At 65.4% G+C, this 56,381-nt stretch carries 51 protein-coding genes (1 of these 51 cut by a window edge); 21 read left to right on the top strand and 30 right to left on the bottom strand.

Translation table 11 applies throughout. The features are described 5' to 3' along the window. Positions 1 to 109 precede the first annotated feature (109 nt). Together GPL20_RS13020 and GPL20_RS13015 are read left to right on the top strand one after the other, a co-directional pair. Positions 110 to 334, top strand: coding sequence for a hypothetical protein (locus tag GPL20_RS13020; protein ID WP_157329866.1), 225 nt, complete (start codon positions 110 to 112; stop codon positions 332 to 334). After that, positions 331 to 510: a hypothetical protein gene (locus GPL20_RS13015; protein ID WP_157329865.1), complete on the top strand. Its 180-nt coding sequence runs from the start codon at positions 331 to 333 to the stop codon at positions 508 to 510. Before GPL20_RS13020 ends, GPL20_RS13015 begins: the two co-directional genes overlap by 4 nt. Before the next feature lie 55 nt (positions 511 to 565). On the opposite strand, the gene GPL20_RS13010 is transcribed toward GPL20_RS13015, so the two are convergent. After that, complete coding sequence (locus tag GPL20_RS13010; RefSeq protein ID WP_157329864.1) at positions 566 to 1,288, bottom strand: DUF72 domain-containing protein; 723 nt, start codon at positions 1,286 to 1,288, stop codon at positions 566 to 568. Positions 1,289 to 1,378: 90 nt separating this feature from the next. Between GPL20_RS13010 and GPL20_RS13005 the strand changes: the two genes are divergently transcribed. After that, positions 1,379 to 1,594 carry a hypothetical protein gene (locus GPL20_RS13005; protein ID WP_157329863.1) on the top strand — a complete coding sequence of 72 codons (216 nt, stop codon included), beginning with the start codon at positions 1,379 to 1,381 and terminating at the stop codon, positions 1,592 to 1,594. A 13-nt stretch (positions 1,595 to 1,607) separates the two neighbouring features. Here GPL20_RS13005 and GPL20_RS13000 read toward each other — a convergent pair whose 3' ends face one another. The 9 genes from GPL20_RS13000 to GPL20_RS12960 all read right to left on the bottom strand — a co-directional run bounded on the left by GPL20_RS13000 (position 1,608) and on the right by GPL20_RS12960 (position 13,298). Continuing rightward, entirely contained in the window at positions 1,608 to 2,756 is a 1,149-nt protein-coding gene (locus tag GPL20_RS13000) for an amidohydrolase (RefSeq protein ID WP_157329862.1), read from the bottom strand. Between the two features lie 229 nt (positions 2,757 to 2,985). Beyond that, entirely contained in the window at positions 2,986 to 4,071 is a 1,086-nt protein-coding gene (locus GPL20_RS12995; protein ID WP_157329861.1) for a mandelate racemase/muconate lactonizing enzyme family protein, read from the bottom strand. A gap of 75 nt (positions 4,072 to 4,146) precedes the next feature. Beyond that, positions 4,147 to 5,340 carry a M20/M25/M40 family metallo-hydrolase gene (locus GPL20_RS12990; RefSeq protein ID WP_157329860.1) on the bottom strand — a complete coding sequence of 398 codons (1,194 nt, stop codon included), beginning with the start codon at positions 5,338 to 5,340 and terminating at the stop codon, positions 4,147 to 4,149. Between the two features lie 34 nt (positions 5,341 to 5,374). Continuing rightward, entirely contained in the window at positions 5,375 to 6,622 is a 1,248-nt protein-coding gene (locus GPL20_RS12985) for an MFS transporter (RefSeq protein ID WP_157329859.1), read from the bottom strand. A 139-nt stretch (positions 6,623 to 6,761) separates the two neighbouring features. Continuing rightward, positions 6,762 to 7,166, bottom strand: coding sequence for an avidin/streptavidin family protein (locus GPL20_RS12980; RefSeq protein ID WP_246250446.1), 405 nt, complete (start codon positions 7,164 to 7,166; stop codon positions 6,762 to 6,764). Between the two features lie 10 nt (positions 7,167 to 7,176). After that, entirely contained in the window at positions 7,177 to 8,709 is a 1,533-nt protein-coding gene (locus tag GPL20_RS12975) for a CYTH and CHAD domain-containing protein (protein ID WP_157329858.1), read from the bottom strand. A gap of 266 nt (positions 8,710 to 8,975) precedes the next feature. Beyond that, on the bottom strand, positions 8,976 to 11,966 hold the full coding sequence (locus tag GPL20_RS12970) for a hypothetical protein (protein WP_157329857.1): 2,991 nt from the start codon (positions 11,964 to 11,966) through the stop codon (positions 8,976 to 8,978). 403 nt (positions 11,967 to 12,369) lie between these two features. Beyond that, positions 12,370 to 12,639: an HGGxSTG domain-containing protein gene (locus GPL20_RS12965; protein ID WP_157329856.1), complete on the bottom strand. Its 270-nt coding sequence runs from the start codon at positions 12,637 to 12,639 to the stop codon at positions 12,370 to 12,372. Continuing rightward, the gene (locus tag GPL20_RS12960; RefSeq protein WP_157329855.1) at positions 12,636 to 13,298 is read right to left on the bottom strand and encodes a hypothetical protein; all 663 of its coding nucleotides are present in this window, start codon (positions 13,296 to 13,298) and stop codon (positions 12,636 to 12,638) included. The genes GPL20_RS12965 and GPL20_RS12960 overlap by 4 nt, the downstream gene beginning before the upstream one ends. Before the next feature lie 30 nt (positions 13,299 to 13,328). Between GPL20_RS12960 and GPL20_RS12955 the strand changes: the two genes are divergently transcribed. Continuing rightward, positions 13,329 to 13,508 carry a hypothetical protein gene (locus GPL20_RS12955; RefSeq protein ID WP_157329854.1) on the top strand — a complete coding sequence of 60 codons (180 nt, stop codon included), beginning with the start codon at positions 13,329 to 13,331 and terminating at the stop codon, positions 13,506 to 13,508. 229 nt (positions 13,509 to 13,737) lie between these two features. Next, positions 13,738 to 14,712 carry a Bug family tripartite tricarboxylate transporter substrate binding protein gene (locus tag GPL20_RS12950; RefSeq protein WP_157329853.1) on the top strand — a complete coding sequence of 325 codons (975 nt, stop codon included), beginning with the start codon at positions 13,738 to 13,740 and terminating at the stop codon, positions 14,710 to 14,712. A 174-nt stretch (positions 14,713 to 14,886) separates the two neighbouring features. On the opposite strand, the gene GPL20_RS12945 is transcribed toward GPL20_RS12950, so the two are convergent. From GPL20_RS12945 to GPL20_RS12930, 4 genes are all read right to left on the bottom strand, one after another. Continuing rightward, a complete protein-coding gene (locus tag GPL20_RS12945; protein WP_157329852.1) occupies positions 14,887 to 17,427 on the bottom strand; it encodes a branched-chain amino acid ABC transporter ATP-binding protein/permease in 2,541 nt (846 codons plus the stop codon). Beyond that, positions 17,424 to 18,299, bottom strand: coding sequence for a branched-chain amino acid ABC transporter permease (locus tag GPL20_RS12940; RefSeq protein WP_157329851.1), 876 nt, complete (start codon positions 18,297 to 18,299; stop codon positions 17,424 to 17,426). The genes GPL20_RS12945 and GPL20_RS12940 overlap by 4 nt, the downstream gene beginning before the upstream one ends. Before the next feature lie 28 nt (positions 18,300 to 18,327). Beyond that, positions 18,328 to 19,572 carry an ABC transporter substrate-binding protein gene (locus GPL20_RS12935; protein WP_157329850.1) on the bottom strand — a complete coding sequence of 415 codons (1,245 nt, stop codon included), beginning with the start codon at positions 19,570 to 19,572 and terminating at the stop codon, positions 18,328 to 18,330. Between the two features lie 141 nt (positions 19,573 to 19,713). Then, on the bottom strand, positions 19,714 to 20,625 hold the full coding sequence (locus tag GPL20_RS12930) for an IclR family transcriptional regulator (protein WP_246250444.1): 912 nt from the start codon (positions 20,623 to 20,625) through the stop codon (positions 19,714 to 19,716). A 221-nt stretch (positions 20,626 to 20,846) separates the two neighbouring features. On the opposite strand from GPL20_RS12930, the gene GPL20_RS12925 reads away from it, so the two are divergent. The 3 genes from GPL20_RS12925 to GPL20_RS12915 are packed head-to-tail and all read left to right on the top strand — an operon-like array spanning position 20,847 to position 23,789. Then, the gene (locus GPL20_RS12925; protein ID WP_157329848.1) at positions 20,847 to 22,646 is read left to right on the top strand and encodes a thiamine pyrophosphate-binding protein; all 1,800 of its coding nucleotides are present in this window, start codon (positions 20,847 to 20,849) and stop codon (positions 22,644 to 22,646) included. Between the two features lie 43 nt (positions 22,647 to 22,689). Next, positions 22,690 to 23,394, top strand: coding sequence for an SDR family oxidoreductase (locus tag GPL20_RS12920; protein WP_157329847.1), 705 nt, complete (start codon positions 22,690 to 22,692; stop codon positions 23,392 to 23,394). Positions 23,395 to 23,405: 11 nt separating this feature from the next. Continuing rightward, the gene (locus GPL20_RS12915) at positions 23,406 to 23,789 is read left to right on the top strand and encodes a cupin domain-containing protein (RefSeq protein WP_157329846.1); all 384 of its coding nucleotides are present in this window, start codon (positions 23,406 to 23,408) and stop codon (positions 23,787 to 23,789) included. Between the two features lie 36 nt (positions 23,790 to 23,825). On the opposite strand, the gene GPL20_RS12910 is transcribed toward GPL20_RS12915, so the two are convergent. Together GPL20_RS12910 and GPL20_RS12905 are read right to left on the bottom strand one after the other, a co-directional pair. Further along, on the bottom strand, positions 23,826 to 24,293 hold the full coding sequence (locus GPL20_RS12910) for an NUDIX hydrolase (RefSeq protein ID WP_157329845.1): 468 nt from the start codon (positions 24,291 to 24,293) through the stop codon (positions 23,826 to 23,828). Positions 24,294 to 24,365: 72 nt separating this feature from the next. Then, positions 24,366 to 25,331 carry a lytic transglycosylase domain-containing protein gene (locus tag GPL20_RS12905; RefSeq protein ID WP_157329844.1) on the bottom strand — a complete coding sequence of 322 codons (966 nt, stop codon included), beginning with the start codon at positions 25,329 to 25,331 and terminating at the stop codon, positions 24,366 to 24,368. 181 nt (positions 25,332 to 25,512) lie between these two features. Here GPL20_RS12905 and GPL20_RS12900 point away from each other — a divergent pair, with 181 nt between their 5' ends. Further along, positions 25,513 to 26,547, top strand: coding sequence for a L,D-transpeptidase family protein (locus GPL20_RS12900; protein WP_157329843.1), 1,035 nt, complete (start codon positions 25,513 to 25,515; stop codon positions 26,545 to 26,547). On the opposite strand, the gene GPL20_RS12895 is transcribed toward GPL20_RS12900, so the two are convergent. From GPL20_RS12895 to GPL20_RS12885, 3 genes are all read right to left on the bottom strand, one after another. Then, complete coding sequence (locus GPL20_RS12895) at positions 26,544 to 26,819, bottom strand: hypothetical protein (protein WP_157329842.1); 276 nt, start codon at positions 26,817 to 26,819, stop codon at positions 26,544 to 26,546. The two genes, GPL20_RS12900 and GPL20_RS12895, sit on opposite strands and share 4 nt — an antisense overlap. A gap of 79 nt (positions 26,820 to 26,898) precedes the next feature. Further along, positions 26,899 to 27,756: a VOC family protein gene (locus GPL20_RS12890; protein ID WP_254125443.1), complete on the bottom strand. Its 858-nt coding sequence runs from the start codon at positions 27,754 to 27,756 to the stop codon at positions 26,899 to 26,901. A 146-nt stretch (positions 27,757 to 27,902) separates the two neighbouring features. After that, on the bottom strand, positions 27,903 to 29,093 hold the full coding sequence (locus GPL20_RS12885; RefSeq protein WP_157329841.1) for a urate hydroxylase PuuD: 1,191 nt from the start codon (positions 29,091 to 29,093) through the stop codon (positions 27,903 to 27,905). 237 nt (positions 29,094 to 29,330) lie between these two features. On the opposite strand from GPL20_RS12885, the gene GPL20_RS12880 reads away from it, so the two are divergent. Then, positions 29,331 to 30,665 (top strand): PQQ-dependent sugar dehydrogenase, encoded by a 1,335-nt coding sequence (locus tag GPL20_RS12880; RefSeq protein ID WP_254125441.1) that lies wholly within the window; start codon positions 29,331 to 29,333, stop codon positions 30,663 to 30,665. 158 nt (positions 30,666 to 30,823) lie between these two features. Here the strand turns inward: GPL20_RS12880 and GPL20_RS12875 are convergent, their stop codons facing one another. After that, entirely contained in the window at positions 30,824 to 31,624 is an 801-nt protein-coding gene (locus GPL20_RS12875; RefSeq protein WP_157329840.1) for an SDR family NAD(P)-dependent oxidoreductase, read from the bottom strand. Positions 31,625 to 31,874: 250 nt separating this feature from the next. Here GPL20_RS12875 and GPL20_RS12870 point away from each other — a divergent pair, with 250 nt between their 5' ends. From GPL20_RS12870 to cyoD, 4 genes are read left to right on the top strand one after another with little or no spacing between them, the layout of a single operon-like run. Continuing rightward, entirely contained in the window at positions 31,875 to 32,708 is an 834-nt protein-coding gene (locus GPL20_RS12870; RefSeq protein ID WP_157329839.1) for a cytochrome ubiquinol oxidase subunit II family protein, read from the top strand. Further along, the gene (gene cyoB / locus GPL20_RS12865) at positions 32,698 to 34,698 is read left to right on the top strand and encodes a cytochrome o ubiquinol oxidase subunit I (RefSeq protein WP_157329838.1); all 2,001 of its coding nucleotides are present in this window, start codon (positions 32,698 to 32,700) and stop codon (positions 34,696 to 34,698) included. Before GPL20_RS12870 ends, cyoB begins: the two co-directional genes overlap by 11 nt. After that, on the top strand, positions 34,698 to 35,339 hold the full coding sequence (locus GPL20_RS12860; RefSeq protein ID WP_157329837.1) for a cytochrome (ubi)quinol oxidase subunit III: 642 nt from the start codon (positions 34,698 to 34,700) through the stop codon (positions 35,337 to 35,339). The genes cyoB and GPL20_RS12860 overlap by 1 nt, the downstream gene beginning before the upstream one ends. Then, positions 35,336 to 35,725, top strand: a complete 390-nt coding sequence (cyoD, locus tag GPL20_RS12855) for a cytochrome o ubiquinol oxidase subunit IV (protein ID WP_157329836.1) — start codon at positions 35,336 to 35,338, stop codon at positions 35,723 to 35,725. The genes GPL20_RS12860 and cyoD overlap by 4 nt, the downstream gene beginning before the upstream one ends. A 358-nt stretch (positions 35,726 to 36,083) precedes the next feature. On the opposite strand, the gene GPL20_RS12850 is transcribed toward cyoD, so the two are convergent. Then, the gene (locus tag GPL20_RS12850; RefSeq protein ID WP_157329835.1) at positions 36,084 to 36,866 is read right to left on the bottom strand and encodes a thermonuclease family protein; all 783 of its coding nucleotides are present in this window, start codon (positions 36,864 to 36,866) and stop codon (positions 36,084 to 36,086) included. Between the two features lie 199 nt (positions 36,867 to 37,065). Here GPL20_RS12850 and GPL20_RS12845 point away from each other — a divergent pair, with 199 nt between their 5' ends. The 4 genes from GPL20_RS12845 (at position 37,066) to GPL20_RS12825 (ending at position 42,204) form a co-directional block, all read left to right on the top strand. Next, on the top strand, positions 37,066 to 38,664 hold the full coding sequence (locus tag GPL20_RS12845; RefSeq protein WP_157329834.1) for a GMC family oxidoreductase: 1,599 nt from the start codon (positions 37,066 to 37,068) through the stop codon (positions 38,662 to 38,664). Between the two features lie 189 nt (positions 38,665 to 38,853). Beyond that, complete coding sequence (locus tag GPL20_RS12835; RefSeq protein WP_157329832.1) at positions 38,854 to 39,303, top strand: hypothetical protein; 450 nt, start codon at positions 38,854 to 38,856, stop codon at positions 39,301 to 39,303. A gap of 91 nt (positions 39,304 to 39,394) precedes the next feature. Then, positions 39,395 to 40,414, top strand: a complete 1,020-nt coding sequence (locus tag GPL20_RS12830; protein WP_157329831.1) for a S1C family serine protease — start codon at positions 39,395 to 39,397, stop codon at positions 40,412 to 40,414. A 59-nt stretch (positions 40,415 to 40,473) separates the two neighbouring features. Further along, entirely contained in the window at positions 40,474 to 42,204 is a 1,731-nt protein-coding gene (locus GPL20_RS12825; protein ID WP_157329830.1) for an FAD-dependent oxidoreductase, read from the top strand. Positions 42,205 to 42,532: 328 nt separating this feature from the next. On the opposite strand, the gene GPL20_RS12820 is transcribed toward GPL20_RS12825, so the two are convergent. Next, complete coding sequence (locus tag GPL20_RS12820; protein WP_157329829.1) at positions 42,533 to 46,009, bottom strand: indolepyruvate ferredoxin oxidoreductase family protein; 3,477 nt, start codon at positions 46,007 to 46,009, stop codon at positions 42,533 to 42,535. A gap of 152 nt (positions 46,010 to 46,161) precedes the next feature. Between GPL20_RS12820 and GPL20_RS12815 the strand changes: the two genes are divergently transcribed. From GPL20_RS12815 to GPL20_RS12805, 3 genes are all read left to right on the top strand, one after another. Continuing rightward, entirely contained in the window at positions 46,162 to 47,115 is a 954-nt protein-coding gene (locus tag GPL20_RS12815) for a hypothetical protein (RefSeq protein ID WP_157329828.1), read from the top strand. 311 nt (positions 47,116 to 47,426) lie between these two features. After that, the gene (locus GPL20_RS12810) at positions 47,427 to 48,125 is read left to right on the top strand and encodes a cysteine hydrolase family protein (protein ID WP_157329827.1); all 699 of its coding nucleotides are present in this window, start codon (positions 47,427 to 47,429) and stop codon (positions 48,123 to 48,125) included. Positions 48,126 to 48,135: 10 nt separating this feature from the next. After that, entirely contained in the window at positions 48,136 to 49,803 is a 1,668-nt protein-coding gene (locus tag GPL20_RS12805) for a regulator (RefSeq protein WP_157329826.1), read from the top strand. Here GPL20_RS12805 and GPL20_RS12800 read toward each other — a convergent pair whose 3' ends face one another. The 8 genes from GPL20_RS12800 to GPL20_RS12765 form a co-directional block, all read right to left on the bottom strand. Continuing rightward, positions 49,804 to 50,628: a carbohydrate ABC transporter permease gene (locus tag GPL20_RS12800; protein WP_254126286.1), complete on the bottom strand. Its 825-nt coding sequence runs from the start codon at positions 50,626 to 50,628 to the stop codon at positions 49,804 to 49,806. 56 nt (positions 50,629 to 50,684) lie between these two features. Further along, a complete protein-coding gene (locus GPL20_RS12795) occupies positions 50,685 to 51,623 on the bottom strand; it encodes a carbohydrate ABC transporter permease (RefSeq protein ID WP_254126280.1) in 939 nt (312 codons plus the stop codon). Continuing rightward, entirely contained in the window at positions 51,620 to 52,945 is a 1,326-nt protein-coding gene (locus GPL20_RS12790) for an ABC transporter substrate-binding protein (RefSeq protein ID WP_157329825.1), read from the bottom strand. Before GPL20_RS12790 ends, GPL20_RS12795 begins: the two co-directional genes overlap by 4 nt. 79 nt (positions 52,946 to 53,024) lie before the next feature. Further along, positions 53,025 to 53,804, bottom strand: a complete 780-nt coding sequence (gene soxA, locus GPL20_RS12785) for a sulfur oxidation c-type cytochrome SoxA (protein ID WP_167533004.1) — start codon at positions 53,802 to 53,804, stop codon at positions 53,025 to 53,027. Continuing rightward, positions 53,801 to 54,118 (bottom strand): thiosulfate oxidation carrier complex protein SoxZ, encoded by a 318-nt coding sequence (gene soxZ, locus GPL20_RS12780; RefSeq protein WP_157329823.1) that lies wholly within the window; start codon positions 54,116 to 54,118, stop codon positions 53,801 to 53,803. The genes soxA and soxZ overlap by 4 nt, the downstream gene beginning before the upstream one ends. Next, a complete protein-coding gene (locus GPL20_RS12775) occupies positions 54,118 to 54,585 on the bottom strand; it encodes a SoxY-related AACIE arm protein (RefSeq protein ID WP_157329822.1) in 468 nt (155 codons plus the stop codon). Before GPL20_RS12775 ends, soxZ begins: the two co-directional genes overlap by 1 nt. A gap of 8 nt (positions 54,586 to 54,593) precedes the next feature. Continuing rightward, the gene (soxX, locus tag GPL20_RS12770) at positions 54,594 to 55,031 is read right to left on the bottom strand and encodes a sulfur oxidation c-type cytochrome SoxX (RefSeq protein WP_254126284.1); all 438 of its coding nucleotides are present in this window, start codon (positions 55,029 to 55,031) and stop codon (positions 54,594 to 54,596) included. A 201-nt stretch (positions 55,032 to 55,232) separates the two neighbouring features. Further along, positions 55,233 to 56,381, bottom strand: partial view of an NAD(P)/FAD-dependent oxidoreductase gene (locus GPL20_RS12765; protein ID WP_157329820.1) — the 3' portion only. 123 nt of this gene lie beyond the right edge of the window; 1,149 of the gene's 1,272 nt are visible here — the last part of the coding sequence; its start codon lies beyond the right edge, outside the window — the gene reads right to left on this strand; it ends in the stop codon at positions 55,233 to 55,235.

Genomic DNA, 56,381 nt, shown 5'->3' with positions numbered 1-56,381 from the left:
AGGAGCATCTTGACAGCGTAAGAAGGCCGAATATTTTTTGCGCCGGAAGACGCCTCTTCCGATATCGCGAAATCATAAGGACCGTGAAAGACCGTCAGGAGTGACGACGATGCTCGATCAGGATCTGGCCCGCATTCATGCGCACAGAAGCAACCTCCACCGTTACAGGCGCCTGCTGAAGACGAAGCTGTCGGACATCGAACGCCATTTCATCGAACGACGCCTTGCCGAAGAGCAGGCGGCGCTCGAGGCTCTCGCCGCCGATGCCTTTCCCGTCGCGCTCACGCTCCCGAGAACGCCATCAGCATCCGCCGCAACAGGAGCGGAACGATGAGCGACATCCGCGACCTCCTCATCCGCGGCAGCGAGAAGGTGATCGAGCACTATCGCTTGCTGCTGGCCGGTGCCAGGACCGAGAGCGAGCGCCAGCTCTACCGGACCCGGATCGAACGAGAGCAGCGCCTGCTCGAGACGCTGCAAGGCGGCATCCCGGACCGGTCGGCGGCATGAGAAGGCGTCACGTTCGCGCAGTGGAAATCGGGTGCGGCGCGGCCGCCGCCCTGCGTCACAGCAATTGCTTCAACGCCTGTGCATCGGCCGGCGCCGCGCTCTTCTGGTCGTTGTCGAAATAGACGTAGACGTCGCAGCCCTGCCGCTTCCACGACTTGATGCGCCGCGCCCATTGCGCGAGCGTGGCTTTCGCATAGTGCCCGTGATAGCGCCCGCTCGGCCCGTGTGCGCGCACATAGACGAAATCCGCCGTGCGCTTCCACGGCGCCGGCGCATTGTGATGGTCGGACAGGCACAGCGAGATGTTCTCGTCGGCCAGCATTCTGAGAATGCGCGGCTGATACCAGCTCGGATGCCGGAATTCGAAGCTGTAACGCCGTTTCCGCGACAACAGCTTGAAGAAGGCGGCGAGGCGGTCCGCGTCGGCCTCGAATTGCGGCGGGAGCTGGAACAGGATCGGACCGGCCTTGCCGCGCAGCAGCGAGATGCGATCCTCCAGCAGTTCGAGACTGTTGACGGAGCGGCCCGACAGGCGCTTCCAGTGCGTGATGAATTTCGACGCCTTCCAGGCGAAGACGAAATCGCGGCCAGTCTGCTCCCGCCACCCTTGCACCGCTTCCGGCGTCGGCGTGCGGTAGAACACGCCGTTCAGCTCCGTCGTCTCGAACCGGCCGGCGTAGTAGCTCAGCTGCTGCTTCAGCGTCACGCCCTCCGGAAAGAACGGGCCTCGCCAGGAGGCGTAGTGCCAGCCGGAAGTTCCGATCAGAACGCGCGCCATTGTTCACGTGCCATCCGCTGCGATTTGCCGGAGGGAACGTCCGGGCGGCCGATACGTTGCTCGTGAGCTTGATCAACCAGGACCGAACCGATGTACGCGCTGTTCGAAGGCAACAAGCAGATCGGCGATCCCTTTGCCACCGAGAAGGAGGTGTGGGAAGCCGCCTTGATCGAGGGACTGGTGACCGACGTCCCCGTCGCGGACGAGGAAGGCGGACGGCTTCTCCCGGCCGGGTATCACGTCGAGCAGGTCGAGGAGACTTCCGCGCCGCGGCCGGACTGGAAGCTGCCGCGCGAGATCTCCTGAGCGGGCCCCGCGCCTAGTTCGACGCCAGCGCCGCTTTGGCGACCTCCGCCATCCAGCGCGATGCCACCGGCAGGATCGCGTCGTTGAAATCGTAGCGCGGGCCGTGCAGCTCGGCGCCGTCGCGTAAAGGCCCATTGCCGATCCAGACGAAGGCGCCGGGCCGCTGCTGGAGATAGAACGCAAAATCCTCGCCGGCCATGCTGGGCGCGAGGTCGCGCCGCACCTCGGCCTGCACCTTTTCCGCGGCGAAGCGGGCGAGGCCCGCTTCTACCGGGGTGTTGATCACCACGCCGACACCCATGACGATCTCGGGCGTGACCTTGACGCCGAAGCTGGTCGCAATCCCGGCGCAGGTGCGCTCGATCCCGTCGAGGAGGGTGCCCTTCACCGCGTCGCGATGATAGCGCAGCGTGCCGCGGATCGTGACGCGCCCCGCGATCTGGTTCGGCGCGGTGCCGCCTTCGATCGTGCACAGCGAGAGCACGGCGGTGTCGAGCGGATCGACGTTGCGCGAGGTGATCGATTGCAGCGCCACGATCAGATGCCCGGCCGCCATCACGGGATCGCGCGTCAAATGCGGCATGCCGGCGTGCCCGGCGTGGCCCTCGATGGTGATGGTGATGCGCCCGCCGGAGGCCATGACGACGCCGTCATGGACCGCGATGGTGCCGGCGGCAAGGCCCGGCCAGTTGTGGAAGCCGAACACGCGCTGCATCGGAAAGCGCTCGAACAGCCCGGCCGCGACCATCGCGCGCGAGCCGCCAAAGCCTTCCTCCGCCGGCTGGAAGATGAAGTCCACCGTGCCGCTCCAACTGGTGTCGGCGGCAAGCAGCGCGGCGGCGCCGAGCAGCGAAGCGGTATGGCCGTCATGGCCGCAGGCATGCATCACGCCGGGAGTTTTCGAGGCGTAGGCAAGGCCCGTATCCTCGGTGATCGGCAGCGCATCCATGTCGGCGCGCAGGCCGACGCGGCCCTGTGCGGCTCCGCGCGTCAGCGTCGCGACGACGCCGTGGCCGCCGATGCCCGCCTCGAAGGGAATGCCGAGCTCGGCGAGCTTGTCCTGCACGAAGGCGGCGGTGGCTTTCTCCCGGAGGGACAGCTCCGGATGCGCATGAAGGTGCTGGCGCCACGCGGTCAGTTTCTTGTGCAGCTCGGGGGTCAAGGCGGAATCTCTTGCAACGTGTCGGCTGCCGTCACCTTAGCGGATTATCTGCGCCCTGCATCCAGCGCCTTGGAATGTCTCGCCTGCAGCAATGCGCGCCGCTTCTGCCCCGTCATTCCGGGGCGCGCCTCTTGGCGCGAACCCGGAATCCATCGTGCAGCGATCTCTGCGGCCCGATGGATTCCGGGCTCGCGACTTCGTCGCGCCCCGGAATGACGAGCGATCGATGTCACGACAATTTCGCCAATCCCTTCCAGTCAAAGCCGATGCCGTGGCCCGGGCGATCCGGCGCCAGCGCCTTGCCGTCCCCGAGCACCAGCGGATGCGCGATATATCTGTCCAGCCCGAAGCCGTGGGCCTCCAGATACGAGCGGTTCGGGCAGGCCGCGAGCAGATGCACGGTGATGTCATGCGCGCCGTGGCTGGTGACGGGCAGGTTGAACGCTTCCGCGAGCCGCGCGATCTTCATGAAGGCGGTGACGCCGCCGCAATTGGTCACGTCGGGCTCGGGATAGGACACTGCGCCTGCGACGATGTAGTTCTTGAACTCCCACAGCGAGCGCAGATTCTCGCCCGCCGCGATCGGCACGCCGCCGGCCTGCATGATGCGCGCGTGGCCCGCGACGTCATCGGGGATGATCGGTTCCTCTAGCCAGGTGAGGTCGTAGGGCTGGAACGCACGGGCGGCCCGGATCGCTTCCTCGACGGTCCACTTCATGTTGGCGTCCGCCATCAGTGGAAAGCCGTCGCCGAGATGCTGTCGCATCGCGGAGACCCGCGCGACGTCGGATTTGAGGTCGGGCCGGCCGACCTTCATCTTGATGGCGCGAAAGCCTTTTGTGAGATTGCCGTCGGTCTGCTTCAGCAGCGCCTCGACCGAGAGATCGAGGTCGATGCCGCCGGCATAGCACGGCACGCGCGCATCGAAGCCGCCGAGCAGTCGGAACAGCGGCAAGCCCGCGCGCCGCGCCTTCAAATCCCACAATGCGATGTCGAGCGCGGAGAGCGCCAGCACCGCCGGCCCGCCGCGTCCGCCATAATGCAGGCCCCACCAGACGTGATGCCAGATCGCCTCGGTGTCGTCGGCCTCGCGTCCCTCGACGAACGGTGGAATCTCGCGCCTGAGGATGTCGGCGACTGCGCCGCCATTGCGGCCGACGGTGTAGGTGTAGCCGACGCCTTCGGCGCCATCGGCATCGCTGATGCGGCAGGTGATCAGCTCGAACGCCGCGATCTCGCCATGAGTGCTATCGGAGAGCGTGACGGGCAGGGGGATCCGGTAGAAGCCGGTCTCGATCGTCGCGATGCGTGCCATGGTCCCTCCCTGCTTTTTGTGTCGTTTGTAGGGTGGGTTACGCCAGCGGCTAACCCACCCTCCGAGCGCAACAGCTCACCGCATCGTGGCGAGCTGCACCGCCAGCGCGCAGGCGCGGTCGTATTCGTCGAGATTGATCCACTCGTCGATCGTGTGCGCCTCGTTCTGACCGGCACCGAAGGTCACGGTCGGAATGCCGTGGCGGACCATCCAGTTGGCATCCAGGCCGCCATTGGCGGCGCGCACGTTCGGCGTGCCGCCCACGGCAGACACCACCTCGATCGCGCGTTTGACCACGGGCAGGCTCTCCTTCATGCGGAACGGATAATAGTCGGTCTCGGCCTTGAACTTGACCTTGCCGGACTTGCCTTGCGCGTTCGTGACCTTCTTGGCCGCTTTCTCGAACGCGGCCTTGTAGGCCTTGGTGATCTCCTTGAAGAACTTTCCGTCATGGCTGCGGCTCTCGCCGCGCACATGCACGTAGTCGGTGACGACGTTGGTGGCATCGCCCGCAGGCCGCCCCGCGCCGCCGGTGACGGGGCCGACATTGCTGGTGCCCTGCTGCTTGCCCTTCACCACCTTGCCGAACCAGCCGCCGGCCTTCACGTCGGCAAGCGCCAGCGCCATGATCATGGTCGAGGAGATGCCGCGCTCCGGCGCGACGCCGGCATGCGAGGCGCGGCCGAAGATCTCGACGGTCCAGCGGTCGGCGCCGACGGCGCCGATGACGACGTTGGAGGCCGCGCCGCCGTCATAGTTGAAGGCCATCACCGGGGCGCCGAGCTCGTCCAGCTTGACGTGGCGCGCGCCGTAGAGCCCGCTCTCCTCGCGCACGCAGAACAGCAGCGTGATCGGCGGATGGTCGAGCTTCTGCTTCTCGAGCTCCGCGGCCAGCGTCACCAGCACGCCGCAGCCGCAGCGGTTGTCGCCGCCGAGCGCCGTTTTGGCCTCGTTGACGATCTTGCGGCCCGATTTCTTGGGCTTCGCGCCGGCGCAGAGCGGCACGGTGTCCATGTGGGTCATGAACATGATGCGCTTCTGGTTGTGCAGCGCGCCGCGGCCGGGCAGGTCGACGATGAGGTTGCCGGTCTCGGTCGGCACCGGGATGCGCGTATTGGCGTCGTCGAGCCGGATCGCCTTCGCCGGCACGCCGGCTTCCTTCAGCGCGGCGGTGAGCTCACGCCCGATCGCCGCCTCCTGTCCGGTCACGCCCTCGACGGCGAGAAAACGCATGAGGCGATCGGTGGCGGCTTTGGTGTCGACGGGCATGGTTCATTCCTTTTGGGAGACGATGCCCGGCATCCTATGGGGCTGATGCGGTGTAAGCCAAGAAGATCAGCACGCCGATTGCCAGCATGGCAGCCATGAACAGCAGCACCGCCGGCAATCCCGCGAGCGCCGCCACCGCGCCGGTGACCGACTGCATCAGCGCCGCACCGAGGAAGAAGGCGAGGTTGATCGCCGCGAGCGCCTTGCCCGCCATTTGCGCGTCGACCAGCTGGCGCGACATGCCGAACAGCAGCGGCTGCGCCGAGGTCGCAAGGCCAATGAGCACGAACAGCACGAGATCATATTGCGGCGGCATCACCGGCACGCCGAACAGCAGCGAGACCGCGTAGTGCGGCGCCCCGAGCGCCATCAGCGCCAATAGCAGCGCGCCGGCCAGATGCGTGCCGGCCACCAGCTCGCGGCGGCGGCCCAGCCTGCGGTCGATCATGCCGATGCACAGGGGGCCTACGATCATCGCCAGCGTGAACGCGCCGAGCTGGTTGCCGGCCTCGACCCGCGACAATCCCTTTGTTTCCATCAGCCAGGGTCCGCCCCACAGCCCGCGCAGCACCAGCGTGGTCGCCAGCGACACCAGCGCCAGCGCGATCAGGCCGCGCAAGGACCGTGAGAAGCCGAGCCTGAGCACCTCGATCATCTGCGACAGCGGCGAGGACTCGTCCTTGTGCTCGGCCGGCTGGTGCGGCACCAGCACGAACACCGCGAGCGCCACCGCGACACCGCCGAGCGCCGAGAGCCAGAACCCGGCGCGCCAGCCCCAGGTGTCGACCACGAAGGCGAGCGGGCTCGACGACAGCAGCATGCCGATATTGCCGATCGAAAGGATCGCGCCCGACCAAAGGCCGAACCGTGCGGCCGATAGTTGCTTGGCCGCCAGCGTCATCGGGCACATCAGCATGCCGGACGTTGCGATGCCGAGCAGCACCTGCCCGACCGCAAAGCTTTCCGGCCCCGTCGCAAAGCCCGAGGCCACGGCACCGAACACGGTTCCCGCGAGCAGGCTGAGCGAGACGGGGCGCACGCCGAAGCGATCCATCGCCGCGCCGACAGGAATCTGCGCGGCGGCAAAGGCGAAGGGATAGACCGAGGTGAGGCTGGCGAGCGCCTGCGGCTCCATGTGGAAATCCGCCGCCATCAGGTCGAGGCTGACCGCCGGGATCGTGCGCAGCAAGGTCGAAAGCATGTGGCCGCAGGCCAGCGCAAGCAGCGCAAGGATCAGCGCGCGGGTGCCATCTCCCGCTTCGTCCGTGGCAGCGGTCGTCATGAGCGTCCCGTCCCGAGAAGGTTTCGGATGGGCGTACATGATCGCGGGGCGCGCGCCAATGGCGGCAGCGGGACCCCCTCATTCCGGATTGTGGCGTCTCTGGATCACCGCGAGAAACATGATACAGGGCAGTGGCGCTTTAGGTCCGTTCGAACGTATCGACGTTCGTCGTCACGGCGCGCCACCAGTTCACCGGTTTCAGCTTTGCCGGCTCGCCCTCCCGGGACGCGCTCAGCGCCTGGTCTGCGATCACGAACCAGGCGGTGTGCATACGTCCGTGTCGCAGCAGTCCGGTATAGGAGACGGCCCGGTCGCCCGTCGCCGACGAGCCCACCGCGACAAAGGCGATGCAATTGCCCCTGTGAAACCCGGTGATCGGCACCGCTTGACCGTAAAAGCCGCTGTCTTCGAGCGCGGTCTCGAAATTCCCCTCGAGGCGGCCGTGGGCATCGTCGGTGATGCGCAGGATCGAGCCGAATTGATTTCGCCAGTTGCCGACCCAAGCCAAGTCGGTTGCCATGTCGGTTACCATGTCGGTTGCCATGCCGGCTCTCCTACGCTCGCGCATTCGGCACCGCCCGCAGCCGGCGCAACCGATGCAGTTGCTTTGCGGCGTCCTGCATCAGCCCATCGGCGGCCTTGCGTTCCTGGCCGACGATGACCCCCGATGCGAACGCCTGGGCGCGGCGGTTCGCAGGTGGCGCCGTCAGCGCAGCCTCCGTTGCCAGCTCGCGGTGTGCCATGAAGTCGTTGAGCGATCCCAGTGCGGATTGGATCTGCTTCAGCCGGTCGGAAAGAACTGCCAGCTCCTTCTGGTCGCCGTCGCTGTAGAGGCTCTTGAAGAAGTCGGCGGCATAGCGGATCTTCTTGATCCTGATCCGCAGCTTGTGGCGCTGCATCGGCTCGAGATCGTCCAGGCGCTTGCCCTGCTTTCGCGCCTTCCTGATGCGCCGATCGAGTATCTGCGCGGCGTAGGGGGCGATCGCGGAGTCGTCATTGTGGGCATTATTGACGCGAGGTCGCCCGGTTTCGATCCATTCGATCACATCGATCAGCAGGCGGCGGTAACGCGCCGACATGACCGCGTCGCGGGCGCGCTCGAACGCCGACTTTCGTTGCGCGGAGAATCGCTTGCGGATCGCGCGGGCGCCGCGACGCGGCACGCCGTGCGCGGTGATCGGCAAAATGCTCTCCGTCAGAAACACGTCGACTTCGCGCGCAGGCGCCAGTTCGCCCGTGAGCCATTTCAGCTCGGCCTTGATCCGCTCGGTGCTCGCCCGCGGCAGGATACCGGCGAACAGCGAGATGGCCGCCCGCAGCCGCCGCAGGCCGACCCGCATCTGATGAACCCCCTCGGCATCCATGTCGCGCACCGCATCGGCGTTCCCCGTGATTTGACGCAGCGTCGAATGCGCGATCACGCCGAACGCCTCGCGCGGCGAGAGCTCCGGCTTCAGCGCGATCGGCTCGGCGCGTTGCGCGCCGCCGCCGCTTCCCGCGACGAGCTGATAGCCGCGCTCGGCCTTCGAGCGCAGATCGAGCTCTGCATCCGTTCTGCGTTCGAGCGTCCGCGCCAGCCGGAACAGATCCGCGACATGTCCGGATTTCAGTTCCAGTTCCAGCTCGGCAACGGGCCGCGAACGGCGCCCGGCGCTGATGCGGCCACGGTCGACCGCGAGTTCGATCTGGCTGTTCCGGACGCGTCGCGCCTGCGCCATGCGATGAATGTCGGTCTGGAAGACCGGCTTCAGCTTGCGGGGAAGTTTGGCCGTCGCAAGGCTCCGGAGCGGCGTGTGTCGCGTCTTGTTCAGGTCAGGCTTTGTGCCGGAAACCTCGTGCTCCCATTCGCCGCGCGTCACGCGTCCCGTGCCGCCGGCTTTCACGGTTTGCACGTACTGGTCCTCGATCTTGCGGACGCGCAAGGAGAGGCCGTGGCGCCTGAGCTTGTGCTTGGTCGTATCGTAATAGGTCGACACGAGCGTCTGTTCGGTCTGGTCACCGCGCCGCCCGCTCGAACCTCCGTTCCGCAGAACTGACGACAATTTTCGCGGCGCAATGCGGAATTTCAGTTCCGTTTCCGAGGTCATGGCCGAGTCTTCCGTTTGCTGAATTCAAGGTGCGCCAGCGCGGGAAGTTCCGATGTCGCGAGCATTTCAATCCGGACGGCCACGACCGGCGCGGCAAGGCGAGGGAACCCGTACCAGCCGCGAGATATCGGCCAGGACACGGCATCGGACTGAGGGATGTTGTGGGAGGGCCGCAAAGCGGTTAGCCGCCGACGCGAGCGATCGCCGCGCAGACCATGGGGCCGGCGCGGCGATCTAGAATGCAACGCAATGCCAACGGAATCAGCTCATGGCTGCGGCGATCCGCCGATCCCGCCTTTGAGGTTCTTGATGATCGAGAGGAATGTCGGTGGCGCTCCAGTCTTCGCGTCCACCGAAAGACCTCCGCCGGCCTCGAATGCCCGTTCTGCGATCTCATAGCCGAGCGCCCGGTAGCTCTCGAACTGCGATTCCGTGAAGAATTGATTCAGCGTCGTCTCGTGCGGAAAGGTCGGGTGGGCGATCGCATAGCTCAGCACGCCCATCGGCTCCGTACCGTGCAGGCCCGACTTGAAGTACAGCAGCAGTCCGTCTTGCGACTTGCCGCCATCGGCCTCGCTATAGAGAATATCGCCGATCGCCCAGTATGGATCCTCCTTCGCCGGGCTCGGACGTTCCTTGAAGCGCTTCTTGAGCAGGTCCAGGCCATGCAGGTCGATGCGCACGCCGAGATCGATCCAGATCTTGCGAAGCGCGTTGCCGAGATCCTCGAAGGCATAATCGGGATCGCAGCCCGCGTCGCTGACGACGATCACGCGGCAGCGCCGGCGAACCATCTCGTAGAGGCCGAGGTTTTCGAAGTGCCCGCCGTCGGTCAGGTAGACCCAGCGCTCGGTCTCGCTGGTCAGCCCGAACATCTCCATGAAGAACGGCCGGAGCGCGTTCGTCGGCTTGACCTCCGAATAGTAGGGATTGTCGCCGCGCGGGTTGGCCAGCCACCAGCCGAGGCGCACATTGAACAACGCCATCAGGAAAGCGACGCCGGGCGATGAGTTGTAGCCCATGCTCGGGCTCACGGCCGCGCCGGAAATCGCCATGGCGGTCCCGAGCGTCAGCTTTCCGCCGTAAGGTTGCGGCTGGTCGGCCGTGGCGTAGGTCGTCCGGTATGCGCCGTCCGAAAACACGGCGCTGCCGCTGCCGCAATGCAGCGGCGAGAACGTGAAGGGCGCCGCCATCCGTTCTTGCCAGGCCAGGTTCTTGGACGATACGAGGTTGAGCGCACCGCTGATGACGTGGAGCGGCTTCCAATTGGCCCCTGTCGGTGTGACGCCATGCTCCCAAAGGTCTTGCAGGAGCGGGCTGTCGCGGCCGTCGAAATCCGTAAAGGCATTCTTGGTCTTGTCACGCTCCTTCTCGTTGCGCGACGCCCCGAGAAAGGCGCGAACCAGCCGGTTCCGGTAGAGGCCGTGGAGTGAGTATCTGTTGATGCTGAGGATATGTGAGGCCACATAGATCAGCACGCCAAGCACGATGCCCGCGACGAACACCATGGTCCAGGGGATGTGACCGTCGGCGCCGGAGGCGAACGATTTGAAAGCCGCGTCCCAACCGATGGACAGCAGAGCGACCAGGACGGCCGCGAAGATCGCCGCTGCGACGGCCGCGAGCGTGTTGAGCCCGAGATATTGGCGCAAGCCCGAGACCTGCTCGGCGGCGGCCTTGGTCTTCGAGCTCGCTCCGAGGATGATGGAGAGCAGGCCGGAAAGACCTCCCCCGGCGGCGAGCGAGGGGACGGTTGCGCTGCCAAGCTGGCTCTCGATCCAGCTTGCGGCCGGTGGCGCGCCGACCACGAGCCCGAACCACAGCAGCCAGCCGAGATAGGCCAGCGTGAACAGTCCGCTCGACCGCGCCTGAAATTCGAGCCCGACATCCACCTCGGACAGAAACTCGGCAAACGAGATATAGATCACGTCGGCGACGATGCGCGCCATCACGATCCAGGGCAGCCCGAGCACGCAGGCAAAACCCGCTGCGGTGGCGGCGGAGTCGGACGGGTTGACGCTCCAAAGAAAAATCAGTCCCGCGGCGCTCAGCAGGCCGAAAGCTGCGCCGGCGATGCCCCAGGCGAAGGGCTCGATCCGCGGATGCTTGGGGCGCGCCGCAGGCGGTGGGCGGGCCGATTTCCCGAAAATGAAGGTCCACAGCGGTGCCAGCGCCCAGGAGACGAGAAAGAATATCACGCCAAGGATGGCTCCGCGGATCAGCACCGCCGCTGCCAGGTGGTCGCGTTCGAACTGCTCGAGGAATCCGAATCCGCCGGCGCTAAGCACGTCCGAGAGCGTCGCCAAGCCGTACGGGCTTTGCAATACGAAAACCAGCAGTGCGGCCCCGACAAGGAAGGGCGTGAGATCGCACAGGAGAAAGCGGGGTTGCGAGACATTGATCCAGCCGCGGGCGGGGCGGTTCGCGACGGAAAACGACAAGGACGCCAGCAGGCAGAGGGTCGGTATGGTCATCACGACCAGGAACCATTTCGACCCGTCTGTGATGGTGTGGGCGTCGATGAGAGCGAAATAGAGCGCCTTGGTGACGAGCACGGCAAGGATCATCGGAGGGACGAGCAGGACCCAGTTCAGGAACAGGTTGCGCAGGACGCTGGCAACGTCACTCCACAGGTCGGGAGAAATCGACGAGAAACTCGGCGAGAGAAAGTGCGAGTTGCGCCGGAGATTGGAAATCGGCTCTGCTTCTTCGTGATCTCCGAGTTGACCGCGGCTGTCTCGCCGATTGAGTGCTGATACCACGCAGTCCGGCGTGGAGCCCTGACTGACCTTGCTTGTGCTCGCGGCTGCTCCGCGGCGAGGTAGCCTGCGCTGCTGATAGAGCCAGGCCGACAGCCAGCTGCCGATATATCCACCTCCCGACACGGTCGACAGATACTCGAACTGCCTCAGGGCCGAGTCGGTCTCCTTGTCGTGACGTTTCGACGTGACCTCCAGCGCCGCAATCCGTTGCAGGATGCCGAGCGCAAATGCCGCGCTCCGGATTCCTCCGCCGGACAGGCACAGCGCCCATCGGTCGTCCGTGTTGAGCGCCTCGTAGACGGTCAGGAGTTGCTCGGGGACGGGGTCCGTCGGCGGCGGCAACGTCCCCGGCGAGGGGGATGACTGCGGCGGAGCTTGAGCCAGCGCGTAGGCTGGTAGTGGTTGGACCTCGGTCTCCGGCGGGAATCCCAAGGGAGCACCGGCGAGCGCCCGTCGTTCTTCCCAGAGGACCTGCGAAAGATTCAATGCCCCCATGACACCTATCTCCCCCTGTTTCACCGCGATCGCCCGAGCGGTCCGTTCTGGTCTCCGCTGGGGTTGGTTCCGGTCGGCGGCTCTGTGCAGCCTTGACGAAATACAAGCTAGCGACAGCGGTAGCCGAACGCGTGTGAAGAAATTCACAAACACGCAGAAATTGTCGGGGTGGACGGTGGAGCGGATCGCTCGCAGGACGGGGTGGGCGGTGAGACGCCCGCTTTGGCGGGCTCCTCACCATGGGGTCTGATATCTCGCCGCGAAACGCGCCCTCATCCTGAGGGCCCGCCATGGGCGGGCATCTCGAAGGATGACTGTAGGCGAACTCCCGCCACGTCTTCCGTCGCACCGCGATAGCCTGGGCGGGCGCAGCTCGCGAGAGTAACGGCAAGGTCGCGCGAAACTACTTCAACTCCCGCAGCAGTTTCTGCGCCTCGCCCAGCAACAATCGCACCTGCCCCCGCTCGGCGATGGCATCTCGCGCGAACAGTCCGTGCTTCCGGGCATTTCCGTTTGCTTTCGGCGCGCCGCATCTCCGCGCGCCGCCATGCATGCGACAGCGCGTCTTGCCGTGCACCGCCGGCGCGCGGCAGGGAGCGCCGTTGCGGGTCCTGGCGCCGCAACGTGCGCTTGCCCGCATCGGATCGGTGTTGCGGAGGTGATCGCTGCTCATGCCACAGTGCCGTGCGCCACGCCGGGTTCGTCCTTCCCGCGATGGACCTCGCGCGCCGGGGCAGGTCCTGCATCCGCAGCCGTATCCGCCGCGCCGGCCTCCGCAACGATCACGTTCGCATGCTGGGTGACGTTGCCAACGATCGCCTTGCCGCCGTCCTGTACCGAGAGGTTCTGCACCGTGATCGCGCGCTCGCCGGTACTGCGGAGGCGGCCGAGGGCCTCGATCTGTGCTGCGAAGGTGCGGGCGAGGCGAGTCAATGCGCGTGTAATGCTTTCCTGCTGCGGAAGGTTGTCGGTGAGGGCGAGGCGAAAGGCGGAGCGCATCGCCGCGACGTGGACGGACACCATCTGCGCCACCAGCATGGCCTCGATGGAATCCCTGGGTGCGATGCCCTTCATCATCGAGATCATGAAGGCGAGGTTGGCCTCGTCGGGCTTCTGCGCGATCACGCTGGCCTTCATCAACTGCTTGAGGATGCCATGCAGGGCGTCACGATCGGCGGCGCCGAGCGCGTCGGCCAGCAGCCGCTCGCCGGCCTGCGGGTCGGGATGCTGGATCATCAGGCGCCGTCGGTAGAGCCTGACCCGGGGCGTGGGTCCGCCGCGCTCCGGTGCTGCGATCGGTGACGCGCTGGTGCAATTGGGAGATGTCGTCATGTGCTTTGAGTCCTTTGCCGGCATGAGCGCTTGCTGCGCGAATCCGGTCGCGCGCGTGCTGCGCGGCGGTTGCGATTTTCGGATATCGATGAAGGGCTTGCGCGCAATCAGGTCGAGCCGCCGACGGCTGGAATGGCCCGGATGCTCACGGTGATCGCGATGATGCCATTATGCGGGTGTTTTGCCCGACGTGTCAATTCGATTTCGTAATGTCCGAATTCCCTCGTTCGGCGCAAACCCTTGTTCTGACAGTGGCCGGCTACTGTGCATGGGGTTGTTTTCGCATTTTTTGTTTCGAAGCTGCTCTCTCGTGCCGCGCGGCGGAATGCCGGCGCGCAAACGCGATTGCGAAATCGGGCGTGGCCGCTCATCATGATCCCCGATGCGTCGGACCAACAAGCATGCACAGGCGGCGCAAAGAGGTCTGGGGAGGGAATGAATGCAACGAACGCTTCGCCTGCTGGCGATTGTCGCCGGATTGTGCGTGACGACGCAGGCCCTCGCGCAAAAATATCCGGTGCGCCCGGCCAAGATCATGGCCGGCTTCAGCGCGGGCGGCCCGGTCGATGTCGTCGCCCGCATCATCGGCGATCGGCTCGGCAGCAAGCTCGGACAACCCTTCGTGGTCGAGAACCGCGCCGGCGCCAACGGCATGATCGCCGCCGAAGGCGTGGCGCATGCGGAAGGCGACGGCTACACCATCCTCGCCTGCAACTCGTCGACCATCACGCTCAACAAGACGCTGTTCAAGGATATCCGCTACGACCCGGAAAGGGATTTTGCGCCGCTGACCACCGTCGTCTCGGCGCCGCTCGTCCTCGTCGTCAATCCCGAGAACCCCAAGACGGCGAATATCAAATCGGTGGCCGATCTCGTCGCGGCGGCGAAGGCCGCGCCCGGCGCGCTCGCCTACGGTTCGGGCGGCAACGGCAACCTCGCCCATCTCGCCATGGAGTTGCTCAGCCAGAAGGCCGGTATCAAGCTGATCCATGTGCCGTATCGCGGCGGCGCGGCCGCCGAGGTCGGCATTCTCGCGCAGGAAGTGCTCGCGGTGTTCGATCCGCTCTCCGCCGTGCCGCTGGTGAAGGCCGGCAAGCTGCGCGCGCTCGCGGTGTCATCGGCCGAGCGGCTGCCGGCGCTGCCCGACGTGCCGACCGTCGCGGAGGCCGGCTATCCCGGCTTCGACATCTCGTTCTGGGTCGGCTTCTTCATGCCGAAGGCGACACCGGCACCGATCCTGGAGACGCTGCACCGGGAGATCGTCGCCGCGGCCAAGGATCCGGCGCTGCAGCAGCGGCTGGAGACGCAGGGCGTGGTGAGCGTGCTCAGCCCGGCCGACTACACCGCCAAGATCGCGAAGGAGACGAAGGAGCTGGCGGAGGTGGTGGCGGCGGCGAACATCAAGGCAGAGTAAGGGGGCGGTGGTGCCGCGCGCTCCACCTCTCCCGCTTGCGGGAGAGGTCGGCGCACAGCGCCGGGTGAGGGCTCTCTCCGCTTGGGGACTGTCCCGTTGCGGAGACACCCTCTCCCCAACTCTCTCCCGCGAGCGGGAGAGGGGGCGCACCTTCTTCGCGGCTATCGAAGTTCATCACAGCCACAGGATCTGCTTGCGATAACCGAGATCGTTGAGCAGCGGTGCCGCCGGTCCCTGGTGGAACACGGCGCCGCGCTCCAGCGCGAAGACGCGATCGGCGAGCGCGAGCACGAGGTCGAGATTGTGCTCGACGATCACGATCGACATTTTTTCGCGGAGCTGGTCGAACACCCCAAACAGCTCCAGCGTCACCGCCGGCGCGAGGCCCTCGAACGGCTCGTCGAGCAGCAAGAGGCGCACATTGCCCGACATCGCGCGGGCGACTGCGACCATCTGCTGCTCGCCGCCGGACAGATAATCGGCGGCGATGTTCATGCGCTCCTTCAGGCGCGGAAAATAGTGCAGGATCTGCTCCTCGTCCCAGACCACGCCGTCACTGCCGTCGGTCTTGCGCGCGAGGCGGCCGAGCGCGAGGTTTTCGCGCACGGTCATCCCGGCAAACAGCCCGCGGCCCTGCGGCACATAGCCGACGCCGCGGCGGGCGATGTCGGGAGCGGGAACGCGTGCGATGTCGGAGCCGCGATAGTCGATGCTGCCCGATGCCGCCGGCACGAGGCCGGCGATGGACTTGAGCAGCGTCGATTTGCCGGCGCCGTTGCGGCCCAGCAGCGCGACGATCTCGCCTTCGCGCACGTCGAGCGCGGCGTCGTTGAGGATGTGGCTCTTGCCGTAAAACGTGTTGACGCCGTCGAGACTGAGGACCGTCCTGGTTTCGCCGGCCGTCTCGATGCTGCGCCGGTGCTCGACGGCGGGAATGCCCTTGCCGGTATAGATCTCCTGCACCCGCAGATCGGCCCGCACCGCCTTGGGGCAGTCGGACATCAGGACCTCGCCCTGGTTCATCACGGTCACGATTTGCGAGAAGCCGAGCACGCGGTCGATGTCGTGCTCGACGATCAGCACGGGAATGTTGGCGGCGATGTTCCTGACGAGGTTGGAGACACGCTCGCGCTCGGCCGCGGCAAGGCCCGCGAGCGGCTCGTCGAGCAGCAGCACCTGCGGCTTGGAGCCGAGCGCGATGCCGAGGTCGACCAGCCGCTGCCCGCCATAGGAGAGCTCGCCGCCCTCGATCTCCTCGATGCCTTCGAGTCCGAGGAATCTCGTCAGCGCTGCGGTCTCGGCGTGGATGTCGTCGTATGCGTCGATGTCGTTCCAGATGTTGAAGCGCATGGGGCGGCGTGCTTGCAGCGACAGCCGCAGGTTCTCGTAGATGGTGAGCCCGCGAAACAAATTGGTGATCTGGAACGAGCGCGCCAGCCCTTGATGGCAGATCTGATGTGCCGGCACGCCGGCGATGTCGCGCCCCTGGAGGCGGATCGTGCCCTGATCGGGTGCGTAGAGGCCGGACACCAGGTTGAACAGCGTGGTCTTGCCGGCGCCGTTCGGCCCGATCAGCGCGTGGATCTCGCCGGCGGAAACCTTGATGCTCGCATCCTGGACCGCCCGGATGCCACCGAACTTCCGGGACACGCCGCTGACCTCGAGCACGGTGCCCTTCAGCGCCTCGGGCCGAAGGAAATCGGGGAGCGGCAGGCCCTCATAGATCTTGCGCCGGCTCATCGCCGCCGTCTCTTCCGCCGGCGGACGGAGGCGCCGCATGATCAGCGTACCGATGCCGACGAGGCCGCCGGGCGAATACATCACGAAGGCCACGAAGGTGAGGCCGAACCAGAACAGCCAGTCCGACGTCCAGATCGAGAACAGCTCCCTGAACAGGATGAAGAACAGCGCGCCGAGCGCGGGGCCGAGCAGGCTGCGCATGCCGCCGATCACGACCATTGCCAGGAGCTCACCGGCGAACGGCACCGAGACGGCTTCGGCGGACACCAGATAGTTGAGAAAACCGATCAGCGCGCCGGCAAGGCCGGTGACGACGGCCGAGATCACGAACACCGCGAGCTTGTAGCGCTCGACCGGATAGCCCTGGAAGCTCGCGCGCAACTGGTTCTCGCGGATGGCGACCAGCACGTGTCCGAACGGCGAACGCACGAGGCGCATCAGCACATAGAGCACGGCGAGCCCGATCGCCGCGACCACGACATAATAGTTGAGCGCGCCGTCGAGGTTGGCGGGGCCGATCGCGCCGCGCTTCAGCCCGCCGAGACCGTCCTCGCCTCCGGTGAGGCTCGTCCAGCGGAAGGCGGTGGTGTAGACGAGCGCGGCGAGCGCCAGCGTCAGCAGCGAGAAGTACACGCCGCGCCGGCGCAGGATCAGCATGCCGATCACGGCCGACGCGATCGCGACGACCACCATCGATCCCGCCAGCGGCAGCCAGATCTCGCCGGGGAAGAGGCGGAGCTGGATCAGGCCGGCGGCATAGGCGCCGATGCCGAACCAGGCGCTGTGGCCGAACGAGACCAGGCCGGTATAGCCGATGCAGAGGTTGAGCCCCATGGTCGCGATCGCGAGCCCGACGATCCAGGTGCCGGTGTTGAGCGACAGGCCGAACGCTCTCAGCAGGAAGGGCAGCGCGATGACCGCGGCGGCCGCGATCAGCAGCGGCTTCAGCCTGGCGATGGCAGAATTGCGGCTCATTCGAACTTCTCGATGCGTTCGCCGAGCAGGCCGCGCGGGCGCAGCAGCAGCACCAGGAACATCAGGATGTAGATCGAGGCTTCGCCCGCGGCGGGCTCGAAGTGAATGGCGATGCCCCGCACCACGCCGACGAGGAGGGCGGCAATGACCACGCCCCAGAAACTGCCGAGGCCGCCGATCACCACCACGACGAAGGCAATCGTCATGATCTCGGCGCCCATGGCGGGGTGCACCGTCGTGATCGGCGCGAAGAAGGCGCCGCCGAGCGCGGCCATGCCGACGCCGAGCATCACGATCGCCGTCATGTAGGGCTGAAGGCGGATGCCGAGCGCTGCGACCATGTCCGGCCGCTGGATGCCGGCGCGCACCACGCGTCCGAACGAGGTCTTTTGCAGCAATAGCCAGACGCCGAGCAGGATCGCCGCAACGACGGCAAGGATCAGCAGGCGATAGCGCGAGAACAGGAAGTCGCCGACGATGACCGAGCCGCGGAAGCTTTGCGGGATCTCGGTGGAAACAGGTGCGGCGCCCCAGATCATGCGGATCGCCTGTTCTGCGACCATCGCAAGCCCGAAGGTCACGAGCAGGCTGAGGATCGGATCGGCGGTGTAGAAGCGTCGCAGGATGAAGCGTTCAAAGAGGATGCCGAGCAGGGCGACCGCGAACGGCGAGATCACCACGGAGGCGCCGAAGCCGAGGCGCCTGGTCAGCTCGACGCAGACATAGGCGCCGAGCGCGTAGAAGGCGCCGTGCGCGAGATTGACGATGCCGCCGACCGAGAAGATCAGCGACAGTCCCAGCGCGATGAGAAGGTAATAGCCTCCGAGCACGAGGCCATTCACCACCTGTTCCAGCAAGAACTCGAACTGCATGTTGCGTCCTTGCGGCGCGCGGGACGCCTCAGGCCTTCATCTCGCAGGGGTTCTGTTCCTTGGTCGGGTAGATCTGCTCAAGCGGATCGTTCGCCGCCGGCACCGCATCGCCGAGCACCAGCATGTCCCACTGGTCCTTCATCTGGTCCTTCGGCTTGACGGTGAAGGGATAGGCCTCCTGCACCAGCTGGTGGTCCCAGGCGCGGAAATAGGCCTTTCGCGCTTTGCCGATGTCGAACTGCGCCTGCTTCTCGAAATAGGCGATCAGCTCACTGCTATCGGTTGACTTCGTCGTGCTGATCGCTTCCGCAAGCAGCTTGAGCGTCACATATTCGATCCAGGCGTGGTTCTCCGGCGGCTTGCCGTACTTCCTGGTGAACGCCGTGACGAATGCCTGCGATGCCGGATTGTTCAGCGTGTGATACCAGACCGTCGGCCAGGTGCCGCTGAGATTGCCCGCGCCCGCGGCCCAGGCGTCGCCGGTGTTGAGGTTGAAGCCGACCAGCGGGTAGGGGAAACCGAACTCGGCATATTGCTTGACGAGATTGGTAACCTGGTTGCCGGCGAGGTTGCAGCAGACCACGTCGGGCTTGGCTTGTCGTACCTTCAAGAGATAGGGGCTGAAGTCGGTGACGTCGGTTGCGATCAGCTCGTCGCCGATCAGGTTGGCGTCATGCGCGCCGAAGAAGGTCTTTGCCGCCTTCAGCAGGTCATGACCGAAGATGTAGTCGGCCGTGAGCGTGAAGAACTTCTTGCCCTTCACCATGCCCTTCTGCGACAGCGCGGTGCCGACCGCGTTGACCATCACCGTGTTCGGGATGTCGCAGTGGAACGAGTACTTGTTGCAGTTCTTGCCGCGCAGCGCATCCGAGCGCGCCCCGGTCGAGAAGAACACCCTCTTGTTGCGCTCGGCGACCTGCATGATGGTGAGCGAGGAGGCCGAGGAGATCTCACCGAGCAGCACCGCCGCGCCGTCCTGCTCCAGCATGCGCTGCGCCTTGGTGGCGGCGGTTGCGGGATTGATCGAATCCTCCGAGAGCAGGTCGATCTGCTTGCCCAGGATGCCGCCGGACTGGTTGATCTCCTCCGCCGCGAGTTTCACCCCCAATTGGGCGTAGCCGCCGATCACGCCGAGAAAGCCCGTGAGCGGCGTCAGATGCCCGATCCGGATCTTCTCGGCCTGCGCCCGGATGATCGATGGAAACCCAAGCGCGGACGCGCCAGCGAGGGCTGCGCCTGTCCGTAACAACGTCCGTCGACTGGTGCGGATCATGTTCGTCTCCTCCCGGGTGCATCGCGTGGCTCCCTTCAAGATCGGATATCCGATATTGTGAGAGACGTTCTTTTAATGCGGAAGGATAATCCCGAACGGCATTGCCGGTGTCAACCGGCAAATTCGACGCTGGTGCGCGTCCTAGACTTTCTGCTGGAACGCCTTGTGCGCCCGGTCCTTGGCGCCGAATTCGGCCGACAGACGATCGGCGGCCGCCTGCACGACCTGCGCGCCGGCGTGCAGCGCCTGGTTGGAGAGCCGCCAGATCGGCCCGGAGATGCCGAGCGCGCCGATCACCTGTCCGGTGAAATCGGTCACCGGCACGGCGACGCAGCGCACTTCCGGATTGAACTCGCCGTCGTCGAACGCGACGCCGGTGCGCTGCACCTCGGCGATCTCGCGCATGAGCACGCCGGGATCGGTGATGGATTTTGGCGTCGACGGCTTCAGCTCCGCGCGATCGAGGAACCGCTTGAACTGATCGGGTCGAAGCGACGCCAGGATGATCTTGCCGAGCGCGGTGCAATGGGCGGGGCGCACCACACCGACACGGTCGGTCAGCTGAAACGCGCCGGGGCCGCTGGTGCGGGCGATGACGATCACGGCATCGCCCATCCGCACGGCAAAATGGCTGCTTTCGCCGGTCTGGCGCGACAGCTCCTCCAGCACAGGCGTTGCGACATTGACCATCTCGATCTCGTCGAGCGCGGAGGCCGCCAGCGCAAACAAGGGGCGGCCGATGCGGTAGCGCTTGTTGTCCTTTTCCTGGCGGAGGTAGCCGAGCGAGACCAGCGTCTTTGCGAGATGAAAGGTCGTCGAGTTGTGCAGGCCGACCAGCTTGCTCAGTTCCGCCAGTCCAATTCCTTCGCGATGACGCGCCACTTCTTCGAGGATCGAGAAGGCGCGGCCGAGCGACTGGACACCGCCGCCGCGCTGCTTGTCGTCGGCCTCAATGTCACCATCGGCCTTGGGGGCAGGGACCAGTTTGGCAATGGCGGACTTGCGCGGGCTTGCGGGTTTCTCGCCGGTCGTAGGCTTGGTACGCGATCTCAAGGACAAGGCCCCCTCTGGCAAATCCGTCATGACTCGGTGCGTCGACATTAGCACGCAACGACGCAACCGGCGGAGTCGAGCCCGCATCTCCTCAGGTCAGTAGCCTACCACAATATAAATTGACGTACAGCATTATGAGAAGTAGGGTGCCGGCGGCCCAGCGGCGACCGTCATGTTCTCCATCGGTCGATAAGAAGCCGCGGGCCGGCAGGAGACGGTTGATGTCGAAAAACATGCTGAATGGCGCCCAGGTCATTGTCGATTATCTGATCCAGGAGAAGGTGCCGCAGGTGTTCGGCCTCTGCGGCCACGGCAACATCCAGTTCATCGATGCGCTGTACGAGCGTTCGCAGGAGATCAAGACGATCTCCGTGCATCACGAGAGCGTCGCGGGCTTCATGGCCGACGTCTACTATCGTGTGTCGGGCAGGCCGACGGCGACCTTCACCTCGTGCGGACCGGGCTCCGCCAATCTGCCGATCTCGCTCGCCAACGCATTTCTCGATTCCGTACCGTTCATGGCGATCACCGGCAACGTGCCGACCAGCCAGTTCAATCGTGGTGCGTTCCAGGAGATGTATCGGCACCATCAGGCCGACTTCCCGTCGTCGGTCCGCACCATGTGCAAGAAGGTGTTTCAGCCGACGCGCGGCGAGATGGTGCCGCTTGCGGTGCGGCAGGCCTGGAAGACCATGATCACGGGCCGGCCCGGGCCCGTGGTGGTCGACGTGCCCTTCGATGTCTTCATGGAATCGGCCGCCGAAGAAGCGCCGAACGCGATCGCGTGGAACGCCAACATCTCCAGCCGCTGCGGCGCCGATCCGGAAGGTGTCGAGAAGGCGGTCGACATGCTGCTCTCGGCCGAGCGGCCGGTGATGCTGGTCGGCCAGGGCGTGCGCTATGGCGGGGCCGCGGACGAGCTGCGCAAGCTTGCCGAGCGGCTTCAGATTCCGGTGGCGGCATCGGCGAGCGGGCTCGGTGCGCTCGACGTCAATCATCCGCTGGCGCTCGGCCTCGTTGCGCGTGCCGGCCACTACCAGGCCAATCACGCCGCGCGGCAGGCCGATGTGCTGCTCGCGCTCGGCGTCCGCTTCGACGACCGCACCTCGAGCTCGTGGATTCCCGGCTATTCCTTCACCATTCCGCCGACGCGGCTGATCCATGTCGACATCGATCCCGAGGAGATCGGCCGCAACTATCCCGTCGCGCTTGGCCTCATGGCCGACGTTCGCACGTTCCTGCGCCAGGTCCATGCCGAGCTTGATCGTCGCGACAATTTGTTCAGGAAGTCCGACGCGCGCAAGAAGTGGCTGGCGCAGATCGATGGTTTTCGCAAGGAATGGGACAAGTTCGTCGCGCCCGGCTTCTCCGACGATACCACGCCGATCAATCCGCAGCGCGCCGCCGCCGAGATCGACAAGGCGCTGCCCGAAGACGCCATCCTCGTCTCCGACATCGGCGTGCACCACAATTGGCTGCTCGGCTTCTGCAAGCCGAAGCGGCCGGACTCGCTGATCGGCTCGATGGGCTTTGGTCCGATGGGCTTTGGCGTCGCCGGCGTGATGGGCGCAAAGTTTGCCGCGCCCGATCGGCCCTGCGTGTCGGTCTGCGGCGACGGCGCCTTCTTCATGCATGCAAACGTGCTGGGCACGGCGGTCGAATACAATCTGCCGGTGGTCTGGGTCGTCTGGAACAATTACGCCTATGCTTCGATCCGCGGGCTCCAGCGCGGCTATCTCGGCGGTCGCGAGCTCGCGACCGACTTCAAGCATCCGGAGACGGGCGAGCGCTACAATCCTGATTTCGCGGCGATGGCGCGCTCCTGCGGCGTCGAGGGCGTGCGGGTCGATCGCGCCGGCGATCTCGGCGAGGCGATCCGCAAGGGCATCGCCGCCAACAGGCCCTACCTGATCGACGTCGACATCGCCGCCGACGTCAACCCGGCCGGTGCCGGCGTGTGGGAATTGCCAGGTCTCGGCCAGAGCAAGCCCGGCATCGGCACGCGCTTCCTGCCGGGCTGACGGCGGCCTGCAAAACACCAATCAAGATATCGGGGAGATCGGAATGACGCTCGCAGGCAAGAAGGTCGTCGTGATCGGCGGCTCCTCAGGCATCGGGCTCGCAACAGCGGAGCTCGCCAAGAGCCAGGGCGCGGACGTCATCATCGCTTCGCGCAGCGCCGCCAAGCTCGATCCCGTGGCCGAGCGGCTGAAGGTGACGGCCGTTCCCGCCGACGTTACCAGCGACCAGAGTGTCACCGAGCTGTTTCGCCGCACCGGTCCCGTCGATCACGTCGTGCTGACGGCCGCGCAACTTCGCACCGGGCCGTTCAAGTCGGTCGCGATGGAGGACGTTCGCGCGACCATGGAAGGCAAGTTCTGGGGCGCCTGGCGCGTCGCACGCGAGGCGGAGATCCGGCCGGGCGGCTCGCTGACGCTGGTCACCGGGTTCCTCAGCGTCCGGCCGCGCCCGAACTCGGCGATCATCAGCGCGGCAAATGGCGCGCTGGAATCGCTGGCCCGTGCGCTGGCGCTCGAGCTTGCACCAGTGCGGGTGAATGCGGTGTCGCCCGGCGTGATCGACACGCCGATCCGGGCCGCGATGCCGGAGGCCGCGCGCAAGGAGATGCTGGCCAGGACTGCCGCGGCGCTGCCGGTAGGCCGCGTCGGCGCAGCCGAGGACATCGCGCATCAAATCGCAGGCTTCATGACCAACGGCTTTGCCACGGGCTCGATCGTCTATCTCGACGGCGGCGCATTGGTGAATTAGGGAGCACGATCATGGCCGAGGAAACTCGCGGCGCCTTCATCCGCAACATCGCCGAGGTACCCTGGCGCGAATTTCCAAATCACTTCGGTGGCGCGCTGTCGAAACCACTGGTGATGCCGGAGACCGCGGGCTCGCGCCGCATCGACTACCGCATCTCAATGTACCAGCCGATGGCCTATGTCGCGCGGCACCATCACAAGGTGCAAGAGCAGGTCTATCACGTGCTCGACGGCGAGGGGTTGATGGAGATCGCCGGCAAGAACCATGTCGTGCGCAAGCACGACGTGATCTTCCTGCCGCCCGGCGTCGAGCACGCCATTTCGAATTCCGGCCTGACCGATCTCGTCTTCCTGGTCGTCACCTCGCCGGTGACCGACGACGACAAGCCGGTGTGAGCGGCAGGGGCGCGCAACGGTCAGCGAGCGCCGCGCCTAGCCCCTTCCGCCGCGGAGCAGCCGCGCCAGCCGCTCGAGCAGCGGGCGCTGGCCTTCGTTGATCTTCCTGGCCGCCTCATCCAGCGCGAAGAATTCGGCGCGATCGACCTCGGGAAAGTTTTGGCGTTTTCCGCTGCGCGGCGGCCATTCGAGCTCGAACGTGTTGCTGTGAATGCTCCGCGTGTCGATGTCGAACTCGACGGCAAAGGCGGTCACGGTCTTGCCGCCGCGCTGCTTGATGTCACCCAGGGTGGTCAGCGGTCCCGTCACCTCCACACCAAGCTCTTCGGCAAACTCGCGTCGCGCGGCGGCCTCGGCATCTTGTCCGTCCGAATATTCGCCCTTCGGAATCGACCAGGCGCCAAGGTCCTTGTTGCGCCAAAACGGCCCGCCGGGATGAACCAGCAGGACCTCGATGTCCGGTCGCATCCGGTAGAGCAGTATTCCGGCGCTCTTCGAGGGCATTGCGGGTTCCGTGTTGTCGCGTCGCCGCGCGGGTTGGGGCGCTTTAACACAGGTTGGTAGCCGACGCTTGCACTAGCCCGAAGGCCGTTCGCGCGATGCGAGGCGAACGGCGCGGGCCTTTGCGCGTTTTCCGGCAACGCGTGCCGCGATCATGAGGCGTGCTTTGCCGTGAGCCGTAGGGTTCTTGCGCAGTAGCAGTGCAAACCGCTTGCGTGCCCGGTTCGTCGTCAGACGCGCGGCGAGTTGCTCGGCCTTGCGAATGATGGTCGTGACAGACGGCGTCAGGTTCACCGGAACCCAGGCGACGTCCTTCGTCTTCGAAAGACTGCCAATGCCTTCGCAAGGCGCCTCGCGCGGCAGGTCGATCCGGATCGCGAGTGCCTCCGCGCGCTCGGTCCAGTCCTCGGCCCTGGTGCCGGTGATGATGCGGACGTAGTCGCGCGTCTCGCGCGGCAGCTCGCTCTCCCTGGCAAGCCACTTCTGGATCCGGCCAGGGCCGGCGTTGTAGGCGGCGGCAGCGAGGCCGAGATTGCCAAAATCGTCGCGCAGCTTGCGCAGGAATTTGGCCGATGCGGGCAGGGCCTTCATGGGATCGAAGGGATCATCGAGCCCGACTTCAGCCGCCGTCCCCGGCATGAACTGCGCAACGCCCTGCGCGCCGGCCTGGCTGACCTCGTTGGACTTGAAGCGGCTCTCCTGCCAGATCAGGCGGGCGAAGAACGGCACCGGGATGCCGCTGGCCTCGGCCGCTTCACGAAGCGCATGGCAGAATTGTTCGGTCGGTGACGGCGGCGGCTGCACGACAGTTTCGATCGCGCGCGGCGGCTCAGGCATCTCCTCATGGGCTGCGCGCGCGTTCGCAAGCTCGATTGCCTGCACGCTCGCAAGGAAGAGCTCAACCATTGGAACAAGTGACGAGACCTGATTGTTCGTCTGAGGAACGGCGTCGTCGAAAGTTGATGTTTGCGGAGACGCCGACGGATCGAGGTCGCACATCAGAATCAGAAACGCAGCGCAAGCCGCGACGACAAATCGCATTTGCTGGGTCAACCTCGAACTGTGGGATGAACGGCCAGCAATGCGCCGGCGATAAGAAGGTCTTAACCGCGTGATTGCGGCAAAGCTGCGATCCCACCGGTCGCTACGGTGTTACTACGGTGTTCCCAAAGAGAAACTTCCCGCGGTCTTGCGGATCATTTGCCAATTGGGACGAGCGATCATGATGCGATGGATGCTTGGCGCGGTGATGTCGCTGTGGTTCATCTGCCCGGCGCCGGCAGGCACTCTCGATGCGGCAGCGGTGAATGACGCCGTGCGTCCCGAAAAGCAGCCTTCCACCGACAAGATCAACGCCTCGGTGATGAAGCTTCAGATCCTGCTCGATCGTGCGCAATTTTCTCCCGGCCAGATCGACGGCAAGCTCGGCGAGAACGCGCAGAAGGCGCTCAAGGCATTCGCTGAGCAGAACGGCATCGCCTCCGACAAGGGGATAGCGCCCGAACTCTGGGACAGGTTGAGCGCGGCGAGTGAAGGTCCTGCCGTCGTCGACTACAAGATCACCGACGCAGACGTGAAGGGCCCTTTCCTGAAGAAACTGCCGGCCAGGCTCGAGGACATGAAGTCGCTGGAGGCGTTGAGCTACACCAGTCCGCTCGAAGGGCTCGCCGAGAAATTCCACATGAGCGAAGCGCTGTTGAAGGCGCTCAATCCCGGCAAGGCCTTCGACAAGGCCGGCGAGACGATTCTCGTGGCTAACCTTCCGGCGCGACGGGAGCTTCCGCGCATTGCGCGGATCGAGATCGACAAGACGCGGGCGACGTTGAAAGCCTTCGAGGACTCCGGTCGTCTGGTCGCGTTCTACCCGGCGTCAATCGGCAGCCCGGATCGCCCGACGCCGACCGGAACGTTGAAGGTGACCGGCACCAACGAGCAGCCGACCTACCACTACAATCCCGCGTACAAGTTCAGCAGCGTCAAATCGAAAAGGCCGTTCGACATCAAGTCGGGTCCGAACAATCCCGTGGGGTCGTACTGGATCAGCCTGTCCGCGCAGGGCTACGGCATCCACGGCACTGCGGAGCCGGACAAGGTCAGCAAGACGGCCTCGCACGGCTGCATCAGGCTCACCAACTGGGACGCGCGTGCGCTCGGCGAGAACGTGAAGCGCGGCACGCCCGTCGTCTTCCTCGATGTCGCGACGGAGTCGTCGTCGAAGCAGCAGGGCAAGCCTGCCGCCAGTCGCGCCTCGAACTAGTCCCTGGGGAAATCCTTGCGCATCGCGATCTCGGCGGCATCGCCCGGCGACAGCACGGTCTGGTCGAAGGCGGCTTGCGGCCTGGTCATGATGTCGTAGAGCGAGATGCCCTTGATGGGCTTGCCCATCAGCTCGCGGACGCATTCGGCGAGTGTGCCGTTGTAGACGAGATAGGGCGGACCTCGGTCCTTCTGCCTCTCACCCTTCAGCGACGGCCACTTCTTCAGTTCGGCCGGCGCGTCATAGGCGATCGGCGATTCCTCTTTGAACATGCGTTTGGCCTCGGGCAGCGTGAAATGCCTGGAAATCCTAGGCCTGCCCGGTAAACGCTCGTTAAAGAATTAGTTAGAATCAGCCGGCAATGAAGGCGAGCAGGGTGCCGTTGGCCTTGGCCGGCGGCACGCAGATCGCGGTCCCGCTGCGCACAGCGGCCGAACCGAGCGCCTTCTCGGTGGCCGCGAGATCGCCGCTCACCAGCACCAGCGCCGCGCCGCCGCGTTCGGAGAGGCCCGTGAGCGGCACGCCGGGATAGCGTTTGCCGAGCTGGTCCAGCGTCAGATAGACGAAGTCGGCACGCTCACCGCCGGAGGGCACGGTGACCGCGCCGTCGGCCTCGGTCGTCGGCTCGCGGTCGATCAGGCGGCCGAGATGTGCGGCTTCGTTCGCCGGCTCAGGCGCTGCGATCAACACCTGCTTGATCCGCCTCGCTGCATTGGCATGCGTCATCAGCTCGGGGATCCACACCGTCTCGCGGGTCTTGTGCTGGCAAGCGAAGATGCGCACGCCACCCGGCGCTTCCGCGGTCGGCCACATGAAGGTGCGGAATTTTGCCGCCGAGACCGTGCCGTTCGGCAGCGTGACAGGCCGTTCGAAATCGGTCGGGCCGATCGGCGTCAGGCCTCGCGCGCGGATCTCCTCCGCGCCGGCGGCGGAATCGACCGCGGTGAAGGCGATGCGTTCGATACCCTCGCCGCGTGTATCAAGGAAGGTGCGGGCCGGCGCATTGTGCTCGGTCGCGGTCAGCACACCGAGCAGCTCCATGTAGTCCGGGTCGAACATGATGGTGTAGTTGCCGGTGCCCATATGGGCGCTGTGGGTGCCGCGCGGGGAGACGGTGAAGCCGAGCTGCCGGTAGTTCTCGGCGGCCTTGTCGAGGTCCTTCACCATGACCACGGCGTGATCGATACCGATGACGTTGTTGAGGGCCACTGCTCTCTCCCCGCGAATGCAAGCTGATTTCAGGCCGCGCCGGCGGCCGCCGGTCCTGTCTACGCCGGATAGGCGGTCAAGTCATTTTCAATTCAGTGGGAGATGCGGAATTTCATTCCGCGAAATGATCTCGACGCGCGACGGCATCAGCGGGCCTGCCCGATATAGGCGGCGAGGAGCGCGCGCTCCTCGCTGGTCATTTCCGTGATGTTGCCAGGCGGCATCGCATTGGACCAGGCGGCGACGCGGCCGATCAGGCGGATGTTGCGATGGATCTGCTCGGGCGCATCGAGCAATATGCCCTTCGGCGCGGTCACGATGCCGGCCCAGACCGGCTCGGCCGCATGGCACATGCTGCAGCGGGACATCACGATCTCCTCGACATTGGCAAGCGTCGGCTGCGCCGTCAGCGCGCCGGACTTGACCTCGCGCGGACCTGCCGCGGAGAGGAACAGGATCGCGATCACGCCGGCTGCTGCCACGCCCCACACCCACCATGGCGATCTGCGCCCGGCATGGCGCTCGTTGAAGAAGTGGCGGATCACCGGGCCGAGCGCCAGGATGATCGCGACGATGATCCAGTTGAAGCGGGTGGCGTAGAGCAGGGGATAGTGGTTGCTGATCATCAGCACGACGACGGGAAGCGTCAGGTAGTTGTTGTGGACCGAACGCTCCTTGCTGGCCTTGCCCAGCTTCGGATCGGGCGTCTGTCCTGCGATTAGGCTGGCCACGATCTTCTTCTGGTTCGGGATGATCAGCGCGAAGACGTTGGCGACCATGATGGTGCCGATGATCGCCCCGATCTGGTTGAAGGCGCCGCGGCCGCTCAGGACATGGGTGAAGGCGTAGGTCAGCGCGACCAGGAACAGGTAGCCGCCGATGGCGAAGGGCAGCTCGCGCTGCGCGAGCCCGGTGCGGCAGGCGGCTTCATAAAGCAGCCACGCCAGCGCGAGGCTGCAGAAGCTGAACAGGCCGGCCTGGAAAGGCGTGAGGTCGAGGATCGACTTGTCGACCAGGAACAGGTCGGCCTCGAGATAATACACCACCACCATCAGCGCGAAGCCGGACAGCCAGGTGGTGTAGGCCTCCCATTTGAACCAGGTCAGCTCGTCCGGCATCTGGCTCGGCGCCACCAGGTATTTCATGATCCGGTAGAAGCCGCCGCCATGGACCTGCCAGGCCTCGCCCTGCACGCCATCGGGCAGATCGCTTTTGGGCTTAAGGCCGAGATCGAGGGCGATGAAATAGAAGGAACTGCCGATCCACGCGATCGCCGCCACCACGTGCAGCCAGCGCAGCAGCAGGCTCGCCCATTCCGATACGATGGATCCCCACATGCTCATCCCGTCAGTCGCGGTATCAACGCCGCAGCCTCGATGACCGCGGCCGGCGGTCGCCGCCCCCGCAATGTGTCGCACCGATCAGCCGCATTTTCCAGTATGATGGGCTGCCGCTGCTGCACATCGTGCGGGCATGGGCTGAGGTGGGATTCGGCAGGCGCAGGATTTGTCGCAGAACGTTTGCAGGTCGATCGGCGTTGATGATTGAGACGCGCAGGCGGGGAGGAAGACGACGTGAAGAACAGGATCTCGTTGGTGGCGATGTCCACGGGGCTGCTGGTCGCGGTTGTGGCCGGCGCGCGGGCCGAGCCGGTGCTGCAAGGCAAGGACGCCTACGGCGATTGGCGGGCCGACAAGCCCGGCACGGTCAGGCTGATCCGGCCGCAGGATCTGGTCCGGCCCGGCGCCACGCGGTCGGTCGCGAGCACGTCGCGCGTGGTGCCGCGTCCGCCGGAGGCCGCGCTCCAGGTGCCGCCAGGCTTCAAGATCGAGCTGTTCGCCGAAGGCTTGCGCGCGCCGCGCATCGTGCGGGTCGCGCCGAATGGCGATGTCTTCGTCGCCGAGACGCGCGCGGGCACCATCCGCGTGCTGCGCACCGGAGAAGGCGGCAAGGTCGCGACCAACGAAGTCTTTGCCAGCGGCCTGAGGCAGCCGTTCGGCATCGCCTTCTTTCCGAACGGCGACAATCCGCAATGGGTCTATGTCGCCAACACCGACAGTGTCGTCCGCTTTCCCTATCAGGCCGGCGACCTCAAGGCCCGCGGCAGGGCGGAGACGATCGTGGCAAGCCTGCATGGCGGCGGCCATTCCACCCGCGACATCGTGTTCACGCCGGACAACAAGCGCATGCTGGTGTCCGTCGGCTCGCTCAGCAACGTCGCCGAGGGCATGGGCACGCCGCCGGGGGGATTGGAGGCGTGGTCAAAGGCTCAACCGCCTGGCGCCACCTGGGCCAGCGAGACCGAGCGTGCCGCTGTGCTCGCCTTCAATCCGGATGGCAAGGAGCGGAAGATCTACGCCACCGGCATCCGCAACTGCGTCGGCCTCGCGGTCCAGCCGCAGACCGGCTTGCCCTGGTGCTCGACCAACGAGCGCGACGGTCTGGGAGATGATCTCGTGCCCGACTACGTGACCAGTGTGACGGAGGGCGCGTTCTACGGCTGGCCGTGGTTCTACATCGGCAGCAACGAGGACCCGCGTCACGCCGGCGCACGCCCGGACCTCAAGGACAAGGTGACGGTGCCGGACGTGCTAATCCAGCCGCATTCGGCCTCGCTCGGCATAACCTTCTACCAGGGCACCCAGTTTCCGAGCGAATATCAGGACGATGCCTTCGCCGCCGAGCACGGCTCCTGGAACAGATCGAAGCGCACCGGCTACAAGGTGATCCGCATCCGCATGAAAGACGGCAAGGCGACGGGGGAGTACGAGGATTTCGTCACGGGGTTCGTGGTGAGCGACACCGAGGTGTGGGGGAGGCCAGTAGGAGTGGCAGTCGCCAAAGACGGCGCGTTGCTGATCTCGGAGGATGGCAACGGCACGATCTGGCGGGTGACGCATTCGCGCTAAGCGAGTTCTCTTCGCCTCTCCCCGCTTGCGGGGAGAGGCCGACGCGCGGAGCGCGGCGGGTGAGGGGGAGCCTCCGCGAGTCCAGCTGTCACCTTTTTGGCGGAGGCGGCCCCTCACCCCAACCCTCTCCCCGTAAGAATGGGGAGAGGGAGAAAGACCTACCCCCGTCGCACACTCGCCCCGCCATCCACGGGCAGCGTCACGCCCGTGATGAAGTTCGCCTCGTCCGACGCCAGGAACAGTGCGGCATTGGCGACATCCCATCCGGTGCCCATCTTCCGGCGCAGCGGCACCTTGCTGTCGCGCTCGGCTTCGACTTCGGCGCGGGTCTTGTGCCATTCGCGGGCACGGGTGTCGACGGCCATCGGCGTGTTCATCAGGCCGGGCAGGATGACGTTGGCGCGGATGCCGTATTCGGCGTTCTGATAGGCGAGCTGTTCGGTGAAGGCGATCATCGCCGACTTCGTCGCCTTGTAGGCGACGTAGGGATAGGTCGTGATCGCCGCCATCGAGGAGATGTTGATGATGGCGCCGCTGCCTTGCGCGCGCATGATCGGGATCACTTCCTTGGCCGCGAGAATGCAGCTCTTCAGATTGATGGCGACGACGCGGTCGAACGCCTCTTCGGTCAGTTGCAGCAGCTCGGCGTCGCCGCCGGCAAGACTGACGCCGACATTGTTGTGCAGCACGTCGATCCGGCCCCAGCGCGATTGCGCATCCGCCACCATTGCCTTGATGTGGGCGGAGCTGGTCACGTCGGCCTTGAAGGCCGCGGCGGTGCCTTGCTTGTCCGCGATCATGGCGACGGTTTCCTGCGCCGAGTCCAGATGATGGTCGACGCACAAGACCATGGCGCCCTCGCGCGCGAAGGTGAGCGCGGTGGCGCGGCCGTTGCCCATGCCTTCGCCGGGGCTCTGGCCGGCGCCGACGACGATCGCGACCTTGTCCTTCAAGCGCATCTCAGTTCACTCCCTGGATCGGGTACGTCTCATTATTTTCGTGCAGATTAGCAATCGACCCTCCGGGAGAGAAGGGCGCGGCCCCTGCGTTCATGTCATTGACATCACATGGAATTGCATGTTGCGCCCGGCCCATTGCGCGCGGCTGGCCCTTGCGGTTCAGGAACCGTTTTCAGGCGATCGCGTTTGTTGCCGGAGCTTTCTCGCGCTAGGCTCAGTCCGGGGCTTCCCAACCGCCATTGGTCCGCCGATGAATCTGCTCGATCCGCAAGGGCCGGTCGCTGCCGCGAACAGCACCATCCTGGTCGATTCCGTTTTCATCATGCTCGTGATCGTGGTGCCGACCATCATCGCGATCCTGGCGTTCGCGTTCTGGTTTCGCGCGTCCAATCCGAAGGCGCGCTTCCAGCCGGGCTTTGTCTATTCCGGCCGCGTCGAAATGGTGGTGTGGGCGATCCCGGCGCTCACTGTCATCCTGCTCGGCGGTGTCGCCTGGATTGGATCGCACCAGCTCGATCCCGCAGCGCCCGTGCCGGGGACCGGCAGTCCGGTCCGCATCCAGGCCGTCTCGCTCGACTGGAAATGGCTCTTCATCTATCCGGACCAGCGCATCGCCACCGTGAACGCGCTGACCGTGCCGGCCGGCGCCGAGCTGAACTTCCAGCTGACCTCGTCGAGCGTGATGAACACGTTCTTCATCCCGCAACTCGGCAGCATGATCTACACCATGAACGGCATGGTGACGCGGCTGAACCTGCGCGCCGACAACGAGGGAAAATTGCAGGGCCTGTCGGCGCATTTCTCCGGCGATGGCTTTCCCGACATGATGTTCGACGTCAACGTGATCTCGCCGCTCGCCTTTCCGGACTGGGTGGCGAACACGGCGAAGACGGATGCCGTGCTGAATGAGGAGAGCTACACCAAGCTGATGCAGCAGGGTGTCGAGAGGGGCCGGCCCGTCTATCGCCTGGCGGATCCCCGGCTGTTCGACCTGATCGCGACCCAGCACATTCCGCCGGGACCGGGGCCGGAGTTCACGTCCGGAGCCGGCCGGCCGCACAGTGGAGGCCACGATGCTCGGTAAGCTCGACTGGTCGGCCATTCCGTTCGACCAGCCCATTCCGCTGATCGCTGGCGCGGTGGTGCTGGTGGCGATCCTCGGCGTGCTGGCCTGGGTCGTGGTGAAGGGACATCTGCCCTATCTCTGGCGCGAATGGATCACCAGCGTCGACCACAAGCGCATCGGCGTCATGTATGTGCTGCTGGCCTCGGTGATGCTGCTGCGCGGCGGCAGCGACGCCATCATGATGCGGATCCAGCAGGCGGTCGCCTACCAGTCGCAGGGCTATCTCCCGCCCGAGCACTACAACCAGATCTTCTCGGCCCACGGCACCATCATGATCTTCTTCGTGGCGATGCCGTTCGTGATCGGGCTGATGAACCTGATCGTGCCGCTCCAGCTCGGCGTGCGCGACGTCGCGTTCCCGACGCTGAACTCGGTCGGCTTCTGGCTGACCGCGACCGGCGCGCTGCTGGTCAACGTCTCGCTCGTGGTCGGCGAATTCGCGCGCACCGGCTGGCTCGCCTTTCCGCCGCTGTCGCAACTGTCCTATTCGCCGGGCGTCGGCGTCGACTACTACGCCTGGTCGCTCCAGATCTCCGGCGTCGGCACGCTGGTGGCCGGCATCAATCTCGTCACGACAGTGCTGAAGCTGCGTACCAGGGGCATGAACTATCTGCGCATGCCGATGTTCTGCTGGACCACGCTGGCCTCGAACCTCCTCATCGTCGCGGCGTTCCCGATCCTCACCGCCACGCTGGCGATGCTGCTGCTCGATCGTTACCTCGGCTTTCACTTCTTCACCAATGAGGCCGGCGGCAACGTCATGATGTTCATGAATTTGATCTGGGCCTGGGGGCATCCCGAGGTCTACATCCTGGTGCTGCCGGCCTTCGGCATCTTCTCCGAAGTGGTGTCGACCTTCTCCGGCAAGGCGCTGTTCGGCTATCGCTCGATGGTGCTCGCCACCATGGCGATCTGCGTCATCTCCTTCATGGTCTGGCTGCACCATTTCTTCACGATGGGCGCGGGCCCCAACGTCAACGCCATCTTCGGCATCGCCAGCATGATCATCGCGGTGCCGACCGGGGTGAAGATCTACAACTGGCTGTTCACGATGTATGGCGGCCGCATCCGCTTCGCGACGCCGATGCTGTGGGCGGTCGGCTTCATGGTCACCTTCATCATCGGCGGATTGACCGGCGTGCTGGTCGCGGTGCCGCCGGCCGACTTCATGCTCCACAACAGCATGTTCCTGGTGGCGCACTTCCACAACGTCATCATCGGCGGGGTGCTGTTCGGTGCCTTCGCCGGCTTCGAATACTGGTTTCCGAAGGCGTTCGGCTTCCGTCTCGACGAACGCTGGGGCAAGGCCGCGTTCTGGTTCACCTTCCTCGGCTTCTACGTCACCTTCATCCCGCTCTATGCGGCCGGCATGCTCGGCATGACCCGGCGCCTGCAGCACTACGACGTCGCGGCGTGGCGGCCCTGGATGCTGGTTGCGGCGGCCGGCATGGCCGTGCTGACGATCGGGGTGATCTGCCAGATCATGCAACTCGTGGTCAGCATCCGCAATCGCGAAGCCTTGCGCGACCGCACCGGCGATCCCTGGGACGGCCGGTCGCTGGAATGGGCGACCTCTTCGCCGCCGCCGGTGTTCAATTTCGCGTTTCATCCGGATGTGCGCGGCGAGGATGCCTATTGGGACATGAAGATTCGCGCCCAGCAGCAATTGCTCGGGCATGATTTGCCCGAGTATCATGACATCGACATGCCCCGGAATTCTCCGACCGGATTCGTCTGCGCGTTCTTCGCCACCATCATGGGCTTTGCGCTGATCTGGCATATCTGGTGGATGGTGATCCTGGGCGGCCTCGGCGCGTTCGCGACCTTCGTCGCCTTCGCCTGGCGCGACCACGACGAATACGTCATTCCGGCCGCCGAAGTCGCGCGCATCGATCGCGCCAATATCGAGGAGCGGCGCAATCTCGTCAGCATGGCGGGGGCGGTCTGATGGCGATGACCGAGACCGTCGGCCGCGCGCATGCCGATCCCCACCACATCGGGCTCGTCATCGAGCATCCCGGCCCGGCACCGAAGCGGATCGTCACTGCCTACGGCTTCTGGGTGTTCCTGCTATCCGATATCGTGATGTTCTCCTGCTTCTTCGCGGCCTATGCGGTGCTGCACGGCCAGACCGCGGATGGTCCGAAGGGCTCGGAGATTTTCGAGCAGAGGAACGTCGCGATCGAGACGGTCTGCCTGTTGCTGTCGAGCTTCACCTGCGGCATGGCCAGCATCGCCGCCGACACGCGCAACCGGTTCTGGTTCTATCTCGGCATGGCCGTGACCTGCGCGCTCGGGCTCATATTCCTGGCGATCGAGTTCCGCGAGTTCGCCGACCTCGTCGCGCGCGGCTATGGCCCATCGCGCAGCGCGTTCCTGACCGCGTTCTTCTCGCTGGTCGGCTGCCACGGTCTGCACGTCTCCGCCGGCGTGCTGTGGCTCCTCACCATGATGGCCCAGGTCTTCGCAAAGGGCTTTCGTGCCGACATCCTGCGGCGGATGATGTGCTTTGCGCTGTTCTGGCACGCGCTCGACATCATCTGGGTCGCGGTCTTCTCCGTGGTCTACCTGCTTGGGAGTGCCGTATGAGCGATCAGACGCATATGCCTGATGGCCACGACCTTGCGCCGGGCGAGGAAGAGCAACACAGTGTCGGCACCCGGATCCTCGGCTACGTCGTCGGCCTTGTCCTGGCGCTGCTGCTCACGGCGACGTCGTTCTTCATCGCCGGCACCGATCTGGTCTGGCAGCCCTCGATTCCCGTGGCGCTGATCGTGCTCGCGATCGCCCAGATGGGCGTGCATCTGGTGTTCTTCCTGCACATCACCACAGGCCCGGACAACACCAACAACGTGCTGGCGCTCGCCTTCGGCCTTCTGGTCGTGTTCCTGGTGGTCGGTGGCACCGTCTGGATCATGGCGAATCTCAACGCCAACATGCCGCCGATGGACCACATCATGCGGATGCGGCAGTAGCGGCACGCCGATGAGCCGTGATGCGCCGGCTTCGCTACGTCGTCATGGCCGGACTTGACCCGGCCATCCACGTCTTGCCCCTTCGGCGCGAAGAACGTGGATGCCCGGGACAAGCCCGGGCATGACGGCCTCGACTAGTATTGATGCACAAAAAAGAAGAGCCGCTTGTGGTGACAAGCGGCCCAAGTCTAGGGAGGAAACGCCCGAGCAAGGCAAACTGGCCAGAGCCGGATTGCCGCCAAGGAAACGCCCGCGCGAAGCGCTTGCGTATGTTCATAAGTGCAGCAACTCCCAAGGGAGTTCAATTCCGGATCAATACGGTCTCGGATTACCACTCACGGCTGCGTGAACGAATTGTTCACTTTGGCCGGCGGCAATTGTAGGCCCTGCGGAAGCCGGCGGCCTGGGCGTCGTCCTCCGAGCAGAACCAGCGGTCCGGCGCGGTGGTCGCCGGATAGCTTGGGCAGCCTCGCAGGTGATAGATGCCGATATTGCCGGTGACGCGTGCGCGCACCGCAAGCTTGCCCTTGATGCTGCAGCTCGGCGGCATCGTCAGCTCCCCAGGAAACAGCACGGCGCGGATTTCCTTGTCGCGGTCCGCGCGGCAGGCGGCGCCCAGGAGCGCGCCATCCTTCTTGCCGGTGCGGAACTCTTGCGGTGCAACAAAACAGCCTTTCCAGATTCCTGCCGCAGCCGTCTTGGCTTCGGTGGCGGCGGGTTTGACATTCGCCTTGACCGGCTCGCGTGCGACGGCAAAGCCGAGCTTGACCAACTGCTCGTTCAAGCTGGCCTTGTCGCCCTCGGCCGTGCAGATCGCGCGGTGCCGTTTGCCAAAGCTCTTCTCCGGCCCGACATCGTCGCAGCGCACCACGCGTCCCTTGATCAGCTTCGTGAGCTGGTCGCGGGCCTCGATGCCGCAGGTCCAGGGATCGGCGTGATCGTCGATGCAGACCTGGTCCAGTTCGGGCGCATCGACGCCGTCGAGCCGGTAGGTGACGTCGCCAAGCTGGATGGAGTTGCCGTCGCGGACGGTCGCGGCGGCGGTCAGCGCGGAGACTGGCCCGGACGAGGCCAACAATCCGGATAAGGCGAAAAACGAAACGAGCGCAAAAGCGCGGGCAAAGGAATTCTGGGAGGACATACGGTCTCGCTATCGATGGCTCGTGCGCCTTGTTCCTAGCACCCGGATGTGGCGATACCAATGGTCTGCGCCCTGCGAAGTGCGACATTCCGGCTCCGCGGCTTTACTCGGCCGTCGCTCTGCTCCTATCGTTCGCCGGCCTTGCGGACTGTAGAGGCCGAATCGCCCGGAAAGCGGCGAGGGGGAGGAAAAGGTTGCGATGAAAGACCCCGTGGACGTCCTGATCATCGGCGCCGGCGCTTCAGGCGCGGCGGTGGCGTGGTCGCTGGCCGAGACCAAGATGCACATTCTCTGCCTGGAGCAGGGCGGCTGGATGAACCCGGCGGAATATCCCAGCACGGGCCGGGACTGGGAAGCCAAGTTCTACGGCGAGTGGTCGTCGAGCCCCAACGTCCGCGGCCGGCCCGAGGACTACCCGATCAACGACGACAATTCGCCGATCAAGGTCGTCAACTACAACGCAGTCGGCGGCTCGACGGTGATGTACACCGCGCACTGGCCGCGGCTGCATCCCGCCGATTTCAAGGTGAAGACGCTCGACGGCGTCGCCGACGACTGGCCGATCGATTACGACGCGCTGACCCCGTTCTTCGAAGAGAACGACCTGATGATGGGCACGTCCGGCCTGTCGGGCGATCCGCTCTCGCCGCTGACGCATCCGCCGATGCCGCAACAGCCGCTCGGACTGTCCGGTGCCATCATCGGCAAGGCCATGAACGAGCTCAGCTGGCACTGGTGGCCGTCGGACACGACGGTCGCGACGATGGACTATGAGGGCCGGGCGCGCTGCATCAATCTCGGCCATTGCACGCCGGCCTGCGCGCAAGGCGCGAAATCCTCGACCGACATCACCTATTGGCCGCATGCCGTCCGCGCCGGCGTCGAGCTGCGCACCCATTGCAGGGTGCGCGAGATCACCACCGACGAGAACGGCATGGCCTCGGGCGTGGTCTACTACGACAAGGACGGCGTCGAGCAGTTTCAGCCCGCGCACGTCGTCATCATCGCCTGCAACGGCGTCGGCACGCCGCGCCTGCTGCTGAACTCGGCGTCCTCGCGCTTTCCGAACGGTCTTGCCAATTCGTCGGGTCTCGTCGGCAAGAACCTGATGTTCCACCCCTATGCGCAGATCTACGGCTATGTGAAGGAGCCGACCGACAGCAACCGCGCGCCTCCAACCTGCCTGTGGAGCAAGGAGTGGTACGACACGGACCTCTCGCGCGGCTTCGTCCGCGGCTACGGCGTGCAGTTCGTGCGCGGCGCAGGACCTGTGTTCGAGGCTGTCGTCAGCGAGCAGAAGGGCATCCTGCCCTGGGGCGAAGATCATCACCGCGTGTTCCGCAAGCTCAACGGCCATCGCATAGGTTTCTCCGCGATCTGCGAGGACCTGCCGGAGGAGCACAATCGCGTCACGCTCGATCCCGTGCTGAAGGACAGCCACGGCATTCCCGCACCGAAGATCGACTATACGATCAGCGAGAACAGCCGGAAGATGATGGAGCATGCGCTGGCCCGCGGCCGCGAGTTCCTGGAAACGGCCGGCGCCACCGACATCTGCGTCAACAGCCCGATCCCGTGGGGCGGCTGGCACCTGCTCGGCACCGCGCGGATGGGCACCGACCCCGAGCGCTCCGTCGTCAATGAATGGGGCCGCACGCACGACGTGAAGAACCTCTTTATCGTCGACGGCAGCATCTTCGTTACTTCGGGCGGGGTGAATCCGACGTCCACCATCCAGGCCCTCGCGCTCTACATCGCCGACCAGATGAAGCAGCGCCTCGCCAATTTGTTTGACTGAGAATGATGATGCTCAGATCTAGCCACGAGCTCGATGTACCTCTCCCGCGTGCGGGAGAGGTCGGCGCAGCGCGCCGGGTGAGGGTTCTCTCCTCTGGGGGAGTCTCTCTGCGGAGATACCCTCTCCCCATCCCTCCCCCGCAAGCGGGGGAGGGAGCAGACCATCATCGCTGCGCTAGAGGAGGACGCCATGACTGATCACGTTTCCCTCACGCCGCGGCAGCGCGACGACCTCCGCACCATTGCGGCGATGATCATTCCCGCGAGCGAGGAATACCGTGTTCCCGGCGCCGATGACGACATCATCCAGGCCGACATCATCGCGACGCTCGGCCGTGACACCAGACAGGTCGTTGCCGCGCTTGATCATCTGGCGCGGCTTGCCGGCATGCCGCTGGCCGACCTCGAGCCCGCCGCGCGCGACAGCGTCGCCCAGCAGTTTCGGTCAGCCGGCGGCGTCGCCGCCGCAACGCTCGTCCGCGTCGTGCTGCAATGCTACTACCGCGACGATCGCGTGCTGGGTTCCCTCGGGCTCGAGCTGCGCGCGCCATTCCCCAAGGGCCATGTGCTTCCCGACGGCGACTGGTCGCTGCTCGATCCGGTCAAGGCAAGGGCCGGCGCAATGCGGCGGGCTCCCTAGCCACCCGGGCAGTCCAGCCTTGCGCTCCGGGCGGGCCACTTGCGCGGGCGGGAACAGGCCACCATCTGTGTGAGCCTCAAGGACTCTTGCCATGCTGGATTTCACCTCAGACATCGTCGATGACGCCTCGTCATCGCGAACGACAGCGTCTGCCCCGGTCGATGACCGGACCTTGCTGGATGCTTATTCCAACGCCGTGATCGACGTGACCGACCGCGTCGGTCCGGCCGTCGTGCGCGTCGAGACCGGGCCAAAAGTGCCGAACGGCCGCGAGCGCGGCGGGCTCGGCTCGGGCATCGTGATCTCACCGGACGGTCTCGTCCTCACCAACAGCCATGTGGTCGGCGCCTCCAGGGAGATCCGGCTGCGGGATGTCGAGGGCCATGTCGGCGAAGCGCAGGTGCTTGGTGTCGATCCCGACACCGACCTTGCGCTGCTGCGCGCCAATGGCGTGCGCCATTTGCCCTATGCCGCGCTCGGCAACTCCAAGACCCTGCGCCGTGGCCAGCTCGTGATCGCGATCGGCAATCCGCTCGGCTTCGAATCGACCGTGACCGCCGGTGTGGTCTCGGCGCTCGGGCGCTCGATCCGCTCGGTGAGCGGCCGCACCATTGAGGACGTGATCCAGACCGATGCCGCGCTCAACCCCGGCAATTCCGGCGGGCCGCTGGTGTCGTCGAATGCCGAGGTGATCGGCATCAACACCGCCATCATCAACGGCGCGCAGGGCATCTGCTTCGCGGTCGCCAGCAACACCGCGCAATTCGTGCTGTCGGAGATCATCCGCCACGGCTATGTCCGCCGCGCCTATATCGGCGTCGCCGGGCAAACCGCGCCGGTCCCGCGGCGGCATGCCGTGCTCGCCGGCGTCGAGAACAAGATGGGCGCGCTGCTCGCGCAGATCGAGCCGGACGGCCCGGCGGCCAAGGCGGGCCTGTTGCCCGGCGACGTCGTGATCAGGCTCGACGGCGTCGAGATCAAGGGCGTCGACGATTTGATCCGCGTGCTCGACCGCGACCGGATCGGCCGGCGGCTCGCCATGGACGTGCTGCGGCTCGGCCGCCTGCGGGCGATCGACATCGATCCGGTCGAGCGCAAGCCGGCACGCTAGCGCCAGTGCGCCCGGGCGAGGTATGACGGTGTCATGCCTCTTCCCGGGAAAACCGCCGCATGATGCCGGCGCATGAGACCTACGACGTCATTGTCATCGGCGCCGGCGCCGGAGGCATGACGGCGGCGGCCGTCGCTGCGGCCGAAGGGCTGCGCGTGCTGGTGATCGAGAAGACCGCCTTCGTCGGCGGCACGACGGCGTGGTCCGGCGGCATGGTCTGGATCCCCGCCAATGCCAAGATGAAAGAGGCGGGGCTCTCGGACAGCGTCACCGACGCCGCCCAGTATCTATCGAGCACCGTGCCCGAGCCTGCCAATGCAGGCCTGCGCGCCGCCTTCCTTGCGCGCGGGCCGGAGGCGGTCGCCTGGCTCGAAGCCAACACGGCAGTGCGGCTCCAGCCGGTGAAGGCCTATCCGGACTATTATCCGGAGCGGCTGGGCGCGACGCCCGGCGGGCGCGTGCTGGAGCCGGTCGCGTTCGACGGCACGCGGCTGGGCAAGGCTTTCGTGCGCTTGCGGCCGCCGCTGCCGGAGTTCACGCTGTTCGGCGGGATGATGGTCAACCGTCTCGACATCCCGCATCTGCGCCGCGCCGGAAAATCGCTGCGCGCGACGTTGCGCACCGCGCGGCTGGTTTCCGCTTATGCGTGGCAGCGCTTGCGCGCGCCGCGCGGGACGACCCTGCATCTCGGCAACGCGCTTGCTGCGCGGCTCTTTGCCTCGCTGCTGGCGCGTCAGGTCGAGATACTTTTCAGCGCTGATGTCGAGGATTTGTCGATGCAGGGCGATCGCGTGGCCGGTGTGGTGATCCGCCACGGCTCCCGCGATCGGCTGATCGCGGCGCGCCGCGGCGTGGTGCTCGCGACCGGCGGCTTCTCGCACAATGCGACTTTGCGCAAACGCTTCTTCCCGCCGGCGGCCGGATTTGTCTCGGCCACCAGCACCGCGGGCACTGGCGACGGGCTTCGGCTTGCGGCGGCGGCAGGTGCAGCGCTTAACACGGAGGCGACGAGTCCGGCCTATTGGGTGCCGGCCTCGCTGTTCCGCCGTGCCGACGGCAGCCGCGGCGTGTTCCCACACACGGTGACCGACCGCGCCAAGCCCGGCGTGATCGCCGTGAATGCCACAGGCAGACGCTTCGTCAACGAGGCGCTGTCCTACCATGAGTTCGTGCTGGCGATGCTGCGGGACGGCAATGGCGAGCCGGATCGCCCGTTCCATCTGATCTGCGACCGGCAGTTCCTGTGGAGCTACGGTCTCGGTCGCATCAAGCCATTCACGCGCAGTGTCAGGCGCTATGTGGCGAGCGGCGAACTGATCGAGGCGCCCGACATCGTGCAGCTCGCGACGAGGATCGGTATCAACCCGTCTGTGCTCGCGGCGACGATCGCGACCTACAACGTCGATGCAAAGGAGGGCCGCGACCCCGAATTCGGCCGCGGCAGCACCATCTATCAGCGTCATCTCGGCGATGCCGGTCACAAGCCCAACCCCTGCGTCGCGCCGATCCTCCGCGCCCCGTTCTTCGCGATGCAGATCCATCCGGCCGATCTCGGCACCGCCATCGGCATGAAGGTCGATGCGCAGGCGCGCGTGCTGCGCGAGGACGGCACACCGGTCGCAGGCCTCTACGCCTGCGGCAACGACATGGGCTCGATCATGAACGGCAATTATCCCGGGCCGGGCATCACGCTCGGGCCGGCGCTGACGTTCGGATACATTGCGGGGCGGCATCTGGCGGAGGGGAGTGTGGTGGCGATGGCGCCAAGCGTTGCCACGACGTCGGTCTAGCCAATCCCGTCATGCCCCGCCACCGGGTCTCGCCTTCGGCGAGCCCAATGACAGGCTCCGGCGGGGCATCCAGTACGCCGCGGCCTATCGATTCAACAACAACCGTCTCGGAGTACTGGATCGTCCGGTCAAGCCGGACGATGACAGTGAGAGCGTGGCGAACGCGCCCCACAATCTCGTCATTGCGAGCCAACGGGTCCGCGCGGAGCGCGGCCCGATGACAGGCTCCGCGAAGCAATCCAGACTGTCTCCGCGGAAAGATTCTGGATTGCTTCGTCGCTTCGCTCCTCGCAATGACGAGTGGCGAGAGCCTTTGCGTCCCTAACGATTACTCCGCAGCCGCCGCGAAGCGGCTGTTCTCCAGCTCCGCCTCCAGCCGGGCCGTCTCGGCGGCCGCCAACTTGATGTTGGCTTCCTTGACATGGCCGAAGCCGCGGATCGTCTCCGGCACGCGCGCGAGCCTTGCCAGCAGCGGAATCTGCTCCGCCTTCAGCCCGGCGGTCCGCTGGTCGATCATCGCCAGATAATCCTCGAGCAGCTTCCGCTCGGCCCGACGCTCCTCGGTGCGGCCGAACGGGTCGAACGCGCCGCCGCGCAGGAACTTCAGCTTGGCCAGCACGCGGAAGGCGTGGATCATCCAGCCGCCAAACTCCTGCTTCTGGAGCCGGCCGGTCGCCTTGTCGCGCTTGGCAAAGATCGGTGGCGCGAGGTGGTACTTCAGCGTGAAGTCGCCATCGAACTTTTCCGAGACCTTCCTGGCAAAGCTGCCGTCGGTATAAAGCCGCGCGACCTCGTACTCGTCCTTGTAGGACATCAGCTTGAACAGGTTTTTCGCGACCGCCTCGGTCAGCTCGGTGGACGCAGGTGAGGCGGCCATCTCCGCCTTCCGCACCTTGGCGACCGCTGAGAGATAGCGGTCGGCATAGGCCTTGTCCTGATAGAAGGTCAGGAACTCGGCGCGGGTTGTGATGATGTCGTCGAGCGACTTCGCCGGCGCGGAGGCCCGGTTCTTGAACTGGAGCACGCTGCGCACGCGCGACATGTCGTGAGCGGCGAGGCGGCCCCAGGTGAAGGCGAGCTTGTTCATCTCGATCGCGGCGCCGTTGATCTCGATGGCGCGGAGCAAGGCCTCCAGCGACAGCGGGATCGCGCCCTTCTGGAAGGCGAAGCCGAGCATGAAGGGATTGGTCGCGATGCTGTCGCCCATCAGCGCCGCGGCAATGCCGGTCGCGTCGATGATGTCGAGGTTCTTGTCGCCGACGGCATCGCGCAGCACGGTCTGCATCGTGCCCATCTCGAAATCGAGATCGGGGTTTTGCACGAAGCTCGCGGTCGGCTGAAGGTCGGCGTTGATGTAGGCCCTGGTCACGCCGCGCTCGGCGCGGCTGAGCGCGGTCGGGCCGGCCGAGACGATCATGTCGCAGCCGAGGATGACATCGGCGCCGCCGGTGGTGATGCGAACGGCGGAGATGTCCTCAGGCTTCGGCGCGATGCGGACATGGCTCATCACCGCGCCGTTCTTCTGCGACAGGCCGGTGAAATCCAGCGCCGAGCAGCCGCGGCCGTCGACATGGGCAGCCATGCCGAGCAGCGCGCCGATGGTGATGACGCCGGTGCCGCCGATGCCGGTGACGAGGATGTTGTACGGCGCCTCGAGCTCGCGGGCGGGAGGCAGCGGCAGGTCGGCGAACAGCTGCCCGGAATCGACCGCCGACGTCTTCATGCGCTTGAGAGTGCCGCCATGCACCGTGACGAAGCTCGGGCAGAAACCTTCGACGCAGGAAAAGTCCTTGTTGCAGTTCGACTGGTCGATCTGGCGCTTGCGGCCGAACTCGGTTTCCAGCGGCTGCACCGAGACGCAGTTGGAGGCCTGCGAGCAGTCGCCGCAGCCTTCGCAGACGAGCTCGTTGATGAAGGCTCGCTTGGCGGGATCGGGATAGAGCCCGCGCTTGCGGCGGCGGCGCTTCTCCGCGGCGCAGGTCTGGTCGTAGATCACGACGGTGAGGCCCTTGATGTCGCGCAGCTCGCGCTGCACGGCATCGAGCTCGCGGCGATGGTGGATGGTGGCGCCTTGCGGGAAGTAGTTGCCTTCGGGGTATTTGCCCGGGTCGTCCGAGACGATCGCGAGCCGCTTGACGCCCTCGGCCCAGACCTGATGCGCGATCTGCGCGACATTGAAGGCGCCTTCGGCCGGCTGGCCGCCGGTCATGGCGACGGCGTCGTTGTAGAGGATCTTGTAGGTGATGTTGATGCCGGCGGCAGAGGCGGCGCGAAGCGCCAGCAGGCCCGAATGGGTATAGGTGCCGTCGCCGAGATTCTGGAAGATGTGCTGCTCGGTGGTGAAGGGCGACTGGCCGATCCAGTTCACGCCCTCGGCGCCCATGTGCGAGATCAGGTCGGTGCGGCGGGTCGGCATGCTCAAGGCCATGCCGTGGCAGCCGATGCCGGCCATGGCGCGGCTGCCCTCGGGCACGCGCGTCGAGGAGTTGTGCGGGCAGCCCGAGCAGAAGAACGGCGTGCGCGCGAGTTTGATCGGGGCACTGGTGGTTACGGGATTGTCGAAGGCTTCGAGCCGCGCCAGGCGCTGCTCCAGCACCGGGCTGTGATGGCCGAGCTTGCGCAGGCGCGCCACCAGCGCGGCGGCGACGATGGTCGGCGTCAGCTCGCCCTCGCTCGGCAGCAGCGCCGCGCCGCGCTCGTCGCGCTTGCCCGTGACGGTCGGGCGCCTCGACGCATCGACATTGTAGAGGATGCGCATCAGCTGGTCTTCGATGAAGCCGCGCTTCTCCTCGACGACGAGCACGTCCTGAAGACCTTCGGCGAAACGCTTGGCGCCGCTTTCCTCCAGCGGCCAGGTCAGCGCGACCTTGTAGATGCGCAGACCCAGATCCTGCGCGTCCTTGTCGGTGATCCCCAAGTCGGCCAGCGCCTGGCGCAGGTCGAGATAGGCCTTGCCGGTCGCGACGATGCCGAGCCGCGCCGGCTTTGAATCGAGCACGATGCGGTCGAGCTGGTTGGCGCGAGCAAAGGCCTGCACGGCTTCCATCTTCGGCCCGAACAGGCGCCGCTCGGCCTCCAGCGGCGGATCGGGCCAGCGGATGTTGAGGCCGCCGGGCGGCATCTCGAAATCGTCGGGCAGCCTGATCTGGATGCGCTCGGGATCGCTGTAGATCGACGCCGAGCTCTCGACGGTCTCGCTGATCGCCTTGAAGCCAACCCAGCAGCCGGAGAAGCGCGACAGCGCGAAACCGTAAAGGCCGAGGTCGAGATAATCCTGCAGCGTGGCGGGATTGATCACGGGGATCAGCGCCGCCGCGAACACCTGCTCGCTCTGATGCGCCAGTGTCGAGGATTGGCAACCGTGGTCGTCGCCGGCCAGCGCCAGCACGCCGCCATTGAGCGAGGTGCCGGCCGCATTGGCATGCTTGAGCGCATCGACCGAGCGATCGACGCCGGGACCCTTGCCGTACCAGATTCCGAACACGCCATCGACCTTGGCGCCGGGAAACAGGCCGACCTGCTGGCTGCCCCAGACGGCGGTTGCCGCGAGGTCCTCGTTCAGGCCGGGGACGAAGGCGATGTCGTGCTGCTGAAGGTGCGACTTCGCGCGCCACAGCGCGTGGTCGTACATGCCGAGTGGGGAACCGCGATAGCCCGAAATGAAGCCGCCGGTGTTGAGCCCCTGGAGTCGGTCGCGTTCGCGCTGCAACATGGGCAAGCGGACCAGGGCCTGCGTGCCGGACAGGAAGATCCGCTTCGATTCGAGCCGGTATTTATCGTCCAGCTCGACCTGCAACAGCGTCATTTCGGAAGTCCTCGTCTCGGCGTGGGGTTTGCGGGAGGGATTGCGGCGGTGCGGCGCGAGTTGTGACAGTCAAAAGCATGCAACGGCGAAGTCAATATCGCTGGCCGCATCCGTGGCGCTCCTGCTAGTCATGGCTTGTTGTGGAGAACATCATGGCTGCAAACGCATTCGATACCGAGATATCAGAGACGGCCGAGGCCCTGATCGGGTCATGGCGCCAGCCGCGCCAGATGCTTCAGGCGCAAACCTACGATGCGCACGCCTCGATCCATGATGACGCCACTGCGCAGAAGCTCGGCTTCAAGGGCGGCACCATCGAGGGCCCGACCCATTTCAGCCAGTTCGCCCCGCTCGGAGCACAGTTGTGGGGACCCGCCTGGTTCGAGACCGGCTGCCTTTCCGCGCATTACCGCAGCGTCTGTTACGAGGGCGAGGAGGTGCAGGCGATCCTGTCGAAACCATTGCCCGCTACGCGCCAGTGCCAGATCCAGATGGTCAAGCGCGACGGTACGGAGGTGCTGCGCGGCACCGCCTCCGTCGGCGAGCCGCACGCTCCGACCGCGCTCGAAGCGCGCCTTGCCGAGCTCAAGCCGCTCACGGACCCCGTGATCCTGCGCGACGTCAAGGTGGCGCAAACCAGCAGACGGCAGACGGTGCGCATGGCCTTCGACCAGATCATGGGCGACCTCTATCCGTTCTCCCTTCGGCGGAAGCTCGCGGTCATCACGGAGAACTCGCCGTATTACTCGGGCGCCGACAATCCGTGGCGCAGGGCGATCATCCCGATGGAGATGCTGAGCGTGCTGTTCCAGTACCGCTCCAAGGACGATCCGCTGCCGACGAGGGGCCCGGCCGTCGGCCTGTTCGCCGACCAGGAGATCCGGCTGATCAAGGGGCCGCTGTTCGTTGACGAGGACTACGAGGTCGAGCGCGAGGTGGTCGCGCTGTCCGGCAGCCGCCGCACGGAGAGTGCGTGGGCCAAGACGCGCGTGTTCGACAAGGCGGGTGCGATGGTGGCGACCATGCTGCTCAACATGGCGACGCTGAAGGATTCGTATGCGCCGTATGAGGAGGAGTATCGGAGCCTGTATGGGGCGGGGCGGTAACGTCATGCCTCGTCATTCCGGGGCGCGCGTAGCGCGAACCCGGAATCCATTTGACCTAACATTCTGCGGCCCGATGGATTCCGGGTTCGACGCTTACGCGTCGCCCCGGAATGACGACCGAGAGCGCTCATCCTTTAAGCAAGTGCACGTCGCAAAGCCGTCGCACAGGGAATAAGCAGCCCTCGATCAACGACGTAACCTCCTGACAGCGCAGCGAATTCCCCCGCACTGTTCGCCTCACCGCTATTGTACACAATGGCACGGCGCTTGCAGAACTCCTGGCACAGAGAGTTCTCGCGAGGGGCGGCGTCATGCTGAACTCAAGCAAGCCGACATTGGGCGTCATCAGCGCCGAGCCCGAGCCGATCACGCTCGACTGGCCCGCCACCGCGCTTGTGATCATCGACATGCAGCGCGATTTTCTCGAGCCCGGCGGTTTCGGCGAGACGCTCGGCAACGACGTCAGCCAGCTCGCGCGCGCGGTGAAGCCGATCGGCGCGGTGCTGAAGGCGGCTCGCGAGACCGGCACGCTGGTGATCCACACCCGCGAGGGCCATCTGGCTGACCTCTCCGACGCGCCGCCCGCGAAGCTCGAGCGCGGCGCGCCGAGCCTTCGCATCGGCGACCTCGGTCCGATGGGCCGCATTCTCATTCGCGGCGAGGCCGGCCACGACATCATTCCCGAGCTCTATCCGCTCGACAGCGAGATCGTGATCGACAAGCCCGGCAAGGGCGCGTTCTACGCCACCGAGCTTGCCGACGTGCTGGAGAAATACGGCATCGAGAACTTGCTCGTGTGCGGCGTCACCACCGAAGTGTGCGTCAACACCACTGTGCGCGAGGCCAATGACCGCGGCTTTCGCTGCGTCGTCATCTCGGACGGCTGCGCATCGTACTTTCCCGAGTTTCACGAGATGGGCCTGAAGATGATCAAGGCCCAGGGCGGCATCTTCGGCTGGGTCGCGGACTCGGCCGCAGTACTGGAGGCGATGAAGGTTTCGACCACGTAGGGGAAATATCATGAGCACATTGACGGGGACGGCCGGCAAATCTGAGATCAATACGTCAGAGTTCAAGCCGGCGCTGTGGACATCGGGCGACTGGAACGCGTTTTTCGGCTTCGGCACCAACATCCTCGTCAACATGCTGGTGCTCACGGGCCTGCTTCGCTTCGTGCTGAAGATGCCGGACAGTCTCGTGTTCGGCCGCATCCTGCCCGCGCTGGGGCTGATGATGTGCCTCTCCACCTTCTACTACGCCTACCTCGCCTATCGCCTCGCGCAGAAGACCGGGCGCAACGACGTCTGCGCGCTGCCCTCGGGCGTCAGCGTGCCGCACATGTTCATTGTCACCTTCGTGATCATGCTGCCGATCACGCTGAAGACGGGCGATCCGCTCAAGGGCTGGTCGGCCGGCCTCGTCTGGGTGTTCTTCCAGAGCTTCATCCTCATGATCGGCGGCTTCATCGCGCCGTTCATCCGCAGGATCACGCCGCGCGCGGCGCTGCTCGGCACGCTCGCGGGCGTCTCCGTCACCTTCATCTCGATGCGCCCCGCGCTCGAAATGTACATGACGCCGCAGATCGGTCTCGTCTGCTTCGCCATCATCCTGGTGAGCTGGTTCGGCGGGGTGAAATATCCGCGCGGCATTCCCGCCGGCCTCGTTGCCATCGCCGCCGGCATGATCATCGCCTGGGGCTCGAACCTCTTTGGTCTCGGCCTTGGTGGCTTGAGCCTGAAGGGCGTCGGTGACGCCTTCGCAAACTTCGGCTTCTCGGTGCCGATCCCGGCGGTGGGCTACGTCTTCTCCGGCTTCGAATTCCTCGGCATCATCCTGGTCACCGCCATTCCGTTCGGCATCTACGACCTCGTCGAGGCCATGGACAATGTCGAGAGCGCGGAAGCCGCCGGTGACGAATACCCGACCACGCGCGTGCTGACTGCCGACGGCGTCGTCAGCCTGATCGGCTGCCTGATGGGAAATCCCTTCATCAACGCGGTCTATATCGGCCATCCCGGCTGGAAGGCGATGGGCGGCCGGATCGGCTATTCGGTTGCGACCGGCATCATGGTGGTGGTGCTGGCATGGTTCGGCATCATCTCCGTGCTGCTCGCACTGGTGCCTGTCGTCGCGATCTCGCCGATCCTGCTCTATATCGGCATGCTGATCGGCGCGCAGGCGTTCCAGACCACGCCGGTCAAGCACGCGCCCGCGATCGTGCTGGCGCTGACGCCGCACCTCGCCGCCTGGGCCAAGCTCCAGATCGATACGATGCTGGGCTCGACCATGAATGCGGCGGCAACCGTCGGCGGCATGGCGGCCGACAAGGCCGACGCGGTGAAGACGGCTGCGATCGCAGCGCTGCCACAGCAGGGCGTGTTCTATCACGGCCTGGAGGTGATGGGTGGCGGCTCCATCCTCGGCGGCCTGATCCTCGGCGCGATCGGCGTGTTCATCATCGAGCGCGATTTCGAGAAGGCCTCAAGCTTCGCGCTGGTCGGTGCTGTGCTGACCTATTTCGGCTTCATGCATGGCGAAGCCGTCGGCATCGGCGGCGGTTTCGGCGTCACGCCGGCTGTCGCGTTCGCCTACGCGGTGATGGCCGCGGGTCTGTTCGCGGCCAGCAGGCTCGGCGCCGGCGAGCGCTATGCCGCGCATCCGGAGATGCAAGCCGCGCCGGCGGAGTAGCTATCCGCCCTTGACGGCACCCGCGGTGAGCCCGGCGACGATCTGTCGCTGGGCGAGCACCGTGAGCAGCAACACCGGGAAGGTGACGATCAGCGCGGCGGCGGCGAGCGGCCCCCAGCTCAGCTGGTCGAACGAGATCATGTTGTAGACGGCGACGGGCAGGGTGCGCGTCTCGCGTCCCGCCAGCACGATGCCGAACACAAAGTTGTTCCAGGAGAAGATCACGGCCAGGATGAAAGCAACCGCGATACCCGGTCGCGCGATCGGCAGCGCGACATGGCGGAACACCTGCCAGCGGCCTGCACCGTCGATAAGGGCGGCTTCTTCCAGCTCCATCGGTGTCGTCTCGAAATAGCCGATCATGATCCAGATCACGATCGGCACCGTCACCACGAGGTGGATGATGATCTGCGGCACCAGCGTGCCGAGCAATCCCAGCCACTGGAACAGCAGGAACAGCGGGATCAGGTAGGACAGGCCGGGCGTGATGCGGGCGATCAGGATCACGATCGCGGATTTGTGCGCGGCCATGCGCGCGATGCCGTAACCGGCGGGAACGCCGACGAGCAGTGCCAGCGCGGTCGCGCTCCCGGTCACGATCAGGCTGTTGACGAAATAGGTCAGGAAGCGGTTGGAGGCGAGCACATCGGCATAGTTCTTCCAGGCGAAATGCTCGGGGATGAACACCGGCGGGTAGGCGGCGTTGTCGACCTCGAATTTGAGCGACAGCGAGGCCATCCAGAGGAAGAACAGGATTGCCGGCGACACGATGACGAGCACCGAAAGCCACAGGCCGATCTGGCCGACGATCTGACGTAAGTTGATCTGACTTGGGTTGATTTGACTTGGCTCGATTTGACTTGGCTTGAATTGACTTGGGGTCATGCGCCCCTCGCGATTTCGGTCCACAGCATGCGCTGGCGGGCATAGAGCATGACGGCCGCAAGTGCGACGATCAGCAGGAAGAAGACAACGGCGATCGCCGAGCCGTAGCCGAGATCGTAATAGGTGAAGGCGACGCTGTAGAGATAGATGTTGATGGTCTCCGACGCCGAGCCCGGACCGCCCTGCGTGATCGCGAAGATGATGTCGAAGCTTTTCACCGCGTCGATCATGCGGATCATGCCGGCGATGAACAGGAAGGGCATGATCAGCGGCAGCGTGATGAAGCGAAACACCTGCCAGAAGCTGGCGCCGTCGATCTGTGCGCTCTCATAGGGTTCGGTCGGGATTGCGGCGAGCCCACCGAGCACGATCAGCATCACCAGCGGCGTCCATTGCCAGGTCTCGACCAGCACCAGCGAGGGAATGACGGTCGCGGGATGAAAGACCCAGAGCTGTGCGGGGATCCCAACCAGCGACAACAGGTAATTCAGCACGCCGAGCTGGGGATGGAACATCATGGTCCAGACCAGCGCGATCGCGACGGGCGTCGCCATCATCGGCATGATGAAGATGCCGCGCAGGAAGCCGCGGCCGGCGAATTTCTGGTGAAACACCACGGCCGAGAGCGTGCCGAGGATCAGCGGCAGCACCACCGACAGCACGGTGTAGACCATGGTGTGGCCGACCGCTTCGAGGAAGCGCGGATCGCTCGTCAGCCGCAAATAGTTGGAGATCCCGACGAAGGTGGTCGGCGCGCCGACCTTCCACTCGTTCAGGCTCATCCAGATGGTGAAGACCCATGGGAAGATGATGATCGCGAGCACGACGACCAGCGCCGGCACCACGAACGGCCAGTAGGACGGCGGCCGCAACTCCTTCTCCGGCGCGGCATCAGACTGTGCCGCGGCCGGAGCCGATTGTGTCAACGCGCTCACGCCTTTTCGCTACGCTCCAGAATTGGCCGGTACTGCTCGTGCGCCTTCTTCAGTTCGGTCGCAGGATCGGCGCCTGATAGTGTCGAGGTGAGCGCCGCGCCGACGAGATCGCGGAATTCGGCGACCGGGATCACGACGGGCAGGCCGAGCTTGCTGATCTTGGCGGAATCGATCACCGATTGCAGCCACTCCTTGGGCATCTTCACGCCGCTCTGGACTTCGGCATCGTTCAGGATCGAGTTGCGGAACGGCACGCCGCCGCCGGCCTGCAGCAGCCGCGCGCCCTGCTTCTTCGAGACCACCCACTGGCAGAGCAGATACGCGGCTTCCTTGTTCTTGCTCGCCGCGGCAATGCCGATGCCGTCGCCATAGGTCGCCGAATATTGGCCCTTCGGTCCGGCCGGCACGACGGTGTAGCCGACCTTGCCGACGACGCGCGAGGCGGCGGGATCTTCCAGCGGCGGCGCCCAGCCGACGCCGTCGATCCACATGGCCGACCGTCCTTGCGTGAACGAGGCCATCGACTCCATCCAGTTGAAGCCGGCGACGCCGGGCGGGGCGACTTTCGTCAGCAGCGTCTGATACAGCTTGGTCGCAGCGATCGCTTCCGGGCCGTCGGTCAGGATGTTGCCCTTGGCGTCGAGGAATTCGCCGCCGTAGTTGAGGAAGAAGTTGGTCCACAACGTCATGTTGGCGTTGCGCAGGCCGCGTCCGACGAAGCCGTAGGTGCCGTCCTTGGCATCGGTCAGCTTCTCTGCGGCCGCGACCATCTCATCGAAGGTTTTGGGCACCGCGACGCCCTTCTTCTGGAACAGCTCCTTGTTGTAATAGAGGATGAAATAGTCGACCGACCAGGGCAGCGACAGCATCTGGCCCTTGTCGTTCTTGGCGTATTGCAGGCCGGCGGCGGAGAAATCGCTCTCGACGAGATCTGGCGCAGTCAGCGCCGGATCCTTCATGAACGGCGTCATGTCCGCAAGCCAGCCGGCTTTCTCGAACTGCCGCTTCTGCACGTGGTAGCTGAGATGCACGACGTCGAAGCTCGGTCGACCCGAGGTGAGCTCGATCACGACCTTCTGGCGCTGCTGCTGCTCGGGGATCTGCTCGGATTCCACCTGGATGCCGGTGAGCTCGGTGAATTCCTTGATGTTCTTTTGCAGGTTATCGCCGCGCGGACCCTTGGCGAGGATCACCTCCAGCTTGGTCCCGGCGTATTTCTTCCAGTTGACCTCGGCGCGCGCCGGCAATCCGGTCAGGCTGAGCGCGCCGGCCGCGGCGGTACCCGTCAACAGCGTACGGCGCGAAATATTGTGGTTGGCCAATTTAGTCCCTCCCTCTGATTCATCTTCTTTGGGGGGGATACTAGCGACCGTGCCACGCCTGCCTAGTCCTAATCTACGATCAGGGACGAACGGCCGGCGTCTCCAGTGGCAGACCGCGCGCCCGTGACATCAGGTAGAGCTCGAGCGCGACCAGCTCGGGCGAGCCGTAATCATAGGCCTGGGCGCGGACGCCGGTCATGCAGCTGCGCAACCGCCGCTCGACCGACCCCAGCGTCTGCCACTCCAGGCGGTAAAGCGGATAGCCGGTCGGTTGACCCTGCGTGATCGGTGCGCCCGCGAGGCGCCTGTCGAAATTGTCGTCGTGGCAATTGGTGCAGGCGAGGTTGAGTTGCCCCTCGCGCTGCATGAAGAGGTCGCGTCCTTGCGCGACGAAGGGTTGGAGCCGCGGATCGTCGCCGGCCGTGATCGCCACGCCGCGCGACTGGTGGGCGACGAAGGCGGACAACGCCAGCAGATCGCGGCTCTCATAGGGCAGCGGTGTCGCCTGCTGGTGATTGGCGCGGCAGAGATTGATGCGCTGATCGAGCGTGACGGGACGGCCGAGCGCGTTGTCGAAGGCGGGATAGCGCGCCGCGACGCCTTTCATACTGCCGCGCGCATCGCCGTGGCAGTCCGCACAGGCCTTCTCCGCGCCGCCGGTCTTCTTGGTCCACAGCGCCTCGCCGTCGAGTACGAACAGCATGCCGGGATTGGAGGTGTCGTCGTCCTGCATGGCGCGCGTCTCGGGTCCCATGAAGGAATAGCCGGACCGGCGCGCATCGGGCGGGATTTCACCGGCCAGCAGGGCAGGGGCCGCGGCGAACAATGTCGCCGCCGCTATCGCGCGCCAAAGTCTCATTCGACAGTGATCGATGCCGACGCCGTGGACGAATAGCCGTTGTCGCCGATCCATTCGAACTCGAACTTGCCGCTCTCCTTCGCGACCGTGAAGAACGAGAGATATGGATTGGCTGCGATCGCCGGAAACAACTCGGCGCGAAAGACCTCGGCGCCGTTGTAGCGGCATGTAAAACTCGTGATGATGTCGCGCGGCACCAGCACGCCGTCCACGGTGTGGCGGAAGCCGGTCTCCATGATGTGCGAGGTCAGTGCGCGGATCTCGATGACGTCGCCGCGTCTGGCCTTTGCGGGAACGTTGATGAGGGCGGCCATCAGTTCATCTCCTCGGTGCAGGCGGCCAGCGTCACGACCACGTCGGCGGCGACCTGCCAGAACGTGTCGTCGGACAGGCGGGCGATCGCGACCACCTTCTGGCTGTCGGCGAGCCGGATCCTCGTCGAGACCTGGGCGCGGCCGGAGGCGGGGCCGAGATGGAAGTTGCCGATGTTCGGCTGCGGGTTCTTCTCGTTGAAGACGTGGATGCTCTTGACGTAGTCGTCGGCGGTCATGGGGCTTGCGACACTGACCGTCATCGGCACCGTGTTGCCGTTCTCGACCAGCGGAGGAATGTCGAGCTTGACCCTGCCGGTGCGCAATTGCGCTTCCCCGACGACGTTGCGGATCGCGGTCGTGAGCATCGCGGGCGTCGCCTCCAGCGGCCGCAGCGTGACGACCGGGATGGTCCCGGCGACGGTCACGCCGCCGGCAAGGCTCAGGAATCGTCGTCGCGTGGTTGGCATGAGCAGTCCTAGTCCCGAAGCGTTGCAAGATAGGCCACGATGTCCTCGATCTCCGCAGCCGACAATATCGGCTTGCCGACGAAATTGCGTCCAACACGCATGAGGTCGTCATTGCGATAGTAGGACGGCATGATGGTCTGCGGGTTGAAGCGCGACGCGTCGACCAGACGTAGCCGCAACTGGCTCACTGACCACCGGTTCCCGGCGCCGGTGAGATCCGGCGCAAGGTCGCCCTGGAACCGCGTTTCCGGGAACGGGCCGGAATGGCAGAGGATGCAGGTCGTCGTGCGCGCCAACACCAGCGTGCGCCCGCGCGCGGCATCGCCGGCTGAGCCGGTGAGGGAGTCCGCAATGCCGTCGCCGACGATTTTGTAGGGCACGAGATCTTCGGCTTTCGCACTGCCGGCGCCAAGCGCAAGAGTTATCGCGATCACCGCAGCAACAATTGATCGGTTGCGAGAGGAGAGATCGAGCCGCGGGCTCTTCTTACCTCTCCCGCGTGCGGGAGAGGTCGCCGCGCAGCGGCGGGTGAGGGTTCTCTCCTCTTGGAGGTTCTCGATTGCGGAGACACCCTCTCCCCAGCCCTCCTCCGCAGGCGGGGGAGGGAGCGCACCGGGCTCGTGGCGGCGGCTTGGTCTCATCATGTTCTAGCCAAAGCAATCCGCCGTGATGGTTTGAAACCAGCGCCCGGCTTCGTCTGCCTCGCGGGCCCGCAACTCGCGCGGGGCATCGACCGGGCTCGTCGCGCCGCCTTCGATCTCTGCGAAGACGTCGCCTTTCGGCTGGTAGTTGCCGGCAAGTGAAAAGCCGTAACCGGGCGCGACGGTGTTGTAGCAGACGCCTGTGATCCGCGGTGCCTCCGGCACGCGGCCCGTGAGCAGGTTGACGATCCCGGCGGCGCAGGCCTTGCCTTGCGCGCTTGCGGCCGAGGCCGATTTGGGAATGCCGCCGCCGAGGCAGGCATCGCCGATGACGTGGATGTCTTTGACGAGCTTCGATTCGAAGGTGACGGGATCGATCGGGCACCAGCCGGTCGCATCCGCAGCACCCGCGATCGCGGCGATGCGCCCGGCGCGCTGCGGCGGGATGACGTTGGCGACATCGGGGGTGTAGTTGCCGAACTCGGTGATGATGGTCCTGGTCGAGGCGTCGACCGAGGTGACGCGGCCACCCTGCGACAGCGCGATGCGCTCGATCATGTCGCCGTAAAGCTCCTTCCATGCCTTCTCGAACAGCCGTTGCTGGGTGAAGGCATCCTTGGCATCCAGGATCAGAACTTTCGAGCGCGGCTTCTGCGTCTTGAGATAATGCGCGATCAGGCTGGCACGCTCGTAGGGCGCCGGTGGACAGCGCGAGGGATTGGCCGGGATGGCGATCGCGACCGTGCCACCGTCCGGCATCGCCTCCAATTGCCTGCGCAGCAGCAGCGTCTGCGCGCCGGCCTGCCAGGCGTGTGGCATCTTCTCCGATGCCGCCTCATCGTAACCGGGTAGGGGCTCGAAATGGAAGTCGATGCCGGGTGAGAGCACCAGGCGATCATATGCCAGCATGACGCCGTCGGCTGTCGTGACGCTGCGCTTTTGCGTGTCGATGGCCGTCGCCGCCTGAGCGACGACGGTGATGTCATCTGCGGCGAGCTTGTCATAGCCGAATTGCTGCGCCTCGATCTCGCGCAGGCCCGCGATCACCTCGTTGCTGAACGGGCAGGCGGTGAAGAGTTTGTTCGGCTCGATCAGTGTAACTTGCAGTCTTGCATCGGCGCGCTTGAGCGCGCGAGCGCAGGCCGCGCCGCCGAA

Origin of the sequence: Bradyrhizobium cajani (assembly GCF_009759665.1) — a bacterium.
Taxonomy (GTDB): domain Bacteria; phylum Pseudomonadota; class Alphaproteobacteria; order Rhizobiales; family Xanthobacteraceae; genus Bradyrhizobium; species Bradyrhizobium cajani.
This window is presented reverse-complemented; position numbering and strand designations above follow the sequence as displayed.

Excerpts from the sequence above, each read along its gene's own strand:
- GPL20_RS12905 (WP_157329844.1), bottom strand. The coding sequence starts at position 25,331 with ATGCGATTTGTCGTCGCGGCTTGCGCTGCGTTTCTGATTCTGATGTGC.
- soxZ (WP_157329823.1), bottom strand. The coding sequence starts at position 54,118 with ATGGCCGCCCTCATCAACGTTCCCGCAAAGGCCAGACGCGGCGACGTC.
- GPL20_RS12975 (WP_157329858.1), bottom strand. The coding sequence starts at position 8,709 with ATGACCTCGGAAACGGAACTGAAATTCCGCATTGCGCCGCGAAAATTG.
- GPL20_RS12940 (WP_157329851.1), bottom strand. The coding sequence starts at position 18,299 with ATGCAGTTCGAGTTCTTGCTGGAACAGGTGGTGAATGGCCTCGTGCTC.
- GPL20_RS12870 (WP_157329839.1), top strand. The coding sequence starts at position 31,875 with ATGAATCTGCTCGATCCGCAAGGGCCGGTCGCTGCCGCGAACAGCACC.
- GPL20_RS12990 (WP_157329860.1), bottom strand. The coding sequence starts at position 5,340 with ATGCCCGTCGACACCAAAGCCGCCACCGATCGCCTCATGCGTTTTCTC.
- GPL20_RS12950 (WP_157329853.1), top strand. The coding sequence starts at position 13,738 with ATGCAACGAACGCTTCGCCTGCTGGCGATTGTCGCCGGATTGTGCGTG.
- GPL20_RS12945 (WP_157329852.1), bottom strand. The coding sequence starts at position 17,427 with ATGAGCCGCAATTCTGCCATCGCCAGGCTGAAGCCGCTGCTGATCGCG.
- GPL20_RS13010 (WP_157329864.1), bottom strand. The coding sequence starts at position 1,288 with ATGGCGCGCGTTCTGATCGGAACTTCCGGCTGGCACTACGCCTCCTGG.
- GPL20_RS12805 (WP_157329826.1), top strand. The coding sequence starts at position 48,136 with ATGAGCACATTGACGGGGACGGCCGGCAAATCTGAGATCAATACGTCA.
- GPL20_RS12960 (WP_157329855.1), bottom strand. The coding sequence starts at position 13,298 with ATGACGACATCTCCCAATTGCACCAGCGCGTCACCGATCGCAGCACCG.
- GPL20_RS12820 (WP_157329829.1), bottom strand. The coding sequence starts at position 46,009 with ATGACGCTGTTGCAGGTCGAGCTGGACGATAAATACCGGCTCGAATCG.
- GPL20_RS13005 (WP_157329863.1), top strand. The coding sequence starts at position 1,379 with ATGTACGCGCTGTTCGAAGGCAACAAGCAGATCGGCGATCCCTTTGCC.
- GPL20_RS12875 (WP_157329840.1), bottom strand. The coding sequence starts at position 31,624 with ATGCGCTTGAAGGACAAGGTCGCGATCGTCGTCGGCGCCGGCCAGAGC.
- GPL20_RS12775 (WP_157329822.1), bottom strand. The coding sequence starts at position 54,585 with ATGCCAACCACGCGACGACGATTCCTGAGCCTTGCCGGCGGCGTGACC.
- GPL20_RS12845 (WP_157329834.1), top strand. The coding sequence starts at position 37,066 with ATGAAAGACCCCGTGGACGTCCTGATCATCGGCGCCGGCGCTTCAGGC.
- GPL20_RS12920 (WP_157329847.1), top strand. The coding sequence starts at position 22,690 with ATGACGCTCGCAGGCAAGAAGGTCGTCGTGATCGGCGGCTCCTCAGGC.
- GPL20_RS12885 (WP_157329841.1), bottom strand. The coding sequence starts at position 29,093 with ATGTGGGGATCCATCGTATCGGAATGGGCGAGCCTGCTGCTGCGCTGG.
- GPL20_RS12860 (WP_157329837.1), top strand. The coding sequence starts at position 34,698 with ATGGCGATGACCGAGACCGTCGGCCGCGCGCATGCCGATCCCCACCAC.
- GPL20_RS12915 (WP_157329846.1), top strand. The coding sequence starts at position 23,406 with ATGGCCGAGGAAACTCGCGGCGCCTTCATCCGCAACATCGCCGAGGTA.
- cyoB (WP_157329838.1), top strand. The coding sequence starts at position 32,698 with ATGCTCGGTAAGCTCGACTGGTCGGCCATTCCGTTCGACCAGCCCATT.
- GPL20_RS12815 (WP_157329828.1), top strand. The coding sequence starts at position 46,162 with ATGGCTGCAAACGCATTCGATACCGAGATATCAGAGACGGCCGAGGCC.
- GPL20_RS12810 (WP_157329827.1), top strand. The coding sequence starts at position 47,427 with ATGCTGAACTCAAGCAAGCCGACATTGGGCGTCATCAGCGCCGAGCCC.
- GPL20_RS12835 (WP_157329832.1), top strand. The coding sequence starts at position 38,854 with ATGACTGATCACGTTTCCCTCACGCCGCGGCAGCGCGACGACCTCCGC.
- GPL20_RS12985 (WP_157329859.1), bottom strand. The coding sequence starts at position 6,622 with ATGACGACCGCTGCCACGGACGAAGCGGGAGATGGCACCCGCGCGCTG.
- GPL20_RS12825 (WP_157329830.1), top strand. The coding sequence starts at position 40,474 with ATGATGCCGGCGCATGAGACCTACGACGTCATTGTCATCGGCGCCGGC.
- cyoD (WP_157329836.1), top strand. The coding sequence starts at position 35,336 with ATGAGCGATCAGACGCATATGCCTGATGGCCACGACCTTGCGCCGGGC.
- GPL20_RS12910 (WP_157329845.1), bottom strand. The coding sequence starts at position 24,293 with ATGCCCTCGAAGAGCGCCGGAATACTGCTCTACCGGATGCGACCGGAC.
- GPL20_RS12935 (WP_157329850.1), bottom strand. The coding sequence starts at position 19,572 with ATGATCCGCACCAGTCGACGGACGTTGTTACGGACAGGCGCAGCCCTC.
- GPL20_RS13015 (WP_157329865.1), top strand. The coding sequence starts at position 331 with ATGAGCGACATCCGCGACCTCCTCATCCGCGGCAGCGAGAAGGTGATC.
- GPL20_RS12970 (WP_157329857.1), bottom strand. The coding sequence starts at position 11,966 with ATGGGGGCATTGAATCTTTCGCAGGTCCTCTGGGAAGAACGACGGGCG.
- GPL20_RS12895 (WP_157329842.1), bottom strand. The coding sequence starts at position 26,819 with ATGTTCAAAGAGGAATCGCCGATCGCCTATGACGCGCCGGCCGAACTG.
- GPL20_RS12965 (WP_157329856.1), bottom strand. The coding sequence starts at position 12,639 with ATGAGCAGCGATCACCTCCGCAACACCGATCCGATGCGGGCAAGCGCA.
- GPL20_RS13020 (WP_157329866.1), top strand. The coding sequence starts at position 110 with ATGCTCGATCAGGATCTGGCCCGCATTCATGCGCACAGAAGCAACCTC.
- soxA (WP_167533004.1), bottom strand. The coding sequence starts at position 53,804 with ATGAGACTTTGGCGCGCGATAGCGGCGGCGACATTGTTCGCCGCGGCC.
- GPL20_RS12830 (WP_157329831.1), top strand. The coding sequence starts at position 39,395 with ATGCTGGATTTCACCTCAGACATCGTCGATGACGCCTCGTCATCGCGA.
- GPL20_RS12850 (WP_157329835.1), bottom strand. The coding sequence starts at position 36,866 with ATGTCCTCCCAGAATTCCTTTGCCCGCGCTTTTGCGCTCGTTTCGTTT.
- GPL20_RS12995 (WP_157329861.1), bottom strand. The coding sequence starts at position 4,071 with ATGGCACGCATCGCGACGATCGAGACCGGCTTCTACCGGATCCCCCTG.
- GPL20_RS12980 (WP_246250446.1), bottom strand. The coding sequence starts at position 7,166 with ATGGCAACCGACATGGTAACCGACATGGCAACCGACTTGGCTTGGGTC.
- GPL20_RS12925 (WP_157329848.1), top strand. The coding sequence starts at position 20,847 with ATGTCGAAAAACATGCTGAATGGCGCCCAGGTCATTGTCGATTATCTG.
- GPL20_RS12900 (WP_157329843.1), top strand. The coding sequence starts at position 25,513 with ATGATGCGATGGATGCTTGGCGCGGTGATGTCGCTGTGGTTCATCTGC.